The 57,671-nt window shown below is 69.9% G+C and carries 52 protein-coding genes (2 of these 52 only partly in view); 4 read left to right on the top strand and 48 right to left on the bottom strand.

What is annotated here, in order from left to right; translation table 11 throughout:
* From C4B68_RS33530 to pyrR, 14 genes are all read right to left on the bottom strand, one after another.
* Nucleotides 1-680, bottom strand: partial view of a primosomal protein N' gene (locus C4B68_RS33530; protein WP_099500260.1) — the start only. 1,468 nt of this gene lie to the left of the window's left edge; 680 of the gene's 2,148 nt are visible here — the first part of the coding sequence; its start codon is at nt 678-680; its stop codon lies off the left edge, out of view.
* A gap of 158 nt (nt 681-838) precedes the next feature.
* Nucleotides 839-2,047, bottom strand: a complete 1,209-nt coding sequence (gene metK, locus C4B68_RS33525) for a methionine adenosyltransferase (protein ID WP_099500259.1) — start codon at nt 2,045-2,047, stop codon at nt 839-841.
* A 242-nt stretch (nt 2,048-2,289) separates the two neighbouring features.
* Complete coding sequence (gene coaBC / locus C4B68_RS33520) at nt 2,290-3,492, bottom strand: bifunctional phosphopantothenoylcysteine decarboxylase/phosphopantothenate--cysteine ligase CoaBC (RefSeq protein ID WP_099500258.1); 1,203 nt, start codon at nt 3,490-3,492, stop codon at nt 2,290-2,292.
* Nucleotides 3,493-3,635: 143 nt separating this feature from the next.
* Complete coding sequence (gene rpoZ / locus C4B68_RS33515) at nt 3,636-3,908, bottom strand: DNA-directed RNA polymerase subunit omega (RefSeq protein WP_003982715.1); 273 nt, start codon at nt 3,906-3,908, stop codon at nt 3,636-3,638.
* Between the two features lie 37 nt (nt 3,909-3,945).
* Nucleotides 3,946-4,503, bottom strand: a complete 558-nt coding sequence (gene gmk, locus C4B68_RS33510) for a guanylate kinase (RefSeq protein ID WP_099500257.1) — start codon at nt 4,501-4,503, stop codon at nt 3,946-3,948.
* Between the two features lie 37 nt (nt 4,504-4,540).
* On the bottom strand, nt 4,541-4,864 hold the full coding sequence (locus tag C4B68_RS33505; protein WP_016638838.1) for an integration host factor: 324 nt from the start codon (nt 4,862-4,864) through the stop codon (nt 4,541-4,543).
* 310 nt (nt 4,865-5,174) lie between these two features.
* Nucleotides 5,175-6,017 (bottom strand): orotidine-5'-phosphate decarboxylase, encoded by an 843-nt coding sequence (pyrF, locus tag C4B68_RS33500; protein ID WP_099500256.1) that lies wholly within the window; start codon nt 6,015-6,017, stop codon nt 5,175-5,177.
* A complete protein-coding gene (locus C4B68_RS33495) occupies nt 6,014-7,120 on the bottom strand; it encodes a quinone-dependent dihydroorotate dehydrogenase (RefSeq protein ID WP_099500255.1) in 1,107 nt (368 codons plus the stop codon). The genes pyrF and C4B68_RS33495 overlap by 4 nt, the downstream gene beginning before the upstream one ends.
* A gap of 54 nt (nt 7,121-7,174) precedes the next feature.
* Nucleotides 7,175-10,483 carry a carbamoyl-phosphate synthase large subunit gene (carB, locus tag C4B68_RS33490; protein WP_099500254.1) on the bottom strand — a complete coding sequence of 1,103 codons (3,309 nt, stop codon included), beginning with the start codon at nt 10,481-10,483 and terminating at the stop codon, nt 7,175-7,177.
* The gene (gene carA, locus C4B68_RS33485; protein ID WP_099500253.1) at nt 10,476-11,618 is read right to left on the bottom strand and encodes a glutamine-hydrolyzing carbamoyl-phosphate synthase small subunit; all 1,143 of its coding nucleotides are present in this window, start codon (nt 11,616-11,618) and stop codon (nt 10,476-10,478) included. Before carA ends, carB begins: the two co-directional genes overlap by 8 nt.
* Nucleotides 11,615-12,238, bottom strand: a complete 624-nt coding sequence (locus tag C4B68_RS33480; protein ID WP_099500252.1) for a PH-like domain-containing protein — start codon at nt 12,236-12,238, stop codon at nt 11,615-11,617. The genes carA and C4B68_RS33480 overlap by 4 nt, the downstream gene beginning before the upstream one ends.
* Entirely contained in the window at nt 12,235-13,521 is a 1,287-nt protein-coding gene (locus tag C4B68_RS33475; protein ID WP_099500251.1) for a dihydroorotase, read from the bottom strand. The genes C4B68_RS33480 and C4B68_RS33475 overlap by 4 nt, the downstream gene beginning before the upstream one ends.
* A gap of 4 nt (nt 13,522-13,525) precedes the next feature.
* A complete protein-coding gene (locus C4B68_RS33470) occupies nt 13,526-14,560 on the bottom strand; it encodes an aspartate carbamoyltransferase catalytic subunit (RefSeq protein WP_099500250.1) in 1,035 nt (344 codons plus the stop codon).
* Nucleotides 14,561-14,713: 153 nt separating this feature from the next.
* A complete protein-coding gene (gene pyrR, locus C4B68_RS33465; RefSeq protein ID WP_099500249.1) occupies nt 14,714-15,301 on the bottom strand; it encodes a bifunctional pyr operon transcriptional regulator/uracil phosphoribosyltransferase PyrR in 588 nt (195 codons plus the stop codon).
* Nucleotides 15,302-15,553: 252 nt separating this feature from the next.
* On the opposite strand from pyrR, the gene bldD reads away from it, so the two are divergent.
* Nucleotides 15,554-16,054, top strand: coding sequence for a transcriptional regulator BldD (gene bldD, locus C4B68_RS33460; RefSeq protein WP_099500248.1), 501 nt, complete (start codon nt 15,554-15,556; stop codon nt 16,052-16,054).
* Between the two features lie 196 nt (nt 16,055-16,250).
* On the opposite strand, the gene nusB is transcribed toward bldD, so the two are convergent.
* From nusB to C4B68_RS33360, 19 genes are all read right to left on the bottom strand, one after another.
* Nucleotides 16,251-16,685 carry a transcription antitermination factor NusB gene (gene nusB, locus C4B68_RS33455; protein WP_099500247.1) on the bottom strand — a complete coding sequence of 145 codons (435 nt, stop codon included), beginning with the start codon at nt 16,683-16,685 and terminating at the stop codon, nt 16,251-16,253.
* 2 nt (nt 16,686-16,687) lie between these two features.
* A complete protein-coding gene (gene efp, locus C4B68_RS33450) occupies nt 16,688-17,254 on the bottom strand; it encodes an elongation factor P (protein ID WP_037742222.1) in 567 nt (188 codons plus the stop codon).
* Between the two features lie 58 nt (nt 17,255-17,312).
* Nucleotides 17,313-18,419, bottom strand: coding sequence for an aminopeptidase P family protein (locus tag C4B68_RS33445; RefSeq protein ID WP_099500246.1), 1,107 nt, complete (start codon nt 18,417-18,419; stop codon nt 17,313-17,315).
* An 81-nt stretch (nt 18,420-18,500) separates the two neighbouring features.
* Nucleotides 18,501-19,382 carry a Pro-rich N-terminal domain-containing protein gene (locus tag C4B68_RS33440; protein WP_099500245.1) on the bottom strand — a complete coding sequence of 294 codons (882 nt, stop codon included), beginning with the start codon at nt 19,380-19,382 and terminating at the stop codon, nt 18,501-18,503.
* A 319-nt stretch (nt 19,383-19,701) separates the two neighbouring features.
* Nucleotides 19,702-21,402: a 3-dehydroquinate synthase gene (aroB, locus tag C4B68_RS33435; protein WP_099500244.1), complete on the bottom strand. Its 1,701-nt coding sequence runs from the start codon at nt 21,400-21,402 to the stop codon at nt 19,702-19,704.
* Nucleotides 21,399-22,583 carry a chorismate synthase gene (aroC, locus tag C4B68_RS33430; RefSeq protein WP_099500243.1) on the bottom strand — a complete coding sequence of 395 codons (1,185 nt, stop codon included), beginning with the start codon at nt 22,581-22,583 and terminating at the stop codon, nt 21,399-21,401. Before aroC ends, aroB begins: the two co-directional genes overlap by 4 nt.
* Nucleotides 22,584-22,765: 182 nt before the next feature.
* Nucleotides 22,766-23,224, bottom strand: coding sequence for a (2Fe-2S)-binding protein (locus tag C4B68_RS33425; RefSeq protein WP_099500242.1), 459 nt, complete (start codon nt 23,222-23,224; stop codon nt 22,766-22,768).
* Nucleotides 23,225-23,295: 71 nt separating this feature from the next.
* On the bottom strand, nt 23,296-25,503 hold the full coding sequence (locus C4B68_RS33420; RefSeq protein WP_099500467.1) for a xanthine dehydrogenase family protein molybdopterin-binding subunit: 2,208 nt from the start codon (nt 25,501-25,503) through the stop codon (nt 23,296-23,298).
* A 167-nt stretch (nt 25,504-25,670) separates the two neighbouring features.
* Complete coding sequence (locus C4B68_RS33415) at nt 25,671-26,510, bottom strand: shikimate dehydrogenase (RefSeq protein WP_099500241.1); 840 nt, start codon at nt 26,508-26,510, stop codon at nt 25,671-25,673.
* Nucleotides 26,491-28,224 (bottom strand): endolytic transglycosylase MltG, encoded by a 1,734-nt coding sequence (gene mltG, locus C4B68_RS33410; RefSeq protein ID WP_099500240.1) that lies wholly within the window; start codon nt 28,222-28,224, stop codon nt 26,491-26,493. The genes C4B68_RS33415 and mltG overlap by 20 nt, the downstream gene beginning before the upstream one ends.
* 123 nt (nt 28,225-28,347) lie before the next feature.
* Nucleotides 28,348-28,812, bottom strand: a complete 465-nt coding sequence (gene ruvX / locus C4B68_RS33400) for a Holliday junction resolvase RuvX (protein WP_099500238.1) — start codon at nt 28,810-28,812, stop codon at nt 28,348-28,350.
* Between the two features lie 13 nt (nt 28,813-28,825).
* Nucleotides 28,826-31,498 carry an alanine--tRNA ligase gene (gene alaS / locus C4B68_RS33395; RefSeq protein ID WP_099500237.1) on the bottom strand — a complete coding sequence of 891 codons (2,673 nt, stop codon included), beginning with the start codon at nt 31,496-31,498 and terminating at the stop codon, nt 28,826-28,828.
* Entirely contained in the window at nt 31,498-31,830 is a 333-nt protein-coding gene (locus C4B68_RS33390; RefSeq protein ID WP_099500236.1) for a DUF6167 family protein, read from the bottom strand. The genes alaS and C4B68_RS33390 overlap by 1 nt, the downstream gene beginning before the upstream one ends.
* A gap of 7 nt (nt 31,831-31,837) precedes the next feature.
* Complete coding sequence (locus tag C4B68_RS33385; protein WP_099500235.1) at nt 31,838-32,281, bottom strand: DUF948 domain-containing protein; 444 nt, start codon at nt 32,279-32,281, stop codon at nt 31,838-31,840.
* 226 nt (nt 32,282-32,507) lie between these two features.
* Nucleotides 32,508-33,122, bottom strand: coding sequence for a 30S ribosomal protein S4 (gene rpsD, locus C4B68_RS33380; protein WP_099500234.1), 615 nt, complete (start codon nt 33,120-33,122; stop codon nt 32,508-32,510).
* A gap of 383 nt (nt 33,123-33,505) precedes the next feature.
* Complete coding sequence (locus C4B68_RS33375) at nt 33,506-34,861, bottom strand: replication-associated recombination protein A (RefSeq protein WP_099500233.1); 1,356 nt, start codon at nt 34,859-34,861, stop codon at nt 33,506-33,508.
* A gap of 57 nt (nt 34,862-34,918) precedes the next feature.
* Nucleotides 34,919-35,554, bottom strand: coding sequence for a vitamin K epoxide reductase family protein (locus C4B68_RS33370; protein ID WP_099500232.1), 636 nt, complete (start codon nt 35,552-35,554; stop codon nt 34,919-34,921).
* 145 nt (nt 35,555-35,699) lie between these two features.
* Nucleotides 35,700-36,962 carry a histidine--tRNA ligase gene (hisS, locus tag C4B68_RS33365; RefSeq protein WP_099500231.1) on the bottom strand — a complete coding sequence of 421 codons (1,263 nt, stop codon included), beginning with the start codon at nt 36,960-36,962 and terminating at the stop codon, nt 35,700-35,702.
* A gap of 11 nt (nt 36,963-36,973) precedes the next feature.
* Complete coding sequence (locus C4B68_RS33360) at nt 36,974-37,690, bottom strand: MBL fold metallo-hydrolase (protein ID WP_099500230.1); 717 nt, start codon at nt 37,688-37,690, stop codon at nt 36,974-36,976.
* 181 nt (nt 37,691-37,871) lie between these two features.
* Between C4B68_RS33360 and C4B68_RS33355 the strand changes: the two genes are divergently transcribed.
* Nucleotides 37,872-38,696, top strand: a complete 825-nt coding sequence (locus C4B68_RS33355) for a peptidylprolyl isomerase (RefSeq protein WP_099500229.1) — start codon at nt 37,872-37,874, stop codon at nt 38,694-38,696.
* 134 nt (nt 38,697-38,830) lie between these two features.
* Nucleotides 38,831-40,060 carry a DUF349 domain-containing protein gene (locus tag C4B68_RS33350; RefSeq protein WP_099500228.1) on the top strand — a complete coding sequence of 410 codons (1,230 nt, stop codon included), beginning with the start codon at nt 38,831-38,833 and terminating at the stop codon, nt 40,058-40,060.
* 104 nt (nt 40,061-40,164) lie between these two features.
* On the opposite strand, the gene C4B68_RS33345 is transcribed toward C4B68_RS33350, so the two are convergent.
* The 15 genes from C4B68_RS33345 to pgsA all read right to left on the bottom strand — a co-directional run bounded on the left by C4B68_RS33345 (nt 40,165) and on the right by pgsA (nt 56,053).
* The gene (locus C4B68_RS33345) at nt 40,165-42,690 is read right to left on the bottom strand and encodes a RelA/SpoT family protein (RefSeq protein ID WP_099500227.1); all 2,526 of its coding nucleotides are present in this window, start codon (nt 42,688-42,690) and stop codon (nt 40,165-40,167) included.
* Nucleotides 42,691-42,947: 257 nt separating this feature from the next.
* Nucleotides 42,948-43,487, bottom strand: a complete 540-nt coding sequence (locus tag C4B68_RS33340; RefSeq protein ID WP_099500226.1) for an adenine phosphoribosyltransferase — start codon at nt 43,485-43,487, stop codon at nt 42,948-42,950.
* Entirely contained in the window at nt 43,484-44,599 is a 1,116-nt protein-coding gene (gene secF, locus C4B68_RS33335; protein ID WP_099500225.1) for a protein translocase subunit SecF, read from the bottom strand. The genes C4B68_RS33340 and secF overlap by 4 nt, the downstream gene beginning before the upstream one ends.
* Before the next feature lies 1 nt (nt 44,600).
* Nucleotides 44,601-46,376: a protein translocase subunit SecD gene (secD, locus tag C4B68_RS33330; RefSeq protein ID WP_099500224.1), complete on the bottom strand. Its 1,776-nt coding sequence runs from the start codon at nt 46,374-46,376 to the stop codon at nt 44,601-44,603.
* Between the two features lie 143 nt (nt 46,377-46,519).
* Nucleotides 46,520-47,047: a preprotein translocase subunit YajC gene (yajC, locus tag C4B68_RS33325; RefSeq protein WP_099500223.1), complete on the bottom strand. Its 528-nt coding sequence runs from the start codon at nt 47,045-47,047 to the stop codon at nt 46,520-46,522.
* Between the two features lie 164 nt (nt 47,048-47,211).
* A complete protein-coding gene (gene ruvB / locus C4B68_RS33320; protein WP_099500222.1) occupies nt 47,212-48,282 on the bottom strand; it encodes a Holliday junction branch migration DNA helicase RuvB in 1,071 nt (356 codons plus the stop codon).
* Between the two features lie 77 nt (nt 48,283-48,359).
* Nucleotides 48,360-48,971: a Holliday junction branch migration protein RuvA gene (ruvA, locus tag C4B68_RS33315; protein ID WP_099500221.1), complete on the bottom strand. Its 612-nt coding sequence runs from the start codon at nt 48,969-48,971 to the stop codon at nt 48,360-48,362.
* Nucleotides 48,968-49,537: a crossover junction endodeoxyribonuclease RuvC gene (ruvC, locus tag C4B68_RS33310; protein ID WP_099500220.1), complete on the bottom strand. Its 570-nt coding sequence runs from the start codon at nt 49,535-49,537 to the stop codon at nt 48,968-48,970. Before ruvC ends, ruvA begins: the two co-directional genes overlap by 4 nt.
* Nucleotides 49,538-49,743: 206 nt before the next feature.
* Complete coding sequence (locus tag C4B68_RS33305; RefSeq protein WP_099500219.1) at nt 49,744-50,496, bottom strand: YebC/PmpR family DNA-binding transcriptional regulator; 753 nt, start codon at nt 50,494-50,496, stop codon at nt 49,744-49,746.
* 48 nt (nt 50,497-50,544) lie between these two features.
* Complete coding sequence (gene pdxT / locus C4B68_RS33300; RefSeq protein ID WP_099500218.1) at nt 50,545-51,150, bottom strand: pyridoxal 5'-phosphate synthase glutaminase subunit PdxT; 606 nt, start codon at nt 51,148-51,150, stop codon at nt 50,545-50,547.
* Nucleotides 51,151-51,175: 25 nt separating this feature from the next.
* Entirely contained in the window at nt 51,176-52,090 is a 915-nt protein-coding gene (gene pdxS, locus C4B68_RS33295) for a pyridoxal 5'-phosphate synthase lyase subunit PdxS (RefSeq protein WP_099500217.1), read from the bottom strand.
* 198 nt (nt 52,091-52,288) lie between these two features.
* Nucleotides 52,289-52,834 (bottom strand): LemA family protein, encoded by a 546-nt coding sequence (locus C4B68_RS33290; protein WP_099500216.1) that lies wholly within the window; start codon nt 52,832-52,834, stop codon nt 52,289-52,291.
* A 335-nt stretch (nt 52,835-53,169) separates the two neighbouring features.
* The gene (locus C4B68_RS33285) at nt 53,170-54,330 is read right to left on the bottom strand and encodes a glycosyltransferase family 4 protein (protein ID WP_099500215.1); all 1,161 of its coding nucleotides are present in this window, start codon (nt 54,328-54,330) and stop codon (nt 53,170-53,172) included.
* Nucleotides 54,327-55,337 carry a phosphatidylinositol mannoside acyltransferase gene (locus tag C4B68_RS33280; RefSeq protein ID WP_099500214.1) on the bottom strand — a complete coding sequence of 337 codons (1,011 nt, stop codon included), beginning with the start codon at nt 55,335-55,337 and terminating at the stop codon, nt 54,327-54,329. The genes C4B68_RS33285 and C4B68_RS33280 overlap by 4 nt, the downstream gene beginning before the upstream one ends.
* Nucleotides 55,334-56,053, bottom strand: a complete 720-nt coding sequence (gene pgsA / locus C4B68_RS33275) for a phosphatidylinositol phosphate synthase (RefSeq protein WP_099500213.1) — start codon at nt 56,051-56,053, stop codon at nt 55,334-55,336. The genes C4B68_RS33280 and pgsA overlap by 4 nt, the downstream gene beginning before the upstream one ends.
* 219 nt (nt 56,054-56,272) lie before the next feature.
* On the opposite strand from pgsA, the gene C4B68_RS33270 reads away from it, so the two are divergent.
* Nucleotides 56,273-57,671: the 5' portion of an elongation factor G-like protein EF-G2 gene (locus C4B68_RS33270; protein WP_099500212.1), read on the top strand. The gene runs 797 nt beyond the window's last position; the window shows 1,399 of its 2,196 coding nt (coding positions 1-1,399); the start codon lies at nt 56,273-56,275; the stop codon falls past the right edge of the window.

The raw sequence follows: 57,671 nt of genomic DNA, 5'->3' as shown, positions 1-57,671 counted from the left end.
GCGATCTCCTCGGCCCACTGAGGCCCGGGCAGCGCGGTCCACACGGCCCGTGGTGCCCCACCGGAGGCGAGCGAGGCGAGGAACTCCGGCCCGCGCCCGTACCGCCTCCAGGTGCCCGGGTCGGGCGGAGGAGGCGGTGGTGGAGCATCGGGGAGCTCCCGCGCCTCGGCCCGGGCATGCCGGGGCGGAACGGCCAGCTGCAGCACATCCGCGAGACTGCCCGCATACCGATCGGCGACGGCCCGGGCGAGCCCCAGCAGCTCGGGCCCGAGCACGGGTTCCGGCGACACGACCTGGGCGAGCGCGGCCAGCGGCCCGGCATAGTCGGACTCGGCGACCCTCTCGACGAGGAACCCGTCGATCAGCCCGCCGCCCTCACGCCGCCCCTCCCGCACATGGCGCCCTCCGGCCCCGAACCGCACGCGCACCCGCACCCCGGGCTGCGCGGCCTCGTCCAGCTCCTCCGGCACGGCATAGTCGAAGTACCGGTCGAGATGCAGCACGCCCTTGTCGACCAGCACCCGCGCGACGGGCAACTCCTTCGCCAGCGTGGCCCCCCGCCACGTCCGCGGCTTCGCCTTGGGCGCCTTGGCTTTCCGAACGGCTTCCCGAATCAGCGCGAGCTGCTCAGGCGGCGCACTCTCCGCACCGCCTTCCCCCGGCCTGTTCTCGCTGCTCACAGCAGCATTCCTACCAGACCGCACTGACAACCGACGGCGCCCGAACTCCCCACGCCAGGGACGCGCGGTCAGCCCCCTCTGCGACCGGGCGCCGACGACTCATGAGTGAGGCCCGGCACCCCCAGAGGGGCACCGGGCCTCACCACACGACCGGAGAACTACAGACCGGCAGCCGCGCGCAGCGCCTCCACCCGGTCCGTCCGCTCCCACGTGAAGTCGGGCAGCTCGCGGCCGAAGTGGCCGTACGCGGCGGTCTGGGAGTAGATCGGGCGGAGCAGGTCGAGGTCGCGGATGATGGCCGCCGGGCGGAGGTCGAAGACCTCGGCGATGGCGGTCTCGATCTTCTCCGCGTCGACCTTGGCGGTGCCGAAGGTCTCGACGAAGAGACCGACGGGCTCGGCCTTGCCGATGGCGTAGGCGACCTGGACCTCGCAGCGGGAGGCGAGGCCCGCGGCGACGACGTTCTTCGCGACCCAGCGCATCGCGTACGCCGCGGAGCGGTCGACCTTGGACGGGTCCTTGCCGGAGAACGCGCCGCCACCGTGGCGGGCCATGCCGCCGTACGTGTCGATGATGATCTTGCGGCCGGTCAGGCCGGCGTCGCCCATCGGGCCGCCGATCTCGAAGCGGCCGGTGGGGTTGACCAGGAGGCGGTAGCCCTCGGTGTCCAGCTTGATGCCGTCGTCCAGCAGAGCCCGCAGCTCCGGCTCGACCACGAACTCGCGGATGTCGGGGGCCAGCAGGGAGTCCAGGTCGATGTCCGAGGCGTGCTGCGAGGAGACCACGACCGTGTCCAGGCGGACCGCCTTGTCACCGTCGTACTCGATGGTGACCTGGGTCTTACCGTCGGGGCGCAGGTAGGGGATCGTGCCGTTCTTGCGGACCTCGGAGAGGCGGCGCGAGAGGCGGTGCGCGAGGTGAATCGGGAGCGGCATCAGGTTCGGGGTCTCGTCGGTCGCGTACCCGAACATCAGGCCCTGGTCGCCGGCGCCCTGGCGGTCCAGTTCGTCCTCATCGCCCTCGACACGCTGCTCGTACGCCGTGTCGACACCCTGCGCGATGTCGGGAGACTGCGAGCCGATCGACACCGACACACCGCAGGAAGCTCCGTCGAAGCCCTTCTTCGACGAGTCGTAACCGATCTCCAGGATCTTGTCGCGGACCAGCTGGGCGATCGGCGCGTACGCCTTGGTCGTGACCTCGCCGGCCACGTGCACCAGGCCGGTCGTGATCAGCGTTTCCACGGCGACCCGGGAGGTCGGGTCCTCTCGCAGAAGCGCGTCGAGAATGGTGTCACTGATCTGGTCAGCGATCTTGTCGGGGTGACCTTCGGTCACGGACTCCGAGGTGAACAGGCGACGGGACACAACGCTCCCTGTGGTTGCAGCGGCTGCTGGCTGATCATGGGCGGACGGGCTCGGGGGCTGCGCCCGGCGCCGTCCGAGAACAGTTTATCGGTCGCGCTCAGCCGCAGGTGACCCTGTCTCGCTTCTCGGAAGGGCTGTGACCTGCGGCACGGGCATTCTGCGCCATGCCGATCGGTCTCCACCAGGGTCGCCACGCCAGATTTCGCACGGATGGGGGTCGCCCGTTGAGGCTAATGAGACATTCACCTCAGACGGGGCGTCACCAGATCCCACACAGTCTCGGCCAGAGCTTCCTTGGGTCCGTACGGCACGGGGGTCTCACTGCCGTCGGCTCCCAGCACCACTGCCTCGTTCTCCTCGGAACCGAAGGTCTTGCCCTCCCCCACCTCGTTCACGACGAGGAGGTCGCATCCCTTGCGCTCCAGCTTCGTACGACCGTTGGCGAGGACGTCGTCCGTCTCGGCGGCGAAGCCGACGACGACCTGGCCGGGGCGCGGCCGGTCCGCCGAGATCTCCGCGAGGATGTCAGGATTCCGGATCAGAACGATCGGTTCCGGTTCCTGGCCGTCCTTCTTCTTGATTTTTCCGGCCGCGTACGTTGCCGGGCGGAAGTCAGCCACCGCCGCGGCCATCACCACGGCGTCGGCGTCCGAGGCCGCCTTCAGCACCGCCTCGCGCAGCTGCACGGCGGTTCCGACCTGCACGACATCCACGCCCGCCGGGTCCGGCAGCCCGGTGTTCGCGGCGATCAGCGTGACCCGGGCGCCCCGCGCGGCAGCGGTGCGGGCGAGGGCGTACCCCTGCTTGCCGGAGGAGCGGTTGCCGAGGAAGCGGACCGGGTCGAGCGGCTCGCGCGTGCCGCCCGCGCTGATGACGACGTGCCGGCCGGCGAGATCGGGCTCGGTCACGCCCCGCGCGAGCACCCGGCGGCAGATCTCGAAGATCTCTCCGGGATCGGGCAGCCGCCCCTTGCCGGTGTCGACGCCGGTCAGGCGGCCCACAGCGGGCTCGATGACGACGGCGCCACGGCGGCGCAGCGTCGCCACGTTCTCCTGGGTGGCCTGGTGCTCCCACATCTCGGTGTGCATGGCGGGCGCGAAAACGACCGGACAGCGGGCGGTGAGCAGGGTGTTCGTGAGGAGGTCGTCGGCCAGGCCGTGGGCCGCTTTGGCCAGCATGTCGGCCGTCGCCGGGGCCACGACCACCAGATCGGCGTGCTGCCCGATGCGGACGTGCGGAACCTCGTGCACGTCCGACCAGACCTCGGTGGACACGGAGTGTCCGGACAGCGCGGACCAGGTGGCAGCGCCGACGAAGTGCAGCGCCGACTCGGTGGGTACGACGCGTACGTCGTGGCCCGACTCCGTCAGCCTGCGCAGCAGCTCACAGGCCTTGTACGCGGCGATGCCACCGCTGACCCCCAGCACGACCTTCGGCTTGTCCACCGGGCCTCCCCACACTCGACACACGCACGCCTCGGCTCATCGGCGTACGCATCCATGACACACCACAGGCCCGACAGTCGTGCTGCCGGGCCTGTGGAAAAGCCTTCTGCAATCTGCAGATATTACTTACCGCGAGGGATCGCTTACTGCGCGGGGCCCTCAACGGCCTCGGACGTCAGCAGACCCGCGTTGATCTCCCGCAGGGCGATCGACAGCGGCTTCTCGTGGACGTGGGTGTCGACGAGCGGACCGACGTACTCGAGGAGGCCCTCGCCGAGCTGCGAGTAGTACGCGTTGATCTGACGGGCACGCTTGGCCGCGTAGATCACGAGGCTGTACTTCGAGTCGGTGGCCTCGAGGAGCTCGTCGATCGGAGGGTTGATGATGCCCTCGGGCGCGGTGATGGAAGAGGACACGCTCTGCCTTCCGAAAGGTGGGATTGATCAGTGAAGATCACACAACGTCTACCAAGGCTAGCAGCTCGCGCGCCACGTCCTCGACGGAGGTGTTGACCAGGGTGACATCGAACTCCGGCTCGGCCGCCAGTTCGATCTTGGCCGCCTGCAGGCGGCGCTCGATCACCGCGGGCGGCTCGGTGCCCCGCCCGGTGAGCCTGCGCACCAGCTCCTCCCAGGAGGGAGGAGCCAGGAACACGAGCAGGGCCTCCGGCAGGGACTCACGAACCTGCCGGGCGCCCTGGAGGTCGATCTCCAGGAGGACCGGCACACCCGCCTCCAGGTGCTCGAGGACGGCGCCGCGGGGCGTCCCGTAGCGATTGCCGGCGAATTCGGCCCACTCCAGCAGCTCGCCGTTGGCGATCAGCTTGTCCATCTCGTCGTCGGTGACGAAGAAGTAGTGGACTCCGCGCTTCTCACCGGGGCGCGGCTTGCGGGTCGTCGCCGAAACCGACAGCCAGACCTCGGGGTGTTCCTTGCGCATATGGGCGACGACCGTGCTCTTGCCGACCCCTGAGGGGCCGGAGAGCACGGTCAGCCGCGGACGTTCACTCATGCAGCGATTATTCCAGCAATCCCGGTGTGCCCAGGACTCAGGCGCCGGAGCCGCCGAACTCGCGCTCCAGGGAGGCGATCTGGTTCGAGCCGAGGCCACGCACGCGGCGGCTCTCGGAGATCCCGAGTCGCTCCATGATCTGCTTGGCGCGGACCTTGCCCACGCCCGGCAGGGACTCGAGGAGAGCGGAGACCTTCATCTTGCCGATGACGTCGTTCTCCTGGCCCTGCTTGATGACCTCGTGGAGGGAGGCGCCGGAGTGCTTGAGTCGATTCTTGACCTCGGCCCGCTCCCGGCGAGCCGCGGCGGCCTTTTCGAGCGCGGCTGCGCGCTGTTCAGGGGTAAGGGGCGGAAGAGCCACGCCTACGTCACCTCGGATGTCGAACTGTCGGATACGGACCGGTGAGGAACCTAGTCGCCCCACACCTGGGGAGCTACGAGCAACACGCTTGCCCGTTCTCCCCCACTGCCTTGAGGGCGTGGGTGGTGCCCCCACTCGACGGAGACTAGCGGGCAAGTCCGCCAGAGTCAGCGAGAACAGCGGAAAAGTCCTGGTCAGCCTCGCTGGAGCCAGACATTTCCGACATTACGCCCCGGATTTGAGGATGTATTCAGGCTCGGGCCGCCTCGATGACACTCATCGCAGGACTGTCGCGCGACGACCGGGGGACTCAGGCGGACGCCAGGGCCGCCCTGATCTCCTCCGCGAAGCGGTCCGCGGACTCTCGCAGCGCGATCATGCCGGGACCGTGACGCAGAACACCCCGGCTCACGTTCGGGACGACATTGCGCACCGCCGCCCCGAAGACACCGGCCAGATCGGAGGCCGCGGCCCCCTGCGCACCGATTCCGGGCGCGAGGAGCGGCCCGTTGATGTCCAGGTCGTACGAGGAGAGGTCGCCGAGCGTGGCACCGACGACCGCGCCGAAGGACCCCAGGGGCGTCTCCCCCGCGTTCTCGGCGGCCAGGTGCCCGAGCATCGTCGCCCCGACGTTCCGGCCGTCCGCGCGGACCGCGTGCTGCACCTCGCCGCCCTCCGGGTTGGAGGTGAGCGCGAGGACGAAGAGCCCGGCCCCGCTCTCGCGCGCCAGCTCCACTGCGGGCTTCAGCGAGCCGTAGCCAAGATACGGCGACACGGTCAGCGCGTCCGAGAACAGCGGCGCGTCCTTGTGCAGGAAGGTCTCCGCGTACGCGGCCATGGTCGAGCCGATGTCGCCGCGCTTGGCGTCCATCACGACCAGCGCACCGGCCGCCCGTGCCACCCCGACCGACTTCTCCAGGACGGCGATGCCGCGCGAGCCGAAGCGCTCGAAGAACGCGCTCTGCGGCTTGAGGACGGCGACCCGGTCGGCGAGCGCCTCGATGACGGTCATGCTGAACCGCTCCAGACCCGCGACGTCGTCGCTCAGGCCCCACTGGGTGAGCAGGGAGGCGTGCGGGTCGATGCCCACGCACAGCGGGCCCCGGTCTTCCATGGCGCGGCGCAGCCGGGCGCCGAAGGGTTCCAGGCTCATGCGGACTTCCTCACATCGGCGCCGACCGCGTCGGCGAGGGTGGCGTACGGGCTCGTACGAAGGCGTGCGGCGAGCCCCTTGTGGATGGCGCGGCCCCAGAAGGGGCCCTCGTAGATGAAGGCGCTGTAGCCCTGGACCAGGGTGGCGCCGGCCAGGATGCGCTGCCAGGCGTCCTCGGCGTTCTCGATGCCGCCGACGCCCACGAGGGTGATCTGGTCGCCCACGCGCGCGTAGAGGCGGCGCAGCACCTCCAGGGAGCGTGCCTTCAGCGGCGCGCCGGAGAGTCCACCGGCCCCCTTGACCAGGGAGGGTTCGGACTTCAAACCGAGTCCCTCGCGCGCGATGGTGGTGTTCGTGGCGATGATCCCGTCCAGGCCGAGTTCGACGGCGAGGTCGGCGACCGCGTCGATGTCCTCGTCCGCGAGGTCGGGCGCGATCTTGACGAGCAGCGGCACACGCCGGTCGGTGACCGCGCGGTCGGCGGCTTCCCGGACGGCGGTCAGCAGGGGCCGCAGCGCCTCCGTGGCCTGCAGATTGCGCAGGCCGGGGGTGTTCGGCGAGCTCACGTTGACCACGAGGTAGTCGGCATGCCGGGCGAGCCGCTCGGTCGACTTCACGTAGTCGCCGACGGCTTCCGCCTCGGGAACGACCTTGGTCTTGCCGATGTTGACACCGACGACGGTCTTGAAGACGGGCGTACGGGCGGCCAGGCGCTCGGAGACGGCCGCGGAGCCCTCGTTGTTGAACCCCATGCGGTTGATCAGCGCCCGGTCCGGCACGAGGCGGAACAGCCGCTTCTTGGGGTTGCCCGGCTGCGGCTCACCCGTGACCGTGCCGATCTCGACGTGGTCGAAGCCGAGCATCGACATGCCGTCGACGGCGATCGCGTTCTTGTCGAAGCCCGCGGCGAGCCCGAAGGGGCCATGCATCCGCAGCCCGAACGCCTCGGTGCGCAGCTCCTTGTAGCGGGGCGCGAGCGCGGCGGCGATGAAGGTGCGCAGAACGGGGATGCGGACGGCGAGCCGGATCCAGCGGAAGGCGAGGTAGTGCGCCTGCTCCGGGTCCATGCGCTTGAAGACCAGGTTGAAGAAGAGTTTGTACATCTCAGTGTCCTCATGAAGAGGGGGACACCGTTTCCGGTGTCCCCCTCAGGGCTGCTAGTCGCGGGCCGCGGTCAGATGCTCGGCGTGTTCCTGGAGTGAACGCACCCCCACGTCACCGCGGTTGAGCGCGTCGATGCCCTGGACGGCGGCGGCGAGCGCCTGAACCGTCGTCAGACACGGGACGGACCGCGCCACGGCGGCCGTACGGATGTCGTAGCCGTCGAGGCGGCCACCGGTGCCGTACGGCGTGTTGACGATGAGGTCGACCTGGCCGTCGTGGATGAGCTGGACGATGGTCTTCTCGCCGTTCGGGCCCTCGCCCTCGCTCTGCTTGCGCACGACCGTGGCGTTGATGCCGTTGCGCTTGAGCACCTCGGCCGTGCCGGACGTGGCGAGCAACTCGAAGCCGTGGGCGACGAGTTCACGCGCCGGGAAGATCATCGAGCGCTTGTCGCGGTTGGCGACGGAGATGAAGGCGCGGCCCTTGGTCGGCAGCGGACCGTACGCGCCCGCCTGCGACTTGGCGTACGCCGTCCCGAACACCGAGTCGATGCCCATGACTTCACCGGTGGAGCGCATCTCCGGGCCGAGCACCGTGTCGACGCCGCGCCCGTGGATGTCGCGGAAACGCGACCACGGCATGACGGCCTCCTTGACGGAGATCGGCGCGTCCAGCGGCAGTTCGCCGCCGTCTCCGGCCGCCGGCAGCAGCCCCTCCGCGCGCAGCTCGGCGATGGTCGCGCCCAGGGAGATCCGGGCGGCGGCCTTGGCGAGCGGCACCGCGGTCGCCTTCGAGGTGAAGGGGACGGTGCGCGAGGCACGCGGGTTGGCTTCGAGGACGTACAGGATGTCCCCGGCCATCGCGAACTGGATGTTGATCAGCCCACGGACGCCGACGCCGCGCGCGATGGCCTCCGTCGAGGCGCGCAGCCGCTTGATGTCGAACCCGCCGAGCGTGATCGGCGGCAGCGCGCACGCCGAGTCGCCGGAGTGGATACCGGCCTCCTCGATGTGCTCCATGACGCCGCCGAGGTACAGCTGCTCGCCGTCGTACAGCGCGTCCACGTCGATCTCGATGGCGTCGTCGAGGAAGCGGTCGACCAGGACCGGCCGGGACGGGCTGATCTCGGTCGACTCGGCGATGTAGGTCTCGAGGCGGGCCTCGTCGTACACGATCTCCATGCCGCGCCCGCCGAGCACGTACGACGGCCGCACCAGAACGGGGTAGCCGATCTCGTCGGCGATGGCCTTGGCCTCGGCGAACGTCGTGGCGGTGCCGTGCTTGGGGGCCGGAAGGCCGGCCTCCGCGAGGACCCGCCCGAAGGCACCGCGGTCCTCGGCGGCGTGGATGGCCTCCGGGGGCGTACCGACGACGGGAACGCCGTTGTCCTTCAGCGCCTGCGACAGACCCAGCGGGGTCTGGCCGCCCAGCTGGACCAGGACACCGGCGATCGGACCGGCCAGCGACTCCGCGTGGACGATCTCCAGCACGTCTTCGAGCGTCAGCGGCTCGAAGTACAGGCGGTCGGAGGTGTCGTAGTCCGTGGAGACGGTCTCGGGGTTGCAGTTGACCATCACGGTCTCGTAACCCGCGTCACTCAGCGCGAAGGAGGCGTGGACACAGGAGTAGTCGAACTCGATGCCCTGGCCGATGCGGTTGGGGCCGGAGCCCAGGATGATCACCGCGGGCTTCTCGCGCGGGGCGACCTCGCTCTCCTCGTCGTACGAGGAGTAGAAGTACGGCGTCCTCGCCGCGAACTCGGCCGCGCAGGTGTCGACCGTCTTGTACACCGGGCGCACGCCCAGCGCGTGCCGCACCTCGCGCACCACGTCCTCGCGCAGCCCGCGGATCTCGGCGATCTGGGCGTCGGAGAAGCCGTGGCGCTTGGCCTCCGCCAGGAGTTCGACATCCAAACGCTCTGCCTCGGCCAGCTCGTCCGCGATCTCCTTGATCAGGAACAGCTGGTCGACGAACCAGGGGTCGATCTTCGTCGCCTCGAAGACCTCCTCGGGCGTGGCACCCGCGCGGATGGCCCGCATGACCGTGTTGATCCGGCCGTCGGTCGGGCGCACGGCCTCGGCCAGCAGCCCGGCCTTGTCGCCGGGGTCGCCCACGAACGTGAACTGCGAGCCCTTCTTCTCCAGCGACCGCAGCGCCTTCTGCAGCGCCTCGGTGAAGTTACGGCCGATCGCCATGGCCTCGCCGACCGACTTCATGGTCGTGGTCAGCGTCGAATCCGCCGACGGGAACTTCTCGAAGGCGAACCGCGGAGCCTTGACCACCACGTAGTCGAGCGTCGGCTCGAAGGACGCCGGGGTCTGCTCGGTGATGTCGTTCGGGATCTCGTCGAGCGTGTAGCCGACGGCCAGCTTGGCCGCGATCTTGGCGATCGGGAAGCCGGTCGCCTTGGAGGCGAGTGCCGACGAACGCGACACGCGCGGGTTCATCTCGATGACGATGACCCGGCCGTCCTCGGGGTCCACCGCGAACTGGATGTTGCAGCCACCCGTGTCGACGCCGACCTCGCGGATGATCGCGATGCCGATGTCGCGCAGGATCTGGTACTCGCGGTCGGTGAGCGTCATCGCGGGCGCGACGGTGATCGAGTCGCCGGTGTGCACGCCCATGGGGTCGAAGTTCTCGATGGAGCAGACGACCACGACGTTGTCGTGCTTGTCGCGCATCAGCTCCAGCTCGTACTCCTTCCAGCCGAGGATGGACTCCTCCAGGAGCACCTCGGTGGTCGGGGAGAGCGTGAGGCCCTGGCCCGCGATCCGGCGTAGCTCGTCCTCGTCGTGCGCGAAGCCGGAACCGGCGCCGCCCATGGTGAAGGACGGGCGGACGACGACGGGGTAGCCGCCGAGCGTCTCGACGCCCTTGAGGACGTCGTCCATCGAGTGGCAGATGACCGAGCGTGCACTCTCGCCATGCCCGATCTTGCTGTGAACCGCGTCGACGACCAGCTTGAACTGATCGCGGTCCTCACCCTTGTGAATCGCCTCGACGTTGGCGCCGATGAGCTCGACGCCGTACTTGGCCAGCACGCCGTTCTCGTCCAGCGAGATCGCCGTGTTGAGCGCCGTCTGACCGCCCAGGGTGGGCAGGAGGGCGTCGGGCCGCTCCTTGGCGATGATCTTCTCGACGAACTCCGGGGTGATCGGCTCGACGTACGTGGCGTCGGCGATCTCCGGGTCGGTCATGATCGTCGCCGGATTGGAGTTCACCAGGATCACACGCAGGCCCTCGGACTTGAGAACCCGGCAGGCCTGCGTGCCGGAGTAGTCGAACTCGGCGGCCTGGCCGATGACGATCGGGCCGGAGCCGATGACCAGGACGGACTGGATATCGGTGCGCTTAGGCACGCTGGCCCTCCATCAAAGATACGAAGCGGTCGAACAGGTAGGCGGCGTCGTGCGGGCCCGCTGCCGCTTCGGGGTGGTACTGGACGCTGAAGGCCGACTGGTCGAGCAGCTGGAGGCCCTCCACCACGTTGTCGTTGAGGCAGACGTGGGAGACCTCGGCGCGGCCGTAGGGGGTGTCGGACACCTGGTCGAGCGGGGCGTCGACGGCGAAGCCGTGGTTGTGCGCGGTGACCTCGACCTTGCCGGTCGTACGGTCCTGCACCGGCTGGTTGATGCCGCGGTGGCCGTACTTCAGCTTGTACGTGCCGAAGCCCAGGGCGCGGCCGAGGATCTGGTTGCCGAAGCAGATGCCGAAGAGCGGCGTCCTACGGGCGAGCACCTCCCGCATGACGGCCACCGGACCGTCGGCGGTGGCCGGATCACCCGGGCCGTTGGAGAAGAACACGCCGTCCGGGTTCACGGCGTACACGTCCTCGGCCGTGGCCGTGGCGGGCAGCACATGCACCTCGATGCCGCGCTCGGCCATGCGGTGCGGGGTCATGCCCTTGATGCCCAGGTCGACGGCGGCGACGGTGAAGCGCTTCTCGCCGATCGCGGGGACGACGTACGGCTCCTTGGTGGCGACCTCGGCGGCGAGGTCCGCGCCCTTCATCTCGGGCGCCTGGCGCACCTCGGCCAGCATGGTGCCCTCGTCGGGCAGCGCGTTGCCGGAGAAGATGCCGACGCGCATGGCGCCGCGCTCACGCAGGTGCCGGGTCAGCGCACGCGTGTCAACGCCGCTGATGCCGACGACGCCCTGGTGCCGCAGCTCCTCGTCCAGCGAACGCCTGGAGCGCCAGTTGGAGGGCACGCGCGCGGGGTCGCGTACGACGTAACCGGCGACCCAGATCCGCTTCGACTCGGGGTCCTCGTCGTTGACGCCGGTGTTGCCGACGTGCGGGGCGGTCATCACGACGACCTGACGGTGGTACGACGGGTCGGTGAGGGTCTCCTGGTAGCCGGTCATGCCGGTGGAGAACACCGCTTCGCCGAACGTCTCCCCCACGGCCCCGTAGGCACGGCCGCGGAACATCCGGCCGTCCTCCAGGACGAGTACGGCGGGAACCTTCGCGGATCCCCTGGTGGAGGTCGTCATCGTGCGCCTTCCGTCTTGATGCTCTTGTTGACCATGCTGTTCAGGGTGTCGGCCCACTCGTTGTGCTCGGCAGCGCGGTCCGAGCGGAAGCCGGAGTCGAGCAGCTTGTCTCCGTGCGCCCACGTGACGACGAGCAGGCCGCCCTCGGTGAGGACCTTGCCCGCGATGCCCTTGTCGAGCCGGGCCTCGCGCAGGGCCTCCAGGGGGATGAAGAAGTCGGCCGCTCCAGGGCGTACGACGTCGAGTCCCGCGTCCGTCAGCGTGAGCTCGACCCGGCTGCGGGTGCCCAGGCCGTGCGCCACGATGCGGTCGAGCCACTGCCCGGCGGTGGTGGACCCGTGGTAGCGGCCCTCCATCGTCAGTTTGGCCTCACCGGGCTCGTCCAGCATTCCAGGCAGCGGCGGCTTGCCGCCTCCGTTGAGGGTGGTGGTGGGCGACGGGCGGGCGGGCAGCTCCGGCAGGTCGCCCTGAAGGGTGCCGCGCCACTTCCAGCCCTCGCGCATCAGCCAGTAGATGAGCACGACGAAGAGGGCGAGGCCGACGAGCCAGCCGATCCGGGCGGCCCAGTCGGTCACTTCCGCCGACTTCTGTTCGGCGGCCAGGGAGATGAGAGGTGTCACGCGAGCTTCCCGTCGACGAGGGTGGCCTTGCCCCGCAGCCAGGTGTGCGTGACCCGGCCCGGCAGCTCACGGCCCTCGTAGGGGGTGTTGCGGCTGCGCGAGGCGAAGCCCGCGGGGTCCACGGCCCCACGGTATGCCGTGTCGACCAGGGTGAGGCTGGCGGGCTCGCCTGCCGAGACGGGACGGCCGTGGCCCTGCGCCTGGCCGATCCGCGCGGGCTTGAAGGACATGCGGTCGGCGACACCGGCCCAGTCGAGCAGCCCCGTCTCGACCATCGTCTGCTGGACGACGGACAGCGCGGTCTCCAGGCCGACCATGCCCATGGCGGCCGCGGCCCACTCGCAGTCCTTGTCCTCGTGCGGGTGCGGGGCGTGGTCGGTGGCGACGATGTCGATCGTGCCGTCGGCGAGCGCCTCGCGCAGGGCCATGACGTCCCGCTCCGTACGAAGCGGCGGATTGACCTTGTAGACCGGGTTGTACGTGCGCACCAGCTCATCGGTGAGGAGGAGGTGGTGCGGGGTGACCTCGGCAGTGACGTCGATGCCGCGGGACTTGGCCCAGCGCACGATCTCGACGCTGCCGGCGGTCGACAGGTGGCAGATGTGCACGCGCGAGCCGACGTGCTCGGCGAGCAGCACATCGCGGGCGATGATCGACTCCTCCGCGACGGCGGGCCAGCCGCCGAGGCCCAGCTCGGCGGAGACGACACCCTCGTTCATCTGCGCGCCCTCGGTGAGGCGGGGCTCCTGCGCGTGCTGCGCGACGACACCGCCGAAGGCCTTCACGTACTCCAGCGCCCTGCGCATGATCACCGCGTCGTCGACGCACTTGCCGTCGTCCGAGAAGACGGTGACGCCGGCCGCGGACTCGTGCATGGCGCCCAGCTCGGCGAGCTTCGTGCCCTCCAGGCCGACGGTGACGGCGCCGATGGGCTGCACATCGCAGTAGCCGTGCTCCTGGCCGAGCCGGTAGACCTGCTCGACCACACCGGCGGTGTCGGCGACGGGGAAGGTGTTGGCCATGGCGAACACGGCGGTGTAACCACCGGAGGCGGCGGCCCGCGTACCGGTCAACACGGTCTCGGAGTCCTCACGACCGGGCTCGCGCAGATGGGTGTGCAGGTCGACGAGGCCCGGCAGCAGCACCTTGCCGTCGGCCTCGACCACCTCGGCGCCGTCGGCGCTGAGGCCGACACCCACCTGCGCGATCGTCTGACCGTCGATCAGAACGTCCTGCGGCTCTCCCCCGAGCACCTTCGCACCACGGATCAGGATCTTGCTCATGGTCTTACTTCTCCTCGTCCGCGGAAATGGTGTGCGCGGAGCGCTCGTTGGAAGGGTGGTGGTGGGAGACGGGTGGGCGGGTGTGGGTGACGGCGGGCTCGTTGCCGCCCAGGAGCAGGTACAGGACGGCCATGCGGATCGAGACGCCGTTGGCGACCTGCTCGACGACGGTGCAGCGGCCGGAGTCGGCGACCTCGGCGGTGATCTCCATACCGCGGACCATCGGGCCGGGGTGCATCACGATGGCGTGCTCGGGCATCTTCGCCATGCGGTCGCCGTCCAGGCCGTAACGCCGCGAGTACTCGCGCTCGGTCGGGAAGAACGCCGCGTTCATCCGCTCGCGCTGGACGCGCAGCATCATCACCGCGTCGGACTTGGAGAGGGTGCTGTCGAGGTCGTACGAGATCTCGCAGGGCCAGGACTCGACGCCGACGGGCACCAGGGTCGGCGGGGCGACGAGGGTGACCTCGGCGCCGAGGGTGTGCAGCAGGTCGACGTTCGAGCGGGCGACCCGGCTGTGCAGGACGTCGCCCACGATCGTGATGCGCTTGCCGGACAGGTCCTGCCCTATCCCGGCGTCCCGGCCGACCAGCCGGCGGCGCATGGTGAAGGCGTCGAGCAGGGCCTGCGTGGGGTGCTGGTGGGTGCCGTCACCGGCGTTGATGACGGCGGCGTCGATCCAGCCGGAGGTGGCGAGCCGGTACGGCGCTCCGGAGGCGCCGTGCCGGATGACGACGGCGTCGACGCCCATGGCTTCGAGGGTCTGGGCGGTGTCCTTCAGGGACTCGCCCTTGGACACCGAGGAACCCTTGGCGGTGAAGTTGATGACGTCCGCGGAGAGGCGCTTCTCGGCGGCCTCGAAGGAGATTCTGGTGCGGGTCGAGTCCTCGAAGAAGAGGTTGACCACGGTGCGGCCGCGCAGGGTCGGCAGCTTCTTGATCGGCCGGTCGGCGACCCGGGCCATCTCCTCGGCGGTGTCGAGGATCAGGACGGCGTCGTCGCGGGTGAGGTCGGCGGCCGAGATGAGATGACGCTGCATCTTTCAGGCTCCGTAAGGCAGTTCAGTTCGGGAGGCGGGGGTCCTGGGGCCCCCGGAAGGCACAGCCGGGCATACCGGTGTACCGGCGTGCGGGGATTGCACTCAGATGCACTCGAGGGGCGTACGGCAGAGGCGTACGCCTTCGAGTGGCTCCTACTCCCCGCCCGGGGAGGTCCGCTTCGCACCGAGCAGCACGGTGTCGCGACCGTCCTCCTCGGCGAGTTGGACCTTGACCGTCTCCCGCAACGACGTGGGGAGGTTCTTGCCGACGTAGTCGGCGCGGATGGGCAGTTCGCGGTGGCCGCGGTCGACGAGGACCGCGAGCTGCACGGCGCGCGGGCGGCCGATGTCGTTCAGCGCGTCGAGCGCCGCGCGGATGGTGCGGCCGGAGAAGAGCACGTCGTCGACGAGGACGACCAGGCGGCCGTCGAGGCCGTCACCGGGGATGTCGGTGCGGGCCAGCGCACGCGGCGGGTGCATGCGCAGGTCGTCGCGGTACATGGTGATGTCGAGGGAGCCGACCGGGATCGTGCGGCCGGTGATCTCTTCGAGCTTGACGGCCAGCCTGCGGGCCAGGAAAACGCCTCGGGTCGGAATGCCGAGGAGCACCACGTCGTCCGCGCCCTTGGCGCGCTCGACGATCTCGTGGGCGATGCGGGTCAGCACCCGGGCGATGTCGGGGGCTTCGAGTACGGGGCGCGCATCGGCCTCGTACTGCCGCTTGTCCTGCTCTGTGTCCATACGAAACGGACCTCCTTCTCCGCCTCACGGGACGGATCATTAAAGGACGTCGGATTTGCGCCCTCCACGGTACCAGCCCGGCAACGCCCCTGATCACATGCCCTCGGGCCACCGCCGGTGACCCCACGGAAGGGTCGGTCCGGACCATTCGGCTTGACGGGGGAGAGTAACGCTGCGTAACCTCACAGTGAGTCACCAGAGTCACCAGCCGCGCGGCGGAGCCGCACGTTGATACAGCGTCCGGGGAGCTATATGTCCAGCGAATACGCCAAACAGCTCGGGGCCAAGCTCCGGGCGATCCGCACCCAGCAGGGCCTTTCCCTCCACGGCGTCGAGGAGAAGTCCCAGGGACGCTGGAAGGCGGTCGTGGTCGGTTCGTACGAGCGCGGCGACCGCGCCGTCACCGTGCAGCGCCTCGCGGAGCTGGCGGACTTCTACGGGGTTCCCGTGCAGGAACTGCTGCCGGGCACCACTCCCGGCGGGGCCGCCGAGCCGCCGCCGAAGCTGGTCCTGGACCTGGAGCGGCTTGCCCACGTGCCGGCCGAGAAGGCAGGCCCTCTGCAGCGCTACGCGGCGACGATCCAGTCGCAGCGCGGTGACTACAACGGCAAGGTGCTGTCGATCCGCCAGGACGACCTGCGCACCCTCGCCGTCATCTACGACCAGTCGCCCTCGGTCCTCACCGAGCAGCTGATCAGCTGGGGTGTCCTGGACGCGGACGCGCGCCGCGCCGTCACCCACGACGAGAGCTGACCCCTTAGCGCAGCTCAGCAGAAACGTACCGCCGGGGTGGCCGGAACCGTAGCGTTCCGGCCACCCCGGCGGCTTTCTGCGGTCCTCGGGAGCCTCCTGGGTACGGGAACGCCGGAGGGCCCGCAGCAGTCGCGCTGCGGGCCCTCCGGCATTTTTTCGTACGTCGTACGAGCGAGCTTCGTCGGTACGACTACGACTAGGCCTCGTCGCGGCGGAGCGACGGCTTCAGGTCCTTCAGCCGGCCCAGCAGGCCGTTCACGAACGAGGGCGACTCGTCCGTGGAGAACTCCTTGGCCAGCTGCACCGCCTCGTCGAGCACCACGGCGTCGGGGGTCTCGTCGACCCAGATCAGCTCGTAGGCACCGAGACGCAGGATGTTGCGGTCGACGACCGGCATCCTGTCCAGCGTCCAGCCGACGGCGTACTGCGCGATCAGCTCGTCGATCCGGGCAGCCTTCTTGGCGTAGCCCTCGACGAGCTGCATCGTGTACTCGCTCACCGGCGGCTGCCGGGTGTCGGTCCGGGAGTGCCGGATCCAGTCCGCGAGGACCGTCAGAACGTCGGCGCCGCGCTGGTCGCCCTCGAAAAGGATCTGGAAGGCGCGCTTGCGGGCCGTGTTGCGGGCAGCCACGGTTAGCTGTTCACCCGGCCGAGGTAGTCGCTCGTACGGGTGTCGACCTTGATCTTCTCACCGGTGGTGATGAAGAGCGGGACCTGGATCTGGTGACCGGTCTCCAGGGTGGCGGGCTTGGTGCCACCGGTGGAGCGGTCGCCCTGGACGCCCGGCTCGGTCTCCTGCACGACGAGCTCGACGGCGGCGGGCAGCTCGACGAAGAGCACCTCGCCCTCGTGCTGCGCGACGGTGGCGGTGAAGCCTTCGATCAGGAAGTTGGCGGCGTCGCCGACGGCCTTGCGGTCGACCATCAGCTGGTCGTACGTCTCCATGTCCATGAAGACGAAGTACTCGCCGTCCATGTACGAGAACTGCATGTCGCGCTTGTCGACAGTGGCCGTCTCGACCTTGACACCGGCGTTGAACGTCTTGTCGACGACCTTGCCGGAGAGCACGTTCTTGAGCTTGGTGCGCACGAAGGCCGGGCCCTTGCCGGGCTTGACGTGCTGGAACTCGACGACGGACCAGAGCTGGCCGCCTTCGAGCTTGAGCACCAGGCCGTTCTTGAGGTCGTTCGTGGAAGCCACGGTTGCGGAATCTCCTGGACTGACGTGGACGACCCCGGGACACGCGCTCAGCTCCGGGCTAGAGCGCGAGCAGTTCCTTGGTCGTGATGGTGAGTAGCTCGGGTCCGCCGTCCGCCTCGGGGCGTACGACGAGCGTGTCATCGATCCGGACACCGCCCCGGCCCGGGAGGTGGACCCCCGGTTCGACGGTGACCGGCACGCAAGCGTCCAGTTTACCCATGGCTGCGGGGGCGAGCTGCGGGTCCTCGTCGATTTCGAGCCCCACACCGTGCCCGGTCATCGGTGGAAGGCCTTCCGTATGCCCCGCGGAGTCCAGTACCTGGCGGGCCGCGCGGTCCACGTCACGGTAGGCGGCGCCCGGCGTCAGGGACTCCCGTCCGGCGCGCTGGGCGGCGAAGACGAGGTCGTACAGCTCGATCTGCCAGCCGGCGGGCGAGGTGCCGATCACGAACGTACGGCCGATCTCGCAGCGGTAGCCGCGGTAGGTGGCGCCGAGGCAGACGGAGAGGAAATCGCCCTCCTCGACACGCCGGTCGGTGGGCCGGTGGCCGCGCCGCCCCGAGTTCGGGCCGGTGCCGACCGAGGTCGCGAAGGCCGGGCCGTCGGCGCCGTGGTCGACGAGGCGGCGCTCCAGCTCCAGGGCGAGATGGCGTTCCGTCCGGCCGACGAGGATGGATTCGAGGAGCTCACCGAGGGCCTGGTCGGCGATCTCGGCGGCGATCCGCAGACAGGAGATCTCCTCCTCGTCCTTGACCACCCGCAGCTGCTCCACCGCGCCGCCCAGGTCGGCGAGACGCAGCCGCGGCGCCACCGAGCCGATCGCGCGGTGCCGGGTCACGGTCAGATGGTGCTCCTCGACCGCGAGGGACTCGGCGCCCCGGGCCACGGCGACATCGGCGGCGGCGACGGCGGGGTCACCGCCGGCGCGCGGCAGCACCCGGACGGCCACCGCCTCGTCGGGTCGCCCCTCGCCGGCCTCGCCGCTCGGCGGGCTGCCGCACAGCAGCAGATCCTCGCCCCTGCCCAGCAGGAGCACGGCGCCGCGTGGGGCCGCGCCGGCGAGATACCTGACGTTGGCCGGGCGGGTGACGAGCGCCGTCGCGCTGCCGCCCGCAGTACAACGCTCCCGGACCCGCTCTCTGCGGGCCGCGTACACCTCTGCCATGAATCGAGCCTACGAGCGGTGGCCGGATGTCGCCGGTTCAGCGGGGCCGGACGTGTGGGGCGGGGTGTCCTCGCCGGATGTTCACCACTGCGGCGGGCTGGCGATCGACCGGGCGAGTACGTCGTCCAGGACGCGGGCTGTGGCGGGTACGTCGAGCTGGGAGTTGTCGACGATGGGGAGCCCCGAGCCGTACCAGCCGGCCATCCGGCCGTGGATGCGGGCGACTTCCTCGTCGGTGAGGCGGCGGTTTCCGGAGCGCTCGGCGTTGCGCTCCAGGACTATCTCCAGGCCCGGCAGGAGGACGACGGGCAGCAGGCCGGGCCCGACGTGCCGCTTCCAGCCGCCGAGGCCGACGACCGGGCGGTCCGGGAAGACGGCGTCGTCGAGGATGCACGAGATGCCGTTGGCCAGGAAGTTCCGCGCGGCGAAGCCGCAGGTACGGCGGGCCAGGCGGTACTGCGCCTCCGAATGGTCGTTCCACCCCGACTGCGGGTCCGCGAAGCCCGAGCGGACCCATTCGCGTACGTCGTCGAGGCTGATGTGGGCGGTCGGGACCCGGCGGTGGTCCGCCCAGTACTTGGCGACGCTGGTCTTTCCGGCGCCCGCGGGGCCGATGAGCAGCACCGCGAGCGTGGTGGCGGTGGGGTCCGGCGTCCCCGCGGCGGGCGTCGGCGACGGCATGGCCACGGGGCCGCCCGGCGGCAGCTGCACATGCCCGGTCGTGTCCGGCGTGGGCGGTACGGGAGCGTGGTGCGGCTGGTGCGCGGAAGCGTGCTGCGGGGGCACCTGATGCTGCGGGGCCTGGGCGGGAGGCACCCCGGGAGGCACGGGCGCTCCGGCGAAACCCGGGGCGGGTGCGGGCCCCGGGTGCCCGGGGTGCTGTCCGGCCGGGGACCAGCCGGCGGCCGGTCCGTGCCCCGGCTGGTGGGGCGGCGGCAGCGGAGCCCCCACTGCGTGCTGCATCCGGTGCCACTCCGTCTCGTGCAGGCAATTGACGCGGGCGAGCGGAGCCTTGGTCCCGCTCTCCCCCACAGCCTAAAGGGCGTGGTAGGGGCCCCAACCGAACGGTACCTTCCCCGGCCGCCGTTGTGTGAACGGCCGGGGAACGTACGAAGTGCCCGTCGACGGAGGGCAAAACGGCCCAAGCAGGGCCCGTTGGACGTTACGTCCGCGCGTCGCGGGGACGGCCGCGTCCGCGCATCGCGGGGACGGTTACGCCGGCCCGTCGCCGTAGGCCGTCACTCGCCCGCTTCAGGCCGTCACCCGCCCACTTCTCAGGCCGTCACTCGCCCACTTCGCCGTACGCGGCCAAGAGGACGGCCGGGTCGGGGCCTTCGAGCACCGTCGGCTTGGCGAGCCCGTCGAGGACGATGAAGCGCAGCAGGTCGCCGCGAGACTTCTTGTCGACCTTCATGGTCTCCAGGAGCTTGGGCCACTGGTCGTAGCGGTAGCTCAGCGGGAGGCCGACGGACTCCAGGATCGTGCGGTGGCGGTCGGCGGTCGCGTCGTCCAACCGGCCCGCCAGACGGCCGAGTTCGGCGGCGAAGTGCATGCCGACGGCGACGGCCGCGCCGTGCCGCCACTTGTAGCGCTCGTTCTTCTCGATGGCGTGCGCGAGGGTGTGCCCGTAGTTGAGGATCTCGCGCAGCCCGGACTCCTTGAGGTCGCCGGAGACGACCTCGGCCTTGACCTTGATGGAGCGCTCGATCAGCTCGGCGGTGTGCGGGCCCGCGGGGGTGCGCGCCGCCTGCGGGTCGGCCTCGATGAGCTCCAGGATCACCGGGTCGGCGATGAAACCGGCCTTGATGATCTCCGCGAGCCCGGAGACGTAGTCGTTGACCGGGAGCGAGTCCAGCGCGGCCAGGTCGCAGAGCACGCCCGCGGGCGGGTGGAAGGAGCCCACCAGGTTCTTGCCCTCGGCCGTGTTGATGCCGGTCTTGCCGCCGACCGCCGCGTCCACCATGGCGAGCACGGTGGTGGGGATGGCGATCCAGCGGACCCCGCGCAACCAGGTCGCCGCGACGAATCCGGCCAGGTCGGTGGTGGCGCCGCCGCCGACACCGACGATGACGTCGGTGCGGGTGAAGCCGGACTGGCCGAGCGCCTTCCAGCAGTAGGCGGCGACCTCGGCGGTCTTGGCCTCCTCCGCGTTCGGCACCTGGATGGCGACGGCCTCGAAGCCCTGCCCGGCCAGGTCGGCGCGGAGCGCCTCGCCGGTCTCGGCGAGCGCCTCGGGGTGGATGACCGCGACCCTTTGGGTGTTACTGCGGCGCGAAGCGCCTCCGTTGAGGGTGGTGGTGGGCGACGGGTGGGACTTGTCGCCGATCAACCCGCCCAGCTCGCCGAGGAGTTGACGGCCGACCAGGACCTCGTAGGGGTCGGTGCCCGCCGTGCCGCCGACCTGGATCCTTGTTACCGGCGCTGCCATGACATCCTCCTGCCGGGGGTCCGGGGGTTGTCCCCCGGGAATTGCAGTCTTCAACTCCACTGCGTCGAGGACCGCTTGGGCGACCTCTTCGGGGTTGCGGCCGTCGGTGGGGACGACCGCGCCGGCGACTTCGGTGTACAGGTGACGCCGCGCCTCCATCAGGTCGCGCCACTGCCGGCGCGGATTGACGGCGAGCAGCGGCCGGGCGACGTTGAGGCCGGTGCGCTTGACGGCCTCCTCGACGTCCATCGAGAGGTAGACGACCCGGTGCCCGGCGAGCAGCGCGCGGGTGTCCTCGTCGAGGATCGCGCCACCGCCGAGCGCCAGGACGCCGTCGTGCCCGGCGAGCGCCTTGCGCACGGCCCGCTTCTCGATCGCACGGAAGGCCGGCTCGCCCTCGTCGACGAAGATGTCGGCGATGGTGCGGCCCTGTTCGGCCACGATGTCGTCGTCCGTGTCCCGGAAGACGCAGCCGAGCCGCTCCGCGACCAGCGCGCCCACGGTGGACTTGCCGACCCCCATCGGACCGACGAGGACGAGCAGCGGAGCGGTCACCGGACCACCAGGTTCTCGAGGTAGCTCTGCACGTTGCGACGGGTCTCGGCGACGCTGTCGCCGCCGAACTTCTCCGCCACCGCGTCCGCCAGGACGAGGGCGACCATGGCCTCGGCGACGATGCCCGCGGCCGGGACCGCGCAGACGTCGGAGCGCTGGTGGTGGGCCTTGGCGGCCTCGCCGGTGGCGACGTCGATGGTGGCCAGCGCGCGCGGCACGGTCGCGATCGGCTTCATCGCGGCGCGGACGCGCAGCAGCTCACCGGTGGTCAGACCGCCCTCGGTGCCGCCGGAGCGGCCGGAGGAGCGCCGGATGCCGTCCTCGGTGGTGACAATCTCGTCGTGCGCCTGGGAGCCCGGCACCCGCGCCAGCTCGAAGCCGTCGCCGACCTCGACACCCTTGATGGCCTGGATGCCCATGAGCGCGGCCGCGAGCCGGGCGTCGAGGCGCCGGTCCCAGTGCACGTGCGAGCCGAGGCCCACCGGCACGCCGTACGCCAGCACCTCGACGACGCCGCCGAGGGTGTCGCCGTCCTTGTGGGCCTGGTCGATCTCCGCGACCATCGCCTTCGACGCGTCGGCGTCGAGGCAGCGCACGGGGTCGGCGTCGAGCTTCTCGACGTCGGAGGGCGTGGGGTAGACGCCGTACGGCGCCTTCGCCGCGGCCAGCTCGACGACGTGCGAGACGATCTCGATCCCGGCCGTCTCCTTCAGATACGAACGGGCCACCGCGCCCAGGGCCACGCGGGCGGCGGTCTCGCGCGCGGAGGCGCGCTCCAGGATCGGCCGGGCCTCGTCGAAGCCGTACTTCTGCATGCCGGCGAGGTCGGCGTGGCCGGGCCGGGGCCGGGTCAGCGGGGCGTTGCGGGCCAGGTCGGCGAGGATCTCCGGGTCGACCGGGTCGGCCGCCATGACCTGCTCCCACTTGGGCCACTCGGTGTTGCCGACCATGACGGCCACCGGCGAGCCGAGGGTGAGGCCGTGGCGTACGCCGCCCAGGAAGGTGACCTCGTCGCGCTCGAATTTCATCCGGGCACCGCGTCCATAGCCCAGGCGCCGCCGGGCAAGGTGGTCCGCCACCGTCTCCGTGGTGATCGGCACGCCGGCGGGAAGGCCCTCCAGCGTCGCGACAAGTGCGGGACCGTGGGACTCCCCCGCGGTCAGCCAGCGCAACCTGCTCAACGGTGCTCCTCATGCTCGCGCCCTGGTACTGCTGCTGCGTATGCGCGTCCTCGCGTACGCAGGCGGCGCGGCCGGGTGCGCGGCCCTGGCCCGCCACCTCCGATCCTCCCACGTCCCGGCCCGGGAACCGGCCGCAGGTCCATCAGGCGGACGGACGCCGCCGGGCACCACGGCCCCCGGTATCACCCCATCCGCGCAGCCGCGCTCTTGATCGCCTCGCGGATGCGGAAGTACGTGCCGCAGCGGCAGACGTTCGCGATCTCGTCGATGTCGGCGTCCGTGGGGTTCTTCGTGCGCTTGAGCAGGGCGACGGCCGCCATGATCTGTCCGGGCTGGCAGTAGCCGCATTGGGCAACGTCCTGCTCCAGCCAGGCCTCCTGCACCGGGTGCAGCCGGTCGCCGTCCGCGAGCCCCTCGATGGTGGTGACCTCGCGCCCCGCGGCCTCGGCGACCGGCACCACGCAGGGGCGTACGGCCTCGCCGTCGAGGTGGCTGGTGCAGGCCTTGCAGACGTCGACGCCGCAGCCGTACTTGGGACCGCGGACGCCGAGCAGATCGCGCAGCGCCCAGAGCAGGGGCAGGTCGTCGGGGGCGTCGACGGTGACGGTCTTCCCGTTGACGGTGAAAGTGTGGGAGGGCATGGAGGCTCCTGCTCCTGAGGCGAAGGGGCGGCGAGAAGTCGCGCGGCGTCAGCGCGCGGCCGGCGCCGAGGTCAGCGTGGGAAGGGGGTGAAGTCGACGTCGAAGTTCACGGGGAAGCTGCGCGGCCTGGTGCCGGTGGCCCGCGCGTACGCGTTGGCGATCGCGCCCACGGCCGCCGGAACGCCGAGCTCACCCGCGCCGCCGGGCTCGTGGTCCGTCGGCAGGACGAAGATCCGTACGTCCCTCGGGGAGTCCTTCTGGCGCGCGTAGTGGAACTGCGAGTAGCTGCCTTCCAGCGGGAGTCCCTTGTCGATGTGGAGCCCGGCACGGAGCGTGGTGGAGATCGCGTCCGTGAGTCCGCCGAGCAGCTGTGCCTCCAGGCCGCGCGGATTGACCGGCCGCCCCACGTCCGCCGCGATGACCGCCTTCGTGACCCGCGGCCTCTTGGGATCGGTGGCGTCGATCTCCACCAGGCAGGCGGTGCAGGACATGTACTCCTCGTGGAAGCCGACACCCTGGGCCCACCCGGCGGGCATGGTGCGGCCCCAGTCCCCCTCCTGCGCGACCTTGTCCAGGACAGCCCGCTGCCGTTCGTTCTTGAGGAAGGAGCGCCGGAAGGAGACGGGATCCCGGCGAAGCGCCGCCGCCAGCTCATCCACGACGATCTCCTCCGCGCCCCGCGTGTTCGCCGAGTACACCGAACGCCATGACCCGGTGTGCATCTTCAGCGGCACCTCGGTGAGCGCCTGGGTGGTGACACCGAAGTTGTACGGGGACTTCACCGTGGTCAGGAACAGGGTCTGCGCGAAGGTCGCGTTGCCAAGGCCGGTGGGCAGCGAGGCCGCTGCGGCGGTGATCGCGTCGCCGAGACCGTGGCGGAAGTCGGTCTCCACCGCGGCCACCTGGTGGACGAAGGTGAGCACCTGGCCGAGCGCGTAGGTGGCGCGGATCCGGTGATGGGTCGCGGGCCGCATCCGGCCGTGCCGCATGTCGTCGATCCGCGACCACATCAGCCGCACCGGGCGGCCGCTCTTCTTGGACACGACGGCCGCCTCCAGAGCGGCGTCGTAGAACAGCCGGCGCCCGAAGGAGCCGCCCGACTGCACGACATGGACCTTGACCTTGCCCACCGGCAGTCCCACGGCCGCCGCGATGGCCGCCTGGGCGGCGATCGGCGACTTCATGCCCGACCAGATCTCGGCCCCGTCGGCGCGTACGTCGGCCACGGCGGAGTTGGTCTCCATCGGCGCATGGCTCGCGAACGCGAAGTCGAACTCGGCGTCCACCTTGCTGACCAGCAGCCCCAGCGGATCCAGCGACGGCGTCGCCGCCTTGAGTTTCGCTCGGATCTCGTCGTCCGACAGTGTGTCGACCGTGCCGCCGCCCCAGGTGACGTCGAGGGCCTCCTTGGCGTCCAGGGCCTGGCCGAAGGTATCGGCGACCACGGCGACGCCGGTGTCGATGGCGACCACGTCGAGGACGCCGGGCATCGCCCGTACGACGGTCTCGTTGTTGACCGCCTTCACGGTGCCGTTGATGGTCGGCGGGCGCCGCACCATGCAGGGCTTGGCACCGGGGACATCGAGGTCGAGCGTGTACGCCTGTCGGCCGGTGACCAGCGCCCGGGCGTCGATGCGGGAGGTGGGGGTGCCGACGAGGGTGTGCTCGGACTCCTTCTTGGGCGTGACGAGCAGCGAGCCCAGGTCGTGGGAGGCGGCCGCCGCCGAGAGCGTGCCGTAGGAGGCGGTGCGGCCGTCCGGCGCGGTCACTACGCCTTGACGAACCGTCACATCACCTGCGTTCAGGCCCCATTGCTTCGCCGCCGCGCCGACCATCCGGGCCCGGGCCGCCGCCGCCGTGTGCCGCACGGGGTCGTACAGCGACCGGATGGAGTTGGAGCTGCCGGTCAGCTGGTTGAACAGCAACTCGGGCCGGGCATCCTCCAGTTGGACACGTACGCGGTCGAGCGGGACGTCCAACTCCTCGGCCACCAGCATCGCGACCGCCGTGGTCAGGCCCTGCCCGACCTCCTCGCGCGGCAGCCGGAAGTGGACGACACCGTCCTCGTCCACGCTCAGCACGAGCATGCCCGCGGTGGGCTGGCCCGCCAGGATCAGCAGATCACCGAGGTCGACCAGATCGGCCGGTGCCGGCGGGGTGGGTATCGCCGCCTCAGCGGTGCCGGGAGCGTAGCCGTCGAGACCTATCCGCGTCGCAACGGCCAAGGTGGGCGCGGCCACCAGGTACGTGAGAAATCTGCGCCGGGCGTGTCCAGTCATGGGGACTCCGTTCACACGCCCGTCGCCGTCGCCGGGCCGCCCGGAGATCATTACCGGAGGCATCCCCCATCTTCAAGAGAGCGTGCGGGATCCGACCACGGACAGCACGTCACCTTTACGTTCCCCGGATTTACATTCCCCGGAGCACTGGCGCGATGACGCCCGATTCAGCGTGCCGCGAGCGCGTGCTCGCCCGCACTCCGCATGGCGTCGAGCGGCGCGGGCGAACGCCCCGTCATCTGCTCGACCTGGAGCACCGCCTGATGCACCAGCAGATCGAGTCCGCCGACCACGGCGCCGCCGTACCCGGACCAGCGCGCCGCCAGGTTGGTCGGCCACGGGTCGTACAGCACGTCGAAGAGGGTCGCGGGCCGCTCCGGTACGGCCGCGGCGAGCGCGTCCGTGGTGCCGGCCGGGGTCGTGGCGATCACGAGCGGCGCCCGCAGCGCCTGCGCGGCATCCGCCCAGTCGGCCGTCCGCACCTCGATGCGGAGCCGCTCGCCCCACTGCCGCATCTCGGCGGCGCGCGCCGCGCTGCGGACGTACGCGACGACCTCACCGGTGCAGATCCGCGCGAGCGCGGCGAGCGCGGAGGACGCGGTGGCGCCGGCGCCGAGGACGGCGGCGGAGTCCACCGCCTCGATCCCCCGCTCGCGCAGGGCGGCGACCATCCCGGGGACGTCCGTGTTGTCGCCGACGCGTCGGCCGTCCTCGGTGAAGACCACCGTGTTGACCGCCTCGACGGAGGCCGCCGTCTCGGTGATCTCGTCGAGCAGCGGAATCACCGCGCGCTTGAGCGGCATGGTCAAGGACAGCCCAGCCCACTCCGGCCCGAGTTCTCCGAAGAACCCGGGCAGCCCCTCCTCGTCGACCTCGAAACGGTCGTACGACCAGTCGCCGAGGCCGAGTTCCTTGTACGCGGCCCGGTGCAGCACCGGGGAGAGGGAGTGGGCGATGGGGGAACCCAGTACGGCGGCGCGGCGGCCGTCAGTTGCCCGAGTTCGCATTGAATTTGTCCCTGAGCTTCACGAATTCGTCGTACGTCTTGGCGAATTCGGTGTTGGTGTGACCGTCGGTCGCCACGAAGTAGATCCAGCCGTCGTCGGTCGGGTTGAGAGCCGCACTCAACGCCTCATCACCCGGGTTGCCGATCGGTCCGGGCGGCAGACCCTTCTGGGTGTACGTGTTGTACGGGTCCTTATTGCTGTTGATCTCTTGCTCGGTGATGTGGATCTTACTCTGGCCCTTCAAGTAGTTGAAGGTCGAGTCGAACTGGAGCAGCTGGTTGGTCTCGGTGTTGCTGGACTTCAGCCGGTTGTAGACGACCTCGGCCATCTTCCGGAAGTCGTCATGGGTCTTCCCCTCGGCCTGGACGAGACTCGCGACCGTGATGAACTCCAGCGGGTTCTCCAGGTCGAGCTCCTCGGCCTTCTCCTTGAGGTCCATCCCCGCGTACTTCTCCGTGGCCTGCGCCACCATTTGCTTCAGTACGTCCTCGGGCTTCATGCCCTTGGCCGCGGGATAGGCGGCCGGGTAGAGGAATCCTTCCAGCGGATCCTTGATGTCGCTGTTCGTGTTCGCCCAGTCAGGAAGTCCGAGACTCTTGTACTTCTTCTTGGCGACGGCTTGGGTGGTGCCGCTGCGCAGTTGGAGTTTCTTGTCGATCGCCGCGTAGACCTGGGAATTGCGCCGGCCCTCGGCAACGATCACGTTGTTCTGGCTCTTGGGGTCGAGCATCAGCTCGACGGCGCTCGCGGCGGACATCTCCTTGTTCAGCAGATAGGCGCCGGCCTGGATCTTGTCCCCGTCGGGGTTGTTCTTCTGCGCGGACACGAAGGCGTCGACGCTCTTGACGACGCCCCGCGCCTTCAGCTCCTGACCGATCTCGTAGCCGCCCGCACCACCGGGGATCTGGACCATGACAGTCTCACTCGTGCCGTCCCCCGCGTAGTCCGGCGCCGGGCCGAACCGGTCTTGGTAGAACTGGTAGCCGTAGTACCCGACCCCGGCGATCCCGCCGCCGAAGACCAGGACGACCACCAGGCAGGCAACGCCGCTGCGGCCCTTCTTGCCCTTGCCGCCGCCCTGGCCGCGGCGGTCACCGCGGCCACGGCCGCCCTTCGGATCGTCGTCGTCATCGTCGCCATCACCGGCGAAGAAGGCGTGCTCGCCCTGGTCCGGGCCGGGGTCCCAGTCCGTCTCCGGTTCGGGTTCGGCGCGGCGGCGGGCGGGCGGCTCGGGCGGCGGGTAGGCGTCGGCTGTGCCGTAGTGGTCCGGCTGCCCACCGTTGTACTGGCCCGCGTAGGGGTCCGCCGGATCAGCGGCGTACGGGACCTGAGGGTGCGCCCCGGTGTCCCAGCTGCCGTCGTTGTACTGCTGCTGTCCGCCCTGACCGCCGTACTGCTGCTGGGCCTGGCCGTGGTAGTGGTGCTGCGGCTGGTCCGCGTACTGCGGGTGATCCTGAGCCGGGAACTGCTGATACTGCTGCTGGCCCTGGCCGCCGTACTGTTGCTGCTCCTGGCCGTACACGGGCTGCTGCCCGGTGGCCCAGTCGCCGTACTGCTGCTGCTGTTGTTGCTGCGGCTGCTGCGGATACTGCTGCTGCCGGCCGCCGTAGGAGGACTGGCCGTCGGCAGCCTGTCCTCTCCATCCGCCGTCCCCGTACAACGGGTCCTCGGGATGCCACGGTTCGGAGCCTGGGCCCCGGCCATACTCAGTCATCGATCCCCTACGAGCCGCGAGGCGGCGGCTGTCGGCGCTTGTGGCACGGCTCCCGTCCGCCTCTTTGCTGTGCGGCGGCTGTTCGAACGCCGCCGCATCGCGCGGAACGTTACCGTACCGCGATCAGATGACCACTTCGACGCCCTCGCCGGGAGCTTTACCTGACACTCGTTCGGATTCCAGAGCCTGCTGCAAAATGATCACGGCGGCCGCCTGGTCGATGACAGAGCGGCCCTTTTTGGACTTTACGCCGGAGGCGCGCAGGCCCTGGCTGGCCGTCACTGTGGTCATCCTCTCGTCCACGAGCCTCACGGGAACCGGCGCGATGCCGCCCGCGAGCTCCTGGGCGAAGGCGCGGACCTTGACGGCGGCCGGGCCCTCGCCCCCCTTGAGGGAGCGAGGGAGTCCGACGACGACCTCGATCGGCTCGTACTCCTCGACGAGCTGTCTCAACCGGCGGTGGGCGGCCGGGATGTCACGCCCCGGGACCGTCTCCACCGGTGTCGCGAGGATCCCGTCGGGGTCGCACGAGGCGACCCCGATACGGGCGTCCCCGACATCGATCGCGAGGCGGCGTCCTCTGCGCATCTCCACGAAGTCCTTACTTGGCCGTCTCCGCCACGAGGCGTTCGACGGCGTCGACGGCCTCGCCGATGGCGGCCGGGTTCTGGCCGCCGCCCTGGGCGACGTCCGGCTTGCCGCCACCGCCGCCACCGAGGGTCTTGGCGGCCGTACGGACCAGGTCACCGGCCTTGAGGCCGCGCTCGCGGGCGGCGTCGTTGGTGGCGATGACCGTCAGCGGCTTGCCGTTGACCGTGGTGAACAGGGCGACCACGGCGGCCCGGCCGCCCTGGATGCGGCCGCGCACGTCGAGGACCAGCTTGCGCAGGTCGTCGGCGGTGGTGCCGTCCGGGACCTGGCCGGTGACCAGGGCGACGCCCCGCACATCCTTGGCGGACTTGACGAGACCGGCGGCGGCCTGGAGGACCTTTTCCCCGCGGAACTTCTCGATCTCCTTCTCGGCGTCCTTCAGTTTGCCGAGCATGGCGGAGACCTTCTCCGGGAGCTCCTCGGGGCGGCCCTTGATCAGCTCCTGGAGCTGGGCGACGACCGTGTGCTCACGGGCGAGGAAGTTGTACGCGTCGACGCCGACGAGGGCCTCGATGCGCCGTACGCCGGAGCCGATCGACGACTCGCCGAGCAGCTTGACCAGGCCGAGCTGGGCGGTGTTGTGGACGTGCGTACCGCCGCACAGCTCCTTGGAGAAGTCGCCGATGGTGACGACGCGCACGCGCTCGCCGTACTTCTCGCCGAACTCGGCGATGGCGCCCTGCTGCTTGGCCTCGTCGATGCTCATGACCTCGGCCTGGACGTCCAGGTCGCGGGCGAGCACCTCGTTGATCTTCTGCTCGACGTCGGTCATCACGGCCGTCGGAACGGCGGACGGGGAACCGAAGTCGAAGCGGAATCGGCCGGGCTGGTTCTCGGAACCGGCCTGGGCGGCCGTCGGGCCGAGGGCGTCGCGCAGGGCCTGGTGGGTGAGGTGCGTGGCCGAGTGGGCTCGGGCGATGGCCTTGCGGCGGCGGAAGTCGATCGAGGCGTGGGCCTTGGCGCCGACCGTCACCTCGCCGACCTGGACGACGCCCTTGTGGACGTACACGCCCGGGACCGGCTTCTGGCAGTCGCGGACCTCGATGACGGCGCCGGTGTCCAGCTTGATGCGGCCTGTGTCGCCGATCTGGCCGCCGCCCTCGGCGTAGAACGGGGTGCGGTCGAGGACGATCTCGACCTCGTCGCCCTCGGTGGCGGCGGGAGACGACAGACCGTCGACCAGGATGCCGACGATCGTCGACTCGCCCTCGGTCCGGTCGTAGCCGATGAAGTCGGTCTCACCGGCGGCGTCGGCGATCTGCCGGTAGGCGCCGAGGTCGGCGTGGCCGACTTTCTTGGCCAGGGCGTCGGCCTTGGCCTTGTCCCGCTGCTCCTTCATCAGGCGCCGGAAGCCGTCCTCGTCCACGGAAAGGCCCTGTTCGGCGGCCATTTCGAGGGTGAGGTCGATCGGGAAGCCCCAGGTGTCATGGAGCAGGAAGGCCTTGTCGCCGGGCAGGACCTTGCCGCCGGACTCCTTGGTGTCGGTGATGGCCGTGTCGAGGATGTTCGTGCCGGCCTTCAGCGTCTTGAGGAAGGCGGCCTCCTCGGCGAGGGCCACGGTCTCGATGCGCTGCCGGTCGGCGATGAGCTCCGGGTACTGCTGGCCCATCATCTCGATCACGACGTCGATGAGGTCCTTGACGACCGGACCGGTGGCGCCGAGGAGGCGCATGTTGCGGATGGCGCGGCGCATGATGCGGCGCAGCACGTAGCCACGGCCCTCGTTGCCGGGGGTCACACCGTCGCCGATGAGCATCACGGACGTGCGCATGTGGTCGGTGACCACGCGCAGGGAGACGTCGGATTCGTGGGCGGCGCCGTACTCGACGCCCGTCAGCTCGGTGGCCTTCTTGATGACGGCCATGGAGGTGTCGATCTCGTACATGTTCTGCACGTCCTGCAGAATCATGGCGAGTCGCTCGAGGCCGAGACCGGTGTCGATGTTCTTGCTGGGCAGCTCGCCGAGGATGTCGAAGTCCTCCTTCGAGGTGCCCTCGCCGCGCTCGTACTGCATGAAGACCAGGTTCCAGATCTCCACGTACCGCTCGTCGTTGACGGCCGGGCCGCCCTCGACGCCGAACTCGGGGCCGCGGTCGTAGTTGATCTCGGAACACGGGCCGCAGGGGCCGGGGACGCCCATGGACCAGTAGTTGTCCTTCTTGCCGAGGCGCTGGATGCGCTCGGCGGGGACGCCGATCTTTTCGCGCCAGATCTGCTCGGCCTCGTCGTCGTCGAGGTAGACCGTCACCCACAGGCGCTCGGGGTCGAGCCCGTAACCACCCTTGTCCTGGGGCGAGGTGAGCAGCTCCCAGGCGTAGGTGATGGCACCTTCCTTGAAGTAGTCACCGAAGGAGAAGTTGCCGCACATCTGGAAGAACGTGCCGTGCCGGGTGGTCTTGCCGACCTCTTCGATGTCGGGCGTGCGCACGCACTTCTGCACGCTGGTGGCGCGCGAATAGGGCGGCTTGACCTCGCCGAGGAAGTACGGCTTGAAGGGGACCATGCCCGCGGGGACCAGGAGCAGAGTCGGGTCGTCCGCGATGAGCGACGCCGAAGGGACGACGGTGTGACCGCGCTCCTCGAAGAAGCTCAACCAGCGGCGGCGGATTTCAGCCGACTCCATCAGTGGTCCTCATTCCGGTTGTACGAGTACGTCGACCTCTCGACGTACTTGGGGTTGTTGCGGTTCTCGATGGCGGCGACACGCCGCGGGCCAGGCACTTCGGGGTGGTCATTGAGCCCGAGCACCTCGCCGAGTTCGGCCTCCCGCTGGGCCATGCCGTCGCGGACGTCGAGCGCGAAGTCCTTGAGCCGGTGGCCCGCCTCGATCGCCTTGTTCGCGGCCTGCGCCGCGAGGCTTTCGGGGGTCAGCTGCTTGAGCTTGCGGTTGACCTTGGTGGTGGCCCATACTCCCGCGGCTGCGCCGGCGGTGAACCAGAACGTACGGCGGAACATCGCTGCGTCAGTCCTTCTTCCGCTTTTCCCGCCGCGCGGACGGGACGGTGCGGCCCACGATCACGGTACGTCGGGACGCCTTGTCGGGCACACTCTCACGACGGCCTCCGATGGCCCGGCGCACGCCGTACCCGAACGCCGCCACCTTGACCAGGGGGCCGCCGAAGGTGGAGGCGACGGTGGTGGACAGCGCCGACGCGTTCGACGTGACCTCCTGGACGTCCGACGCGATGGCGTCGACCCGGTCGATCTGCGTCTGCGCGGAGCGCACCGCCGCGGAGGCGTCCGCCAGGAGCGGGACGGCCTGGTCGGTCACGTCCGCGACGAGCTTGGTGGTCGCCCTGAGCGTCTGGGCCAGCCTCGCCAGTGCGACGGCGAGGAAGGAGACCAGGATCGCCCAGAAGACGGCCACCAGAATCCCGGCCACCTCTCCACCGGACACTGTGCGCACCCGCTCCCTTATGCGTACCTGAACATCGAAAAGTCGTGCCCCGAGCCTATCGCGCCACGACCGCCGCTTCGTACCGCATTAACGGCTCCCGCGGGCACGGCCCCTCGGTGCGGTGCCCTCGCCCCGCAGGATGCCCCCGGACATGCGGAAGCCCGCCGCATCGCCCGCCTCGAAGGGCGGGGACACGGCGGGCTGACGCGCAGGTGGTGCTACGTCCGCCGGAGGATCAGCGGGCGTAGTACTCGACGACGAGCTGCTCGTCGCAGATCACCGGGATCTCCTTGCGGTTCGGCTCGCGGTCCAGGCGGAACGCCAGGGCCTTGAGGTTCACCTGGAGGTAGCGCGGGGTCTCACCGTCGGCGGCGAAGCCACCCTCGCGGGCGATCTCGAACAGCGGCTTCGGACGGCTGCGCTCGCGGACCATCACGACGTCGTCGGGACGGACGCGGAACGACGGCTTGTCGACCTTCTGGCCGTTGACCTCGATGTGGCCGTGGACGACCATCTGGCGGGCCTGGTAGATCGTGCGGGCGATGCCCGAACGCAGGACCAGCGCGTCGAGACGACGCTCCAGCTCGATGATCAGGGCCTCACCGGTCTTGCCCTGAACCTTGGAGGCACGCTCGTAGGCGCGGACGAGCTGGCGCTCGGACACGTCGTACTGCGCGCGCAGACGCTGCTTCTCGAGCAGACGGACCTTGTAGTCCGAGTTCTGCTTACGGCCGCGACCGTGCTCACCCGGCGGGTAGGGGCGGGCCTCGAAGTACTTGACGGCCTTCGGGGTCAGCGCGATGCCGAGGGCACGCGACTTCTTGACCTTGGGGCGGGACTGGTTCGCCATGAACCAAACACCTCGTGTTTCTGATGTGAATACGGCTTCACCAGGGTTAAGGGAGGTCGCATCCGCAGCCCGGGAAACCCTCCTCGTCCCTGAGGACGGGGCGGGCAGCCGCTCCTGGGTCTGGGCACATACGTGCAGCACGCGAGTGGCCCACCGACCGTCCCCGGTACCGGGTGGTGGTGGGCTGCCCGCGACACCTTCGACGGTGCGCGACGCTCCTGGAATCCCTCCGTGGTGGCAGGGGCTCCGGCTGCATGTCCCGTTCTGGTGGTGCCGACCGGAGCCGGACACGGGACGCAGCGCTGGGAGTCATTCTACAGGGGGGTCAGGAGCGCCTTCGACCAGAGGGCGTGGCCGCAGGTATCAGGGCGTGGCCACAGGCATCAAGGCTTCCCTCGACCGAGGTGCTTCCTGGTCCACTCCACCGCGTCCGCGTAGCGCGCTTCGGCGCCGTGGCGGGTGGGTGCGTAGTACTCCCGGTCCTTGAGCTGCTCCGGGGCGTACTGCTGGGCGGCGATGCCCTCGGGCAGGTCGTGCGGATACACGTATCCCTGGGAGTGCCCCAGCTTGGCCGCGCCCTTGTAGTGCCCGTCGCGCAGATGGATCGGCACCGGGCCCGCGTGCCCCTTGCGTACGTCCTCCATGGCGGCGCTGATCGCCATCGTCGCGGCGTTGGACTTGGGCGCCAGGGCGAGGGCGATGGTGGCGTGGCTGAGGGTGAGCGCGGCCTCGGGGAAGCCGATCATCGCGACGGCCTGGGCGGCGGCCACGGCTATGGGCAGCGCGTTCGGATCGGCCAGGCCGATGTCCTCGCTGGCGGAGATCATCAGGCGGCGGGCGATGAAGCGGGGGTCTTCGCCGGCCTCGATCATCCGGGCCAGGTAGTGCAGTGCGGCGTCGACGTCCGAGCCGCGGATGGACTTGATGAGCGCGCTCGCCACGTCGTAGTGCTGGTCGCCGTCGCGGTCGTACTTCACGGCCGCACGGTCGACCGTCTCCTCCAGCGTCTGGAGACCGATCTCCGCCTCGCCCTTGTCGAGGGCCGCTCCGGCCGCGGCCTCCAGGGCGGTCAGGGCGCGGCGGGCGTCGCCGCCGGCGATCCGCAGCAGGTGCTCCTCGGTGTCCTCGGGGAGGGTCACGGCTTCGTTCAGGCCGCGCTCGTCGGTGAGCGCGCGCTTGACGAGGCCGCGCAGGTCGTCGTCCGTGAGCGGTTCGAGGGTGAGGAGGAGGGAGCGGGAGAGGAGGGGGGAGATCACCGAGAAGTACGGGTTCTCCGTCGTCGCGGCGATCAACGTCACCCAGCGGTTCTCGACGGCCGGGAGCAGGGAGTCCTGCTGGGCCTTGCTGAAGCGGTGGATCTCGTCGAGGAAGAGGACGGTCTCCTTGCCGAAGCCGCCGGTGGCGCGGCGTGCTCCGTCGATGACCGCGCGTACTTCCTTGACGCCCGCGGTGATCGCGGAGAGCTCCACGAAGCGCTTGTTGGTGGCCTTGGAGACGACGTACGCGAGGGTCGTCTTGCCGGTGCCGGGCGGGCCCCAGAGGATCACCGAGGACGGTCCCGCCGGGCCGCCGCTCCCCTCGCCGACGAGTCGGCGCAGGGGCGATCCCGGCTTCAGCAGATGCTGCTGGCCCACGACCTCGTCGAGGGTGCGCGGGCGCATCCGTACCGCCAGGGGGCTGCCGGTCGGGTCCTTCTCCTGGCGTTCTTCCGCTGCGGCGGTGAATAGGTCGGGCTCCACGTAGAAAACCCTATGTCACACCACTGACAACGCTGCCCGGCCCCGAAAAGGCTGGAATCAGCTGGTCCAGAAGTCCCACCAGCGGGTCAGGATCAGCATCCCGATGATGCCGATGTGCAGGACCGGCAGGACCCAGGTGAACTCGCCGAAGAAGCTCTTCAGCCAGCGCGGTGCGGGCAGGAAGTCGTTGCGGATGTTCGACGAGGTCACGTACCAGAACATGATGATCGTGGCGACCCAGGCCAGGGAGCACCACAGGCACAGCGAGTTGATGCGGTACAGCGACTGGAACTGCAGCCAGGTGCAGAATCCGACACCGAAGAGAGTGCCGGCGTTGAAGGTCAGCCAGTACCAGCGCGGGAACGTGGCCCGGGCGAGCAGGCTCATGCCGACGCAGATGACGATGCCGTACGCGACGAGGCCCAGCATGGGGTTGGGGAACCCGAAGGCCTCGGCCTGGTCGCTCTTCATGATGTTGCCGCAGGAGACGACCGGGTTCAGGCTGCACCCGGGCACGAAGTTCGGGTTCTCCAGCAGCTTGAACTTGTCGATCGTGATGACCCACGAGGCCAGCAGACCGGCCGCACCGGTGATCAACAGCAGCACGGCGAGCCCACGGCTGCCGCCGACCGTCCGGGGAGCGGTGACGCGTTCCTGGTCGGTCGAGACGTCCTTGGCTGTCGTCTTGCTCATCACGCCGTTCCGTAGCTTCGAAGGGGCCTGCGGGTACGGTCATTGTGCCGTACGCGCCCCGATGCCCACCGTTCGATGGACATAAAGGACCGACGGCGGGGGCGGCGGTGGCGAAAAGCCTCACCCCCGCTCGCCCCCGCGCGCCTCAGCCGAGCCTCGACTCCAGCTCCGCCACAATCGCCTCCACGGCCACCGCGACCTGCTCACCGGACTCCATGTCCTTGAGCTGTACGACGCCCTCGGCGAGGTCACGCTCACCGGCGACGATCGTGTAGCGGGCGCCGCTCCGGTTCGCGTTCTTCATCGCGCCCTTGAGCCCCTTCCCGCCGTACGAGAAGTCGGCGGCCACGCCGAGCTTCCGCAGCTCGGTGACGACACCGAAGAGGACCCGCCGGGCCTCCTCGCCCAGCGGCACCGCGAACACACTGGTGGACGCGGGGAGTTCGAGCGAGACGCCCTCCGCCTCCAACGCCAGCACCGTACGGTCGACGCCGAGGGCCCAGCCGACCGACGGCAGCGCGGGACCGCCGATCATCTCGGAGAGGCCGTCGTAGCGACCGCCGCCGCCCACCGCGGACTGGGAGCCCAGGCCGTCGTGGACGAACTCGAAGGTCGTACGGGTGTAGTAGTCGAGCCCGCGCACCAGCTTCGGGTCGTCCTCGAAGGAGACGCCCGCGGCCGTGATCAGCTCGCGCACCTCCTCGTGGTACACCTTGCACGCGTCGCACAGGTAGTCACGCAGGAGCGGCGCGCCGGCCAGCTGCTTCTGGACGTCCGGGCGCTTGTCGTCCAGGACGCGCAGGGGGTTGATCTCCGCGCGGCGCAGGGTGTCCTCGTCCAGATCCATGCCGCGCAGGAAGTCCTGCAGGGCCGCCCTGTACACCGGACGGCATTCCTTGTCGCCCAGGCTGTTCAGCAGGATCCGGAAGTTACGGAGGCCCAGCGAGCGGTACGCCTGGTCCGCCAGGATGATCAGCTCGGCGTCGAGCGCCGGGTCCTCCGCGCCGATCGCCTCGGCGCCGACCTGGGAGAAGTGCCGGTAACGGCCCTTCTGCGGGCGCTCGTAGCGGTAGTACGAGCCCGAGTACCAGAGCTTGACCGGGAGGTTGCCCGCCTTGTGCAGGCTGGCCTCCAGGGCCGCGCGCAGGACGGAGGCCGTGCCCTCCGGGCGCAGGGCGAGCTTGTCGCCGCCCTTCGTCTCGAAGGCGTACATCTCCTTCGTCACGATGTCGGTGGACTCACCGACACCGCGCGCGAACAGTTCGACGTTCTCGAAGCCGGGCGTCTCGATGTAGCCGTAGCCGGAGTTGCGCAGCGGGGCGGCGATCGCCTCGCGGACGGCCAGGTATGTGGCGCTGTCCGGCGGGATCAGGTCGTACGTGCCCTTGGGGGCCTTGAAGGTGCTCACGGAAAGTCTCGTCACATTCCTCGTCGGGGAGCGGGCGATGCTCCCTGGCCGGCCGCCACCTGCCGCATGTACGGATTGGTGGCGCGCTCCTGGCCGATGGTCGTCTGGGGGCCGTGGCCGGACAGCACCACGGTCGAGTCGTCGAGCGGCAGGCACACACGGGCCAGCGAGTCGAGGATCTCGGCGTGGGAGCCGCCGGGCAGATCGGTGCGTCCGATGGAGCCGGCGAAGAGCAGATCCCCGGAGAAGAACACGGACGGGATGTCTGATCCGTCGCGGGCTTCGGGCATCTGGAAGGTCACCGACCCCTTGGTATGGCCGGGCGCGTGCGCGACGGAGAGGTCGAGGCCCGCCAGCTTCAGCTCGGCGCCGTCGGCCAGCTCCTTGACGTCGTCCGGCTCCCCCACGGTCAGCTCACCCATCAGCGGCATGCCGATCGACCGGCCGAGCGCCTTCTCCGGGTCGCTCATCATGAACCGGTCCTCGGGGTGGATCCACGCCGGTACGTCGTGCGCTCCGCACACTGGGACGACCGAGGCGACATGGTCGATGTGACCATGCGTGAGGATGACCGCGACGGGCTTGAGCCGATGCTTCTTGAGTGCGTCCTCGACTCCCTGGGCGGCCTGATGGCCCGGGTCGATGATCACGCACTCCTCACCCGCGGCCGGGGCGACCAGGTAACAGTTGGTCCCCCAGGCCCCGGCGGGGAACCCGGCAATGAGCACGATCGTCCTTCGTGGTGGCGTACGCGGTTGTCTCGTACGGGGTGGGTGGCTGTGGATCAGAGCCTACCGGCGCTGCCGATTCCTCAGCGAACCCATATACGGTACGGGGCACACGCAGGCGGTCGGCACACAAGACGCACGCGTCCCACTTGACGTACGAGACGCATGAGGAGAAGACCCGGTGGTCAGCCAGGAGCAGCGGCGGCGTCAGCTCGCCCGGGAGAAGTTCTTGCGGCAGCAGCAGCGGCGTACGACCGCGCGACGCAAGACGCACGCACGCAACGCGGTCGTCGCCTCGGTCCTCGGCGTCGTCGTGGTGGGCAGTGTCGTGTCGTACGCGACCGGGGTTTTCAAGAACGACGACGACAAGAAGGCCAACGCCGCCGCGGAGGTCACGCCGAGCGCCGCGCCGACGAGCAAGGCGCCGGACCCGTGCGACAAGCCCGCCGAGGGCAAGGTGGAGTCGCTGGGCTGGAAGAAGGAGCCGGCCGTCACCATCGACAAGTCCGCGGACTACACGATGAAGATGGCGACGACGTGCGGTGACATCGACATCGCCCTGAAGACGGCCGCGGCCCCGCACACCGTGAACTCGTTCAACTTCCTCGCGGGCAAAGGTTTCTTCGACCACACCAAGTGCCACCGGCTCACCACGAACGGCATCTACGTGCTGCAGTGCGGTGACCCGACGGCCGCCGGTTCCGGCGGTCCCGGCTACACCATCCCGGACGAGAACCTGAAGGACGAGGTCCTCAAGGGCGGCGTGTATCCGGCCGGCACGGTGGCGATGGCCAACACCGGCCAGAAGCACAGCGGCGGCAGCCAGTTCTTCCTCGTCTACCAGGACAGTCAGCTGCCGGCCAGTTACACACCGTTCGGAACTATTTCCGCGTCCGGCATGAAGGTTCTCAAGAAGATCGCCGCGGCCGGTGACAGCACAGGACAGGGCGACGGCGCGCCCAACGCGACCGTCGTCATCAACAAGATGACCGTGACGAAATCCTGACCGTCAACTGCGAAATTTCGGTCGCGCTGGATGCGGACAGCCGCCGTGCTGGTCGCCTATGTTGGCCGTGACGAAACTGTGGACGATGCCAGGGGCGGGGACGCCCCTCAGAGGCATCATGTGGAGGAGGCGCTGTGAGCAGCGACCCGTGGGGCCGCGTCGACGAGACGGGGACCGTGTACGTGCGTACGGCCGATGGCGAGCAGGTCGTCGGTTCCTGGCAGGCCGGCTCTCCTGATGAGGCGCTGGCCTACTTCGAGCGCAAGTACGAAGGCCTGGTTGTCGAGATCGGCCTCCTCGAAAAGCGAGTGAAGACCACCGACCTGTCGGCGAAGGACGCCCAGGCCGCCATCGACCATATTCGCGAGCAGGTGGACGCCCACCACGCGGTCGGCGATCTGGACGCACTGTGCAAGCGGCTGGACAAGCTCGTCGAGACGGTCGACGCGCGCCGTGAGGAGCGCAAGGCCCAGCGGGCCAAGCAGTCCGACGAGGCGCGGCACGCCAAGGAGGCGCTGGTCGTCGAGGCCGAGGAGCTGGCGCAGAGCGACCAGTGGCGTGCCGCTGGTGAACGGCTGCGCGCCCTGGTGGACACCTGGAAGGGGCTGCCGCGGCTCGACCGCAAGTCGGACGACGAGCTGTGGCACCGCTTCTCGCACGCCCGCTCGGCGTTCTCCAAGCGGCGCAAGGCGCACTTCGCCTCGCTGGACGCGCAGCGTGAGGAGGCCCGCAAGACCAAGGAGAAGCTGGTCGCCGAGGCCGAGTCGCTGTCCGGCTCGACGGACTGGGGTCCGACGGCGGCGCGCTACCGCGAGCTGATGGCTGACTGGAAGGCCGCGGGCCGCGCCCAGCGCGAGCATGAGGACGACCTGTGGAACCGCTTCCGCGGCGCCCAGGACGTGTTCTTCGCGGCACGCAGCTCCGTCTTCGCCGAGCGCGACGCGGAGCAGGCCGAGAACCTGAAGCTCAAGGAGGAGCTGGCCGAGGAGGCCGAGAAGCTCGTCCCGGTGACCGACCTGAAGGCGGCCCGCGCCGCCTTCCGCTCGATCAACGAGCGCTGGGAGGCCATCGGTCATGTGCCGCGCGACGCCCGCCCGAAGGTCGAGGGCCGGATGCACGCGGTGGAGCGGGCTCTGCAGGAGTCCGAGGAGGCCGAGTGGCGCCGGACCAACCCGGAGGCACGCGCGCGTGCCGAGGGTCTGACCGGTCAGCTCCAGGCCGCCGTGGACAAGCTCCAGGGCCAGATCGAGGCGGCTCGGGCGGTCGGCAACACGGCCAAGGCCGACAAGCTCCAGAAGGAGCTCGACGGCCGCCAGGCGCTGCTCGACCAGGCCCTGAAGGGGCTGCAAGAGTTCGGCGGCTGAGACGGCTGGAGACGGCTGAGTTTTTCGGCTTCTACGTAGAGGGGCTCCCGTACGGTCCGTACGGGAGCCCCTCTACGTAGTGGGCGATCAAGGCTTCGGGGGCCTTAAGGCCGTCGGGCCGACGTCACCCGGTACACGTCGTACACGCCCTCCACGCCCCGTACCGCCTTCAGGACGTGCCCCAGGTGCTTGGGGTCGCCCATCTCGAAGGTGAAGCGGGAGGTGGCGACCCGGTCGCGGGAGGTCTGGACGGCCGCGGACAGGATGTTGACGTGCTGGTCCGACAGGACGCGGGTGACGTCCGAGAGGAGCCGGGAGCGGTCCAGGGCCTCGACCTGGATGGCGACCAGGAAGACCGAGGACTGGGTGGGTGCCCATTCGACGTCGAGGATGCGCTCGGGCTCGCGGGACAGCGAGTCGACGTTGACGCAGTCGCTGCGGTGCACCGAGACGCCGCTGCCGCGGGTGACGAAGCCGATGATCGGGTCGCCGGGTACGGGCGTACAACAGCGGGCCAGCTTGACCCACACGTCCTCGACGCCCTTGACGACCACACCCGGGTCCTGGGTGCTGCGCCGCTTGCGGCCACGGCCCCGCGCGGGCGGTACCGCCTCGTCGATCTCCTCGGTGGCCGCCTCCTCGCCGCCGAGGGCCTGGACGAGCTTCTGTACGACGCTCTGCGCGGTGACATGGCCCTCGCCGATCGCCGCGTACAGCGACGAGATGTCGGGGTAGCGCATCTCGTGCGCCAGCGTGACCAGGGAGTCGCCGGTGAGGATGCGCTGGATCGGCAGGTTCTGTTTGCGCATCGCCCGGGCGATGGCGTCCTTGCCCTGCTCGATTGCCTCGTCGCGGCGCTCCTTGGAGAACCAGGCGCGGATCTTGTTGCGGGCACGCGGGGACTTGACGAAGCCCAGCCAGTCGCGGGAGGGGCCCGCGCCAGCCGCCTTGGAGGTGAAGACCTCCACCAAGTCGCCGTTGTCCAGGGTGGATTCGAGCGGGACGAGGCGTCCGTTGACCCGTGCGCCTATCGTGCGGTGGCCCACCTCGGTGTGGACCGCGTAAGCGAAGTCCACGGGGGTGGCGCCCGCCGGGAGCGCTATGACGTCGCCCTTGGGCGTGAAGACGAAGACCTCGTTGCGGGACAGGTCGAAGCGCAGGGACTCCAGGAACTCGCTGGGGTCCTCGGTCTCCTTCTGCCAGTCGAGCAACTGGCGCAGCCACGCCATGTCGTTGACGGTGTCATGGCCCGCGCTGCCCTTGGCCGCCCGGGGCACGTCCGTACGGATCTTGGAGGTGCCGGCGACGGTCTCCTGCTTGTACTTCCAGTGCGCGGCGATGCCGTACTCGGCGCGGCGGTGCATGTCGAACGTACGGATCTGGAGTTCGACCGGCTTGCCGTTGGGGCCGATGACCGTCGTGTGGAGCGACTGGTACATGTTGAACTTGGGCATCGCGATGTAGTCCTTGAACCGGCCGGGGACCGGATTCCATCGCGCGTGCACGGTGCCGAGGGCCGCGTAACAGTCGCGGACCGTGTCGACAAGTACCCGGATACCCACCAGGTCGTAGATCTCCGCGAAGTCACGGCCGCGGACGATCATCTTCTGGTAGACGCTGTAGTAGTGCTTCGGGCGGCCGGTGACCGTCGCCTTGATGCGGGCCGCGCGCAGGTCGGACTGGACCTCGTCGGTCACTATGGCGAGGTACTCGTCCCGCTTGGGGGCGCGCTCGGCGACCAGGCGCACGATTTCGTCGTACATCTTGGGGTAGAGGATCGCGAAGGCGAGGTCCTCCAGCTCCCACTTGATGGTGTTCATGCCCAGGCGGTGGGCCAGCGGCGCGTAGATCTCGAGCGTCTCCCGCGCCTTCTTCTCCTGCTTCTCGCGCTTGAGATAGCGCATGGTGCGCATGTTGTGCAGGCGGTCGGCGAGCTTGATGACCAGGACGCGCGGGTCCTTGGCCATGGCGACGACCATCTTGCGCACGGTCTCGGCCTGCGCGGCCTCGCCGAACTTGACCTTGTCCAGCTTGGTGACGCCGTCGACGAGCAGGGCGACGGAGTCGCCGAAGTCGCGGCGGAGCTGGTCGAGGCCGTACTCGGTGTCCTCGACGGTGTCGTGCAGCAGGCCCGCCATCAGGGTTGCCGGGTCCATGCCCAGCTCGGCGAGGATGGTGGTGACGGCGAGAGGGTGCGTGATGTACGGGTCGCCGCTCTTGCGCTTCTGGCCGCGGTGCCAGCGCTCGGCGACCTGGTATGCCTTCTCGATCTGCCGCAGTGTCGACGTCTCGATCTTGGGGTCATTGCTGCGCACTATCCGCAGCAGCGGTTCCAGGACCGGGTTGTACGGGTTGGAGCGCTGCACGCCCAGCCGGGCGAGGCGGGCGCGTACGCGGTTGGAGGAGCCGCCGGTGCGCGCGGGCTGGCCCGCCGCCGGGCGGACCGCCCGGGTGCTCGCGGGGCGCTCGGCAGGAGCCGGCTTGGGGCGTGGCTTCTCGGCCGCCTTGTGCTCGGGCGCGGACTGGACGTGCTCGACCGGCCCGCTCGCGGCGTTCTTGGCGGGCTTCTCCGCGGGCGCCGAGGCTCGCTCGGGCTTGGCGGCGGTGAGTGGCTGGGCCTCGTCTGGCAAGAGGGCTCCTCGTGCGCGTTCCGGGTCCCCCGGTCAGGCTCCGGAAACCCCATGGTAGCGATCCTGGGCGTCTGACTCGCTTCCGGCCGTTGGGACGGTCTCGTACCAGAGGAACGCAAGAGGCGGGCGCCGGATTCCTCCGGGCCCGCCTCCGCGGCGTCCTACGGGTGTCTCAGGGCTTTCCGAGGCCTGTCCTGAGGCTTTCCCCGGGGTGCTAAGACTTCGATCCTCAGACCGGCATCCTCGGACCTCGGTCCTCAGACCTGGAGGAGCGCCTCCAGCGGAACGCCCGCGAGCGCCGGTTCCAGGCGGCCGCGGCCGCCCAGGAAGCCGAGCTCCATCAGCACGGCGACGCCCGCGACCTCGGCGCCCGCCCGCCGGATGAGCTGGAGCGAGGCCTCGGCGGTGCCACCGGTGGCGAGGACGTCGTCGATGACCAGAACGCGGTCGCCCACGGCCAGGTCCTCGGCGTGCACCTCGATCTCGGCGGAGCCGTACTCCAGGTCGTACGCCTGCGACAGGGTCGCTCCGGGGAGCTTGCCCACCTTGCGTACGGGGATGAAGCCGATCCCGGCGCGGACGGCGACCGGGGCGGCGAGGATGAAGCCGCGGGCCTCCAGGCCGACGATCTTCGTGGCCTCGGTGCGGACGGCGATGTCCGCGAGCGCGTCGGTGAGCGCCGTGAAGGCCGCCGGGTCCGCCAGGAGCGGGGTGATGTCCTTGAACATCACCCCGGGTTCCGGGTAGTCGGCGACATCGCGGATGCGGCTGAGCAGCAGCTCTTCGATGTCGGTCATCGGCGCTTCCCGGAGGGTCGGCCGCGGCCGCGGGTGCGGGACGCGGGCTGGTTGCGCGGGCCGACGACCGCCGGGGCGGCGTCCTCCGGCTCGTCGTCGTACGCCTCGCCGACGGCCTGGGGTTCCAGGGAATCGCCCTTGGCGGCTGCCTGGGCCCGCTTGGCGAGCACGCGCTTGCGCAGGGCCTTCATCTGCGGCTCGCGCTCCTTGAGGTCGGCGACGAGCGGCGTGGCGATGAAGATCGAGGAGTACGCACCGGCCGCGAGGCCGACGAACAGCGACAGCGAGATGTCGTTGAGCATGCCGGCACCGAGGACACCGCCACCGATGAACAGCAGGCCCCCGACCGGGAGCAGCGCGACCACCGTGGTGTTGATGGAGCGGACCAGGGTGCCGTTGATCGAGCGGTCGGCGACCTCGCTGTAGGTGTAGCGGGTCTGCTTGGTGATGTCCTTCGTCTGCTCCTTGAGACTGTCGAAGACGACGACCGTGTCATAGAGCGAGTAACCGAGGATCGTGAGCAGGCCGATCACCGTGCCCGGGGTGACTTCGAAGCCCACCAGGGCGTAGATGCCGACCGTGATGGTGATGTCGTGGATCAGGGCGACGAGCGCGGCCAGGGCCATGCGCCACTCGAAGGCGATGGCCAGGTAGATCACCACGAGGACCATGAAGATCGCCAGACCCTGCCAGGCCTTGTTGGCGACCTGGTCACCCCAGCTGGGGCCGACCAGCTCCGCGTTGATCTTGTCCGCGTCGATCTTCAGATCCTTGGCGAGCTGCTCATTGATCTGGTCGGACTGTGCGGTGTCGATGCCGGCGACCTGGATGCGCAGGCCGCCGTTGCCGAGCTTCTGGACGATCGCGTCGTGGCCGGAGGCCTCTTCCGCGTACGTCTCGGCCTGGGTCACCGAGACGCTGGTCCTCTCGGTGGTGAAGACGGCTCCACCCTGGAACTCGATGCCCATGTTCAGGCCGCGCACCGTCAGGCCGAGGATGGCCGTGATGGTGATGAGGATCGAGATGCCGTACCAGATCTTGCGCTTGCCGACGAAGTCGTAGCCGATCTCGCCGCGGTGGAGCCGGGCGCCGAGGGTGCCGAGTTTCGACATCTCACGCCTCCTTCGTGTCGACGGGGGCGGACGCGCGACGGGTGCGGCGCAGCGGCGGCTTGGCGCCCAGTCGCTTCGGGTCGAGGCCGGACCAGCTGTGACCGCTCGCGAAGAACTTCTTGCGGGCCAGGATCGTCATCAGCGGCTTGGTGAAGAAGAAGACCACGACCACGTCGAGCAGGGTGGTCAGACCGAGCGTGAACGCGAAGCCCTGGACCTTTCCGACGGTGACGATGAACAGCACCGCGGCGGCCAGGAACGACACGAAGTCGGAGACCAGGATGGTGCGCCGGGCGCGCGGCCAGGCACGCTCGACGGCGGGCCGCAGCGAACGGCCCTCGCGGATCTCGTCCCGGATGCGTTCGAAGTACACGATGAACGAGTCCGCCGTGATACCGATCGCGACGATCGCACCACAGACGGCCGGGAGATTCAGCGCGAAGCCGATGGTCGGGCCGAGCAACGACATGAGCACATACGTGAGCCCGGCGGAGACGAGCAGGGAGGCGACGGCGATGAGCGACAGGCCCCGGTAGTAGACCACCAGGTAGATGACGACCAGGGCCAGGCCGATGGCGCCGGCGATCAGACCGGCCTGCAGCTGCTCACCACCGAGCGCGGCGGTCACCGTGGTGACGCTCGCCTCCGTGAAGGTGAGCGGCAGGGCGCCGTACTTCAGCATGTTGGCCAGGTCCTGCGCCTCGGTCTGGCTGAAGCTGCCGGAGATCTCCGCGTTGCCGCCGGTCAGCGCCTGGCTGACGTACGGGTCGGAGACGACCTCACCGTCGAGGACGATGGCGAACTGGTTCTGCGGGGACTGGTTCTGCGCGAGCTTGCCGGTGATGCTGGCGAACTTCTTGGCGCCACCGGACGTGAAGTCCATGGTGACTTTCCAGCCCGCGGCGCTCTGCGTGTCGTAGACGGCGGCGGCCTTCTTGATGTCCGTACCGGACACCTCGGCCGGGCCCAGGATGTACTTCTGCCACTGGCCAGAGGAGTTCTGGCCGCAGGCCACAGTGGGGTCGGTGGGCCTGGCGCCCTCGCCGGCCTTGGCGCGGGCCTCCCTGTTGGTGCAGTCGAGCGCGGTGTACTCGGCCTGGAGCTTGGCCGTGTCGTCGTCGGCGCTGCCGCTCGGGGACGGCGACGCATCGGCGGAGGCGCCGGCGGACGCCGAGGAGCTCGCGGAGGCTGAGCTGCCGGCCGACGGCGTGGTGTCGGCCTTCAGGGCGTCGGTGACCGCGCGGCCCTGGGAGGTGGCGGTGGCCGACGGGGTCGCGGAGCTGGACGCCGAGGGGCTCGCCTTGTCGGTGGGCTTGCCGGAAGCGCTGTCGGAGGCGCTCGGCGAGGGGCTGGCCGTCGCGGCGGCGCCGGAGACCTCGGTGGTCAGGACCGGACGGAAGTAGAGCTTGGCGGTGGTGCCGACCTGCTCCCGGGCCTGCTTGGAGTTCGTGCCCTTGGGGATGTTGACGATGATGTTCTTGTCGCCCTGGGTCTGCACCTCCGCCTCGGAGACGCCGAGACCGTTGACACGGCGGTTCATGATGTCTACCGCGGTGTCCATGTTGGTCTTGTTGATCGCGTTGGGCTGGCCGGGCTCGTTCTTCGCCTCAAGCGTGATGCTCGTGCCGCCGGCGAGGTCGATGCCGAGACGCGGGGTGGGGTGCCCGGAGTAGAACATCCCCCCGGTGAGCGCCGCGATGGCGATCAGGATTAGGGCCAGTGAGCGCCCCGGCCTGCTCTGGGCGCTCGCGCTCCGGCCCTTCTTCGGTGCTGCCACCTTCTCGTACTCCCTCTCGGGCCGCCTCGCGCCCGGTCAGCGCGCGGGCGGCCATGCCATGGTGTCGGGACTTCGTGCGAGAAACAGCACGTCCCGGAAGGCACGGGGCGCGAGCGGGTCGCGCCGTGCTTCCCGGGTCGTGACTACTTCGCGCCGGCCTCGCCGTCGGTCTTCTTCGGCTCTGCTTCGTCGACCTTGGCCTCGTCGGCCTTGTCGGCCTTCGCCTCGGCGGGTTCGTCGGCCGGCTCGTCCGCCGCGTCCTTCTTGCCGAGGTCGATGGGCTTGTCGTCGGAAGCGTCGGAAGAGGCGTCGGCGGCGGGCTCGTCGGTCTCGGTGAGGGAGGAGGCGTCGTCCGGGACGACGGCGCCGTCGGTCTTCAGGTCGTGCTCGATGCCGTGGACGATGCGGTTGTACTCGTCGTCGGTCAGGACGGCACCGATCGCGTTCTTGGCGAAGAGAAGCTCGACCCCCGGGCCGGCGTCAAGGAGGACCGTGTCCTCGCTGACGTCCTTGACCGTCGCGTACATGCCCCCGATCGTGCGGACGCCGGCGCCGGGCTGCATCTGGTTACGCATCTGCGCGGCCTGGTTCTGCTTGCGCTTGGCCGAGCGGGTCATCAGGAACATGGCCCCGATGAGCACGATGAACGGGAGGAGGGTCACGATATTCACGGGACGGAGTTTCCTTCGCACGACCGCGGGAAGAGCGGCCTGGTGAATGGGGGTGGTGGGCGCCGCCCACAAGGGCGGCATCGGCGGAGTCTAAGCGAGTCCGCACTCAGGGAACAACGCTCAGCATGGCACCGGGGTTCCTGGCCCGGCACCTGTCCGCGCCGTCACGCCCCGAACAGGTCCCCTTGTCCGTTTCCACCGGGTGACTGGCGGGGCGGGGTGAGTCCCAGATGCGCCCATGCCGCCGGTGTGGCCACGCGGCCACGGGGAGTACGGGCGAGCAGTCCTTCCCGTACGAGGAAGGGCTCGGCGACCTCCTCTACGGTCTCGCGCTCCTCCCCCACCGCGACGGCGAGCGTGGACAGGCCGACCGGACCGCCGCCGAAGAGCTTGAGCAGGGCTTCCAGGACACCTCGGTCGAGGCGGTCGAGGCCGCGGGCGTCGACCTCGTAGACCTGCAGCGCGGCCGCCGCGATCTCACGGGTGATGATTCCGTCGGCCTTGACCTGGGCGTAGTCGCGTACGCGGCGCAGCAGGCGGTTGGCGATACGGGGGGTGCCCCGGGAGCGCCCGGCGATCTCGGCGGCGCCCTCCGAGCCGATCTCGACGTCGAGCAACTGCGCCGAGCGGTGGACGACGCGCTCCAGCTCGGCGGGCTCGTAGAACTCCATGTGCGCGGTGAAGCCGAAGCGGTCGCGCAGCGGGGGCGGCAGCAGACCCGCGCGCGTGGTGGCGCCGACCAGGGTGAAGGCGGGCAGCTCCAGCGGGATCGCGGTGGCGCCGGGGCCCTTGCCGACGATGACGTCGACGCGGAAGTCCTCCATCGCCATGTAGAGCATCTCCTCGGCGGGCCGGGACATGCGGTGGATCTCGTCGAGGAACAGCACTTCTCCCTCCTGGAGGGAGGAGAGGATCGCGGCGAGGTCTCCGGCGTGCTGGATGGCGGGGCCGCTGGTGATGCGGATCGGGGCGTCCATCTCGGCCGCGATGATCATCGAGAGGGTGGTCTTGCCGAGTCCGGGGGCACCCGAGAGGAGCACGTGATCGGCGGTGGCGCCACGCGCGCGTGCGGCGCGCAGGACGAGGTCGAGCTGCTCGCGGACCTTCTCCTGGCCGATGAACTCGTCCAGGTCCTTGGGGCGCAAGGCGGCCTCGACGGCCTGGTCCTCGCGGTCGGCGACAGAGTCCACGAGCCGCTCGGCGGCGGTCTCGTCGGTCGTGTCGTCCCAGTTCATTGCGTGTGCCTCGCGGTGTGGTGGTCGGGCGGCCGGCAGTCGGCGGGCGCGGTCGGGGGCCGACGGACGGCCGGTGGTCAGCGGGCTCGGTTCAAAGTCTGCAGAGCGGCCTTGAGGAGCTGGCCCACCGGGGGTGTGCCCTCGGCCGCCTCGGCCTGCGGGGCGACCGCGGAGACGGCTTCGTCGGCCTCGCGCGTCGCGTAGCCGAGGCTGATGAGCGCGGCGTGCAGCTGGTCGCGCCAGCCGGTGGTGACCGCCGTACCGATGGCCGGGCCGCCGGTGCCGAACGGTTCGCCGAGCCGGTCCTTGAGCTCCAGGAGGAGTTTCTGGGCGCCCTTCCTGCCGATGCCGGGGACGGCGGTGAGCGCCTTCTCGTCGCCGGTGGACACCGCTCGGCGCAGCGCGTCCGGGCTGTGCACGGCGAGCATCGCCTGGGCCAGGCGCGGGCCGACGCCGCTCGCGGTCTGCAGCAGCTCGAACGTCTGCCGCTCGTCGTCGTCCGCGAAGCCGTACAGGGTCAGCGAGTCCTCGCGGACGACGAGGGAGGTCGCGAGCCTGGTCTGCTGCCCCGTGCGGAGCCCGGAGAGGGTGTTGGGGGTGCACTGCACCGCGATGCCGATGCCGCCGACCTCGACCACCGCGGAATCGGGGGCGAGTGCGGCGACGGGGCCGCTGACGAAGGCGATCATGCGGTACGGCCTTTCGATGCGAGTTTCGATGCGTGCTGGGCGGCGGCCTGCTGGAGGCGGTTCTGCGCGACGGCCTGCTGGAGCCGGTTCTGGGCGGGGGCGCGCCAGATGTGGCAGATGGCAAGGGCGAGGGCGTCCGCCGCGTCGGCGGGTCTGGGGGGCGCGTCGAGCCGGAGCAGGCGGGTGACCATCGCCCCGACCTGGGCCTTGTCCGCGCGTCCGCTGCCGGTGACGGCGGCCTTGACCTCGCTCGGGGTGTGCAGGGCGACGGGGATGCCACGCCGGGCGGCGCAGAGCATGGCGACGGCGCTGGCCTGGGCCGTGCCCATCACCGTACGGACGTTGTGCTGGCTGAACACGCGCTCCACGGCGACGAATTCGGGCCGGTACTCGTCGAGCCACTGCTCGATGCCCTGCTCGACGGCGACGAGGCGCAGGCCCAACTCGGCGTCCACCGGGGTGCGTACGACACCGACGCCGCGCATGGTCAGGGTCCGTCCCGCGACTCCTTCGACCACACCGACACCGCACCGGGTCAACCCCGGGTCAACACCCAGTACCCGCACCCCGCCCCGCCCCTTCTGCGGCTGAACCGCCGCCGCTCTCGCGGAGATGGCTGATCGCCGTCGTGGTTCCTCAATTGATGGTTACGGTCCGTGGACAGCGATCATCATCTGTCCTCGCCAGGCTATCCGCTGCCACCGACAACGACGCCGGGCCGGTGGGGACGTGTCCCCACCGGCCCGGCGAAATCTCCGCAAAAGCGGCAGCGCTACGCGTCGACCTTCTCCATGATGTCGTCGCTCACGTCGAAGTTGGCGAACACGTTCTGCACGTCGTCGCTGTCCTCGAGGGCGTCGATCAGCTTGAAGATCTTCCGGGCACCCTCCTCGTCCAGCTCGACCTGCATGGTCGGGACGAAGTTGGCGTCGGCCGAGTCATAGTCGATTCCGGCCTCCTGGAGCGCGGTGCGCACCGCGACCAGGTCGGTGGCCTCGGAGATGACCTCGAAGGACTCACCGAGGTCGTTGACCTCTTCGGCGCCCGCGTCGAGCACGGCACCCAGGACGTCGTCCTCGGTCAGCTCGCCCTTGGGGACGATCACGACACCCTTGCGGTTGAACAGGTACGACACGGAGCCCGGGTCGGCCATCGAGCCACCGTTGCGGGTCATGGCGACGCGGACGTCCGAGGCGGCGCGGTTGCGGTTGTCGGTGAGGCACTCGATGAGCACCGCGACACCGTTCGGGCCGTAGCCCTCGTACATGATCGTCTCGTAGTCGGCGCCACCAGCTTCGAGACCGCCACCGCGCTTGATCGCGGAGTCGATGTTCTTGTTCGGAACCGACGACCTCTTCGCCTTCTGTACGGCGTCGTAGAGCGTCGGGTTGCCGTCCACGTCGACGCCGCCCATGCGCGCCGCGACCTCGATGTTCTTGATCAGCTTCGCGAAGAGCTTGCCGCGCTTGGCGTCGATCACGGCCTTCTTGTGCTTCGTCGTGGCCCATTTAGAGTGGCCGGACATCTGCCTGTCTCCTTCGCGTAACCCATCTCTGTACGAACGGCAGAGATCCTACAAGGACTCCGGTGCCCGGTTCGCGCGCACCATGTCGACGAACAGGCCGTGCACGCGGTGGTCGCCGGTCAGTTCCGGGTGGAACGACGTGGCCAGCGCGTTGCCCTGGCGGACTGCGACGATGTGGCCGTCGTGCTCGGCGAGCACCTCGGCCTCGGCGCCCACGGACTCGACCCAGGGGGCGCGGATGAAGACGCCCTCTACAGGATCGCCCTCGACGCCCTTGAATTGGACAGCCGCCTCGAAGGACTCGTTCTGACGTCCGAAGGCGTTGCGGCGCACGATCATGTCGATGCCGCCGATGGTCTCCTGGCCCGAGCGCGGGTCGAGGATCTTGTCGGCGAGCATGATCATGCCCGCGCAGGTGCCGTAGACGGGCATGCCGTCCCGCACGCGCGCGCGGAGGGGTTCCATCACTCCGAAGAGGACGGCCAGCTTGGAGATGGTGGTGGACTCGCCGCCGGGGATGACCAGGCCATCCACCTCGGCGAGCTCCTCGGGGCGCCGAACCGGCCTGGCCACGGCGTCAGCCGCGGCCAGGGCGATCAGGTGCTCCCGTACGTCGCCCTGGAGTGCCAGGACGCCTATGACGGGGGGGTTCATGAGTGATGTGCCTCCACCTGATGCCTTACCAGCCGCGGTTGGCGTAGCGCTCGGTCTCGGGGAGGGTGTCGCAGTTGATGCCGACCATGGCCTCGCCCAGGTTGCGGGACGCGTCCGCGATGACCTTCGGGTCGTCGTAGAAGGTGGTGGCCTTCACGATGGCGGCGGCGCGCTTGGCCGGGTCGCCCGACTTGAAGATGCCGGAGCCGACGAAGACACCCTCGGCACCGAGCTGGCGCATCAGGGCGGCGTCGGCCGGGGTGGCGACGCCACCGGCGGAGAACAGCACGACCGGGAGCTTGCCGAGCTCGGCGACCTCCTTGACGAGCTCGTACGGGGCGCGCAGCTCCTTGGCGGCGGCGTACAGCTCGTTGTTGTCGTAGCCCCGCAGACGCGCGATCTCGTTCTTGATCTGGCGCAGGTGGCGCACGGCCTCGACGACATTGCCGGTGCCGGCCTCGCCCTTCGAGCGGATCATGGCGGCACCCTCGGCGATGCGGCGCAGAGCCTCGCCCAGGTTGGTGGCGCCACAGACGAAGGGGGTGGTGAACGCCCACTTGTCGGAGTGGTTGACCTCGTCGGCCGGAGTGAGGACCTCGGACTCGTCGATGTAGTCGACGCCGAGGGACTGGAGCACCTGGGCCTCGACGAAGTGGCCGATGCGCGACTTGGCCATCACCGGGATGGACACGGCCTCGATGATGCCCTCGATCATGTCCGGGTCGGACATGCGGGCCACTCCGCCGTCCTTGCGGATGTCGGCCGGGACCCGCTCCAGGGCCATGACGGCGACGGCGCCCGCGTCCTCGGCGATCTTCGCCTGCTCCGGCGTGACGACGTCCATGATCACGCCGCCCTTGAGCTGCTCGGCCATGCCGCGCTTTACGCGGGCGGTGCCGGTCTCGGGGGTCTGGGCGGGGTGGGAGAGCGTGCTGGACACGGATTGACCTCACTCGGTGAAGAGGGTTTTGTGCTCCACCGAGGAAACGTGAGGGAAGCAGGCCACAGCAAGGGCCAATAGGGAGCCGGTGGATCGTTTTCGCCCGCTCCGCCCCTACCCGTCCCGCACCTGGGGGCTCCGCCCCCAGACCCCCGTATCGCGCTCCGCGCTCGTCCTCAAACGCCGGACGGGCTGAAATCAGCTCGTCGGGCGGTCCGCCAGGGCAGCCGGTGGCTCGTCGTCCATTTCGAAGGCCATCGGGAACGGGGCGTGGCCTGCCAGCCGGAACCAGCGGACCTTGCGGTGGCGGCGGAGGGCGCGGGCGGCGCGTACGGCGTCATTGTGGAAGCGCCGGGCCATCGGCACCCGCCGCACGGCCTGCGCCAGCTCACGCGCGGCCTCCTCACCCCCAGGGGCGGCCCGCACCGCCTCGACCTGCTGCGTCTCCCCGAACACTGCCCTGAGCGCCTGGCTCAGCTCGCTCTCGGCCACCTCACGCTGCTCCTCCTCGGCCTGCCGGGCCTCGTGCGCCGCCTCGTACAGCACGATCGAGGCGGCCGGATCGAGGACCCCGGACGTGGCCAGCTCCTGCGCCACGGAGGCACGGCGCAGCAACTGCGCGTCGAGGGCGGCGCGGGTGGCGTCGATGCGGGCGTGCAGCCGGTCCAGACGCCCGGCGGTCCAGCTCAAGTAGAGGCCGATCACGACGAGGGCGACGAGGATCCAGATGAGGGTTGCGGTCACGGGCGGCAAGGCTCCCCTAGTCGTATGAGCGAAACGTAGTCATTCTGTGGCCCTGTCACGCGCACGCTCGGCGCCCAGGCGACGTCGGGCACCCTCCTCGGCCAGGTCGCGAGACCTGACCGACCAGCGTCCGGAGGGACGTGCCACGCGGACTGGCGGTTCTCACCGTTCAGCACCAGCGCACGAAGGCGATTGGCCCACACCCCTGAGCAATGCTCAGGCTTGCTAAGCCAATCCGAGACGCTACCCGGGTACGGTCCAGGTCCCGGGCGCAACGGAAACCGCCGCGCCCGGTCCAGGATTCGCCCCTCCCCCGCCCGACGCGTCCGGCAGGTTCAGTCCCGCGCCAGCCCGAACCGGGCGCGCAGCCCTGTGCGTTCGTCCGCGGCCACCGCCGCCGCACCGTCCGTCACCGTCTCGTACACGGACAGGATGTCCGCCCCGACCGTCGACCAGTCGAAGCGGCGTACGTGGGCGCTCCCGCGCTCGCGCAGTTCCGCCCGGCGTGCCGGGTCGCCCAGGAGCCGGAGCGCGGCAGCGGCCAGCGCGTCCGCGTCCTCGTTGGCGAACAGTTCGCCCGCCGCGCCCTGATCGAGGACCTGGGCGAACGCGTCGAGGTCGGAGGCGAGCACCGGTGCCCCCGCGGACAGCGCCTCCACGAGGATGATGCCGAAGCTCTCGCCGCCGGTGTTGGGCGCGATGTACACGTCGACGCTGCGCAGGAAGCGTGCCTTGTCCTCGTCGCTGACCATGCCGAGGAACTCGACGCGGGAGCGCATCTCGGCGGGCAGTGACTCCACGGCTTCTTCCTCGTCGCCGCGCCCGGCGACCAGGAGCCGCGTCTGCGGGCGTTCGGCGAGGATCTTCGGCAGGGCCTTCATGAGGACCGGCAGGCCCTTGCGGGGCTCGTCGATGCGGCCCATGAAGCCGAGGGTTTCGCCCTGCCACTCGGGCTTGGGCTTGGCGCGTGCGAAGAAGTCGACGTCGACGCCGTTCGGGATGACGACGGCGTCGCCGCCCAGATGTTCGACGAGGGTGCGGCGCGCGTACTCGCTCACCGCGATCCGCGCGCTGATCTTCTCCAGGGCCGCCTGGAGGATCGAGTACGCGGCGACCATCGCCCGGGAGCGCGGGTTCGAGGTGTGGAAGGTGGCGACGATGGGCCCCTGCGCGGCCCAGCAGGCGAGCAGGCCGAGCGAGGGCGAGGCCGGCTCGTGGATGTGGATCACGTCGAAGGTGCCGTCGTGCAGCCAGCGCCGTACCCGCGCCGCCGACAGGAAGCCGAAGTTCAGGCGTGCCACGGAGCCGTTGTACGGCACCGGAACCGCCCGGCCCGCCGAGACGACGTACGGCGGGAGAGGTGTCTCGTCGTCGGCGGGGGCGAGGACGGAGACGTCGTGCCCGCGGCGGATGAGGTGGTCGGCCAGGTCGCGAATGTGGAACTGGACGCCGCCCGGCACGTCCCAGGAGTACGGGCAGACGATGCCGATCCTCACGGGGTCCCCTTCTTGGGATCACTCGCGGAGTTCTTCTTGGGATCACTCGCGGAGTTCCCCGCATCCTGCACGGCGTTCCCGCGACCCTTCGCGGAGTTAGCCGGAGCCTTCCCGGCATCGAGGTCTTTCAGCCACAAGCGCTGCAGCATGTGCCAGTCCTCCGGATGGTCGGCGATCCCCGAGGCGAAGGCGTCGGCCAGCGCCTGTGTCATGGCAGACGTCTTTTCCGCCCGGGTACCTGCCTCGGGGACGTCGACGGGGGGATGCACGCGGCCCTGCATCACGGGCGATTCGTCGTACCAGAGCGTCACCGGGAGGAGCAGCGAGCCGGTCTGCTGCGCGAGGAGGGCCGGGCCCGCGGGCATCCGGGTCGCCTCGCCGAAGAACTCCACCTCGACGCCGGACGCGGACAGGTCGCGGTCGGCGACCAGGCAGATCAGTCCGCCGTCGCGCAGCCGCCGGGCCAGCGTGCCGAACGCGGTGCCGCCGCTGTGCGGCAGGACCTCCATGCCGAGGCCCTCGCGATAGGCGACAAAACGGTCGTACAGCGATTCGGGCTTGAGCCGCTCGGCGACCGTCGCGAACGGCGTCTCCAGCTTGGTGGTGACCCAGGCGCCCGCGAGGTCCCAGTTGGCCATGTGCGGGAGGGCCAGGATCACGCCCTTGCCGGAGGCGAGCCCGTCGGTGAGGTAGTGCACGTCCTTCGGGTCGAAGCCCGTCTTCACGCGCTCCTCGCTCCAGGCGGGCAGGCGGAAGGATTCCATCCAGTAGCGCAGGTACGAGCGCATACCCGCCTTGGAGAGTTCGGCGAGCCGTTCCGGGGTCGCGCCGGGCACCACGCGCGCGTAGTTGCTCTCCAGGCGTTGTATGCCCTTGACGCGCCTCTTCCAGGCGATGTCCGCGACGGTGCGGCCCAGGTGTACGGCGACCGGCTCGGGGAGCTTCTTGACCGCGCTCCAGCCGAGCGCGTACGCCCCGTCTACCAGCTTGTCCTGGAGGCTGCTCATGACGTCGCCTCGCTGTTCTGGGCCGCGGCCGCGTCCGCCTCCGCGGACTCCTTGTGCACCGTCACGACGCGCTGGACGAGCGTGACGAGGCTGCCGACGGCGACGATCCACAGCGCGATGGGCAGCAGCACCTGGATGCCGGGCACACCGAAGGTGTGCAGTCCCGCGAGCCCGGCCGCGACCAGCGAGATCACCAGCCGCTCGGCGCGCTCGACCAGGCCGTTGACCGCGACGGGCAGACCGATCGACTCGCCGCGGGCCTTGGTGTACGAGACCACCTGGCCGCTGGCCAGGCAGAAGATCGAGACGGCGCACAGGACGTTGTTGTCGCCGTTGCCCGCGTACCAGAGCGTGAAGCCGCCGAAGATCGCGCCGTCTGCGACCCGGTCGAGGGTCGAGTCGAGGAAGGCGCCCCAGCGGCTGGAGCGGCCGAGCTGGCGCGCCATGTTGCCGTCGACCAGGTCCGAGAACACGAAGAGCGTGATGACGATCGTGCCCCAGAAGAACTCTCCCCGGGGGTAGAAGACCAGCGCGCCCGCCACGACTCCGGCCGTGCCCAGGAGGGTCACCGCGTCGGGGCTTACCCCCCGGCGGATGAGAAACGCGGCGAACGGTGTGAGGACACGCGTGAAGAATGCACGCGCGTACTTGTTCAGCATGGCCTTCCCGAGGGTCGGTGTCGCCGAGGGGCCCCTGCTGGCCTCCGGCTGGCCCATCGTAGCCACGCGCGCGGGTGTGCGACGGCCGGGCACCCGCACCCAGGCGTCACGACGGGATGCCACCGGTGTCACGACGGGATCGCGTCCTCCGTATGGACGCACCGTGACGTGAGTGCAAAGCTCGAAGACACCGCGGGCGTCATCGGAGCCGCCACCGCACGCGGCCTCCCTATGCCCGCGCCCACAGAGACCTCACCGTGCACGGGAGGCAAGGCCATGGGCGACAAGGCGAACGCACACCCCGGAGCCGCCGGCAGGGCTACAGCGGCCGACCACCCCGCGTCCGTACGGAATGTGGTGCTGGTCGGCCACAGCGGATCGGGCAAGACGACTCTGGTGGAAGCTCTCGCGCTGACAGCGGGAGCGGTGAACCGGGCGGGCCGCGTGGAGGACGGCGGCACCGTCTCCGACTACGACGAGATCGAGCACCGGCAGCAGCGCTCGGTGCAGCTCTCCCTGGTACCCGTCGACTGGGACGGATACAAGATCAATATCCTCGACACTCCCGGATACGCCGACTTCGTCGGGGAGCTGAGGGCCGGTCTGCGAGCGGCGGACGCGGCCCTTTTCGTCGTCTCGGCCTCGGACGGCGTGGACGGCTCGACCCGCATGGTGTGGGAGGAGTGCGCGGCCGTCGGCATGCCGCGGGCCATCGTGATCACGCATCTGGAAGCCGCCAGGGCGGACTTCGAGGAGATGACGCGGATCTGCGCGGAGGCCTTCGGCGCGGACGACCCCGACGCCGTACTGCCCCTGTATCTGCCGCTGCGCGGCGAGGAGGGTCCCGACGGGCACGCCCCCGTGACAGGGCTGACCGGGCTCCTCTCCCAGCGGCTGTTCGACTACTCCTCCGGGGAGCGCAAGGAGGCCGAGCCTGGACCCGACCAGCTGCCACACATCGAGGAGGCACGCAACCGGCTGATCGAGGGGATCATCGCCGAGAGCGAGGACGAGACCCTCATGGACCGCTACCTCGGCGGCGAGGAGATCGACCTGAAGACCCTCGTGCAGGATCTTGAGCGGGCCGTGGCGCGCGGGACCTTCTTCCCGGTGCTGGCCGCCGCTCCGGCCGCCGAGGGCGCCCGTCAGGGCCTCGGCACGGTCGAGCTCCTCGACCTCGTCACGGGCGGCTTCCCGACCCCGCTGGAGCGCGAGGCACCCACGGTCACGACGCCGGAGGGCGCACCGCGCGAGGTGAACGCCTGCGACCCGAACGGGCCGCTGCTCGCGGAGGTCGTGAAGACGGCCAGCGACCCGTACGTGGGCCGGGTATCGCTCGTACGCGTCTTCTCGGGCACCCTGCGCCCCGACCAGACGGTGCACGTGTCCGGGCACGGAATGACCGACCGGGGTCACGAGGACCATGACGTCGACGAGCGCGTCGGCGCCCTGTCCACGCCGTTCGGCAAGCAGCAGCGCATCCTCTCGCAGTGCATCGCCGGCGACCTGGCGTGCGTGGCGAAACTGAACCGCGCCGAGACCGGGGACACCCTCTCGGCCAAGGACGACCCGCTGCTCATGGAACCGTGGCAGATGCCCGACCCGCTGCTGCCTCTCGCCATCCAGGCGCACAGCAAGCCCGACGAGGACAAGCTCTCGCAGGGCCTCGCCCGGC

This window comes from Streptomyces dengpaensis, assembly GCF_002946835.1.
In the GTDB taxonomy this organism is placed as follows: Bacteria; Actinomycetota; Actinomycetes; order Streptomycetales; family Streptomycetaceae; genus Streptomyces; species Streptomyces dengpaensis.
This window is presented reverse-complemented; position numbering and strand designations above follow the sequence as displayed.

Bases quoted from the DNA above. Each gene is read 5' to 3' on its own strand.
- C4B68_RS33370 (WP_099500232.1), bottom strand. From the start codon at position 35,554: ATGAGCAAGACGACAGCCAAGGACGTCTCGACCGACCAGGAACGCGTC.
- C4B68_RS33425 (WP_099500242.1), bottom strand. From the start codon at position 23,224: ATGCCCTCCCACACTTTCACCGTCAACGGGAAGACCGTCACCGTCGAC.
- gmk (WP_099500257.1), bottom strand. From the start codon at position 4,503: ATGAGTGAACGTCCGCGGCTGACCGTGCTCTCCGGCCCCTCAGGGGTC.
- alaS (WP_099500237.1), bottom strand. From the start codon at position 31,498: ATGGAGTCGGCTGAAATCCGCCGCCGCTGGTTGAGCTTCTTCGAGGAG.
- C4B68_RS33390 (WP_099500236.1), bottom strand. From the start codon at position 31,830: ATGTTCCGCCGTACGTTCTGGTTCACCGCCGGCGCAGCCGCGGGAGTA.
- C4B68_RS33280 (WP_099500214.1), bottom strand. From the start codon at position 55,337: ATGAGCAGCCTCCAGGACAAGCTGGTAGACGGGGCGTACGCGCTCGGC.
- C4B68_RS33305 (WP_099500219.1), bottom strand. From the start codon at position 50,496: ATGTCCGGCCACTCTAAATGGGCCACGACGAAGCACAAGAAGGCCGTG.
- C4B68_RS33340 (WP_099500226.1), bottom strand. From the start codon at position 43,487: ATGACCGACATCGAAGAGCTGCTGCTCAGCCGCATCCGCGATGTCGCC.
- C4B68_RS33470 (WP_099500250.1), bottom strand. From the start codon at position 14,560: ATGCAGCGTCATCTCATCTCGGCCGCCGACCTCACCCGCGACGACGCC.
- pdxT (WP_099500218.1), bottom strand. From the start codon at position 51,150: ATGAACCCCCCCGTCATAGGCGTCCTGGCACTCCAGGGCGACGTACGG.
- C4B68_RS33440 (WP_099500245.1), bottom strand. From the start codon at position 19,382: ATGCAGCACGCAGTGGGGGCTCCGCTGCCGCCGCCCCACCAGCCGGGG.
- rpsD (WP_099500234.1), bottom strand. From the start codon at position 33,122: ATGGCGAACCAGTCCCGCCCCAAGGTCAAGAAGTCGCGTGCCCTCGGC.
- ruvA (WP_099500221.1), bottom strand. From the start codon at position 48,971: ATGATCGCCTTCGTCAGCGGCCCCGTCGCCGCACTCGCCCCCGATTCC.
- C4B68_RS33415 (WP_099500241.1), bottom strand. From the start codon at position 26,510: ATGCGAACTCGGGCAACTGACGGCCGCCGCGCCGCCGTACTGGGTTCC.
- pyrR (WP_099500249.1), bottom strand. From the start codon at position 15,301: ATGGACACAGAGCAGGACAAGCGGCAGTACGAGGCCGATGCGCGCCCC.
- ruvX (WP_099500238.1), bottom strand. From the start codon at position 28,812: ATGCGCAGAGGACGCCGCCTCGCGATCGATGTCGGGGACGCCCGTATC.
- mltG (WP_099500240.1), bottom strand. From the start codon at position 28,224: ATGACTGAGTATGGCCGGGGCCCAGGCTCCGAACCGTGGCATCCCGAG.
- C4B68_RS33445 (WP_099500246.1), bottom strand. From the start codon at position 18,419: ATGGCAGAGGTGTACGCGGCCCGCAGAGAGCGGGTCCGGGAGCGTTGT.
- pgsA (WP_099500213.1), bottom strand. From the start codon at position 56,053: ATGGGCCAGCCGGAGGCCAGCAGGGGCCCCTCGGCGACACCGACCCTC.
- bldD (WP_099500248.1), top strand. From the start codon at position 15,554: ATGTCCAGCGAATACGCCAAACAGCTCGGGGCCAAGCTCCGGGCGATC.
- carA (WP_099500253.1), bottom strand. From the start codon at position 11,618: ATGACGACCTCCACCAGGGGATCCGCGAAGGTTCCCGCCGTACTCGTC.
- C4B68_RS33420 (WP_099500467.1), bottom strand. From the start codon at position 25,503: ATGACTGGACACGCCCGGCGCAGATTTCTCACGTACCTGGTGGCCGCG.
- C4B68_RS33495 (WP_099500255.1), bottom strand. From the start codon at position 7,120: ATGTACAAACTCTTCTTCAACCTGGTCTTCAAGCGCATGGACCCGGAG.
- ruvB (WP_099500222.1), bottom strand. From the start codon at position 48,282: ATGAACTGGGACGACACGACCGACGAGACCGCCGCCGAGCGGCTCGTG.
- secF (WP_099500225.1), bottom strand. From the start codon at position 44,599: ATGTCGAAACTCGGCACCCTCGGCGCCCGGCTCCACCGCGGCGAGATC.
- C4B68_RS33475 (WP_099500251.1), bottom strand. From the start codon at position 13,521: ATGAGCAAGATCCTGATCCGTGGTGCGAAGGTGCTCGGGGGAGAGCCG.
- pyrF (WP_099500256.1), bottom strand. From the start codon at position 6,017: ATGAGCCTGGAACCCTTCGGCGCCCGGCTGCGCCGCGCCATGGAAGAC.